The organism is Micromonospora zamorensis, from assembly GCF_900090275.1.
Taxonomy (GTDB): Bacteria; Actinomycetota; Actinomycetes; order Mycobacteriales; family Micromonosporaceae; genus Micromonospora; species Micromonospora zamorensis.
In genome coordinates this window covers 2968315-3024708 of record NZ_LT607755.1, presented here as the reverse complement: position 1 = coordinate 3024708, position 56394 = coordinate 2968315, and the positions used below count along the sequence as shown (strand labels likewise).

The window sequence follows — 56394 nt, the reverse complement described above, 5'->3', positions numbered from 1 at the left end:
ACCGAGGAGGAGCTGGTCAGCAACCTGATCGTGCTGTTCAACGCCAGCTTCGTCACCACCGTCTACATGTTCAGCAACGGGATGCCGTTGCTGCTGGCCCACCCGGAGACGGTCGCGGCGATGCCCACCGACGACAAGCTGACCGCGGGCTGCGTCGACGAGGTGCTGCGACTGGAGAGCCCGGTGCACTTCCTGGCCCGTGCCGCGCCGGCCGACATGGTGCTCGGTGATGTGCCGGTCGCCCGGGACGACAACGTGCTGATCATCATCGGGGCTGCGAATCGGGACCCGGCACGGTTCCCGGACCCGGACGTCTTCGACCCGACCCGGCCCGGCCCGCCGTCGTTGGCCTTCGGGGTGGGTCTGCACTTCTGTCTTGGCGCGGCGGTGTCCCGACTGGAGGGCCGCCTCGCGCTGCCCCGCCTGTTCGCCCGGTTCCCCGGGCTGACCGTCACCGAGACGCCCACGTACAGCGGCAGCCTGTTCCTGCGCGGCATCGACAAGCTGCTCGTCAGCACCGGCGGATAGGAGCGGCATGGCCCCGCACCCGGAGGTGGCGGCGTACCGGGCGGCCCGCGCCGCGACCGGCACCCCGCCGCTGTACACGCAGACGCTGACCGAGGCGCGCGCCGCGGACCTGGCCGCGATCCGCGCCGGCTCCGGCGCGGCCGAACCGGTGGCAGAGGTACGCGACGAGCGGATGCTCGGCCCGGCCGGCGACCTGCCGCTGCGGGTGTACCGGCCGGCCGGGTCGGGCCCGCTGCCCACCCTGCTGTACTTCTTCGGCGGCGGGTGGACGCTCGGCAGCATCGACACCGCCGACGGCATCTGCCGTCGACTGGCCAACGCCGTGCCCTGTCAGGTGATCACCGTCGGCTACCGGCTCGCCCCGGAGCATCCCTTCCCGGCGGCGGTGCACGACTGCCACGCGGCCGCCAGTTGGGTCGCCGGCCACGCCGACCGGCTGGGCGTTGACCCGGACCGGCTGGCGGTGGGCGGGGACAGCGCCGGCGGGAACCTGGCCGCCGCGGTCACACTGCTCAGCCGCGCAGACGGGCCCACGCTCGCCGCCCAGTTGCTGGTCTATCCGAACACCGACCAGAGCGGCGAGCCCACCGACCCGGCCGACGACGACCCGACGCTGTTCAACAGCCGTTCGGTGGCCTGGTACCGGACGCATTACCTGACCGACGAGGCGCACGCCCAGGACCCCCTCGCGTCGCCGCTGCTCGCCGACGACCTGACCGGCCTGCCCCCGGCGCTGGTGGTCACCGCCGAGCTGGACCCGCTGTGCGCGCAGGGGCAGCGGTACGCGGAGCGACTGGCCGCCGCCGGCGTACCCACCCGGGTGCGGCACTACCCGGAGATGATCCACGGCTTCTTCGCCATGCCGGGCGTCTTCACCGACGGCCGGCGGGCGCAGGCCGACGCGGCGGCGTTCCTGCGGGAACGGTTCGGGCTGGCGCCCGGGAGTGACGAGCCGGCGGACGACCCGACGGGCACGGCGGTGCGCGGTGGTTGAGCCGGTGCTGACCGACCTGCCGGCCGTGTCGCTCACCGACTACGCCGAGCGGGCCCGCACGGTGCTGCCGGAGGACGTGTGGGACTACGTCGACTGCGGCAGCGCGTCCGAGGTGACAGTGTCTGCCAACCGTCGCGCGTTGGACCGGGTCGCCGTGCTGCCCCGGATGCTGCGCGGGGTGGACACCGTCGACCTCGGCGCCCGGCTGCTCGGCCGCCCGTACGCCATGCCGGTCGGGGTGGCGCCGATGGCGTACCAGCGCCTGGTGCACCCGGACGGGGAGCTGGGCCTCGCCTCGGCGGCCGGCGCGGCCGGGATCCCGTACCTGGCGAGCACGCTGGGCAGCACACCTCTCGAACAGGTCACCGCTGTCGGCGCGGACGTGTGGTTCCAGCTCTACTGGCTGCGCGACCGGGCCCTCGTCCGTGACCTGCTGGCCCGGGTCGTCGCGGCCGGTTGCCGGGCACTGGTGGTCACCGTGGACGTCCCGGTGCTCGGCCGGCGTCCCCGGGATCTCCGCAACGCCTTCCGGCTGCCGGACGACGTGGTGGCCGCGAACCTGCCCGACGGGCGCGACGCCCTGGCGCACGCAGGCGCACCCGGGGTGTCCGCGCTCGCCGCGCACACGGCCTCCTCGTTCGCGCCGGCGCTGCGGTGGGCGGACCTGGCCTGGCTACGCGAGCAGGTCGACCTGCCGTTGGTGGTCAAGGGAGTGCTGGACCCCCGCGACGCGGTCGAGGCGGTCCGGGTGGGCGCGGACGCGCTGGTCGTGTCGAACCATGGCGGCCGGCAACTCGACGGCGCGCCGGCCAGTGTCACCATGTTGCCGGAGGTCGTCGACGCGGTCGGCGGCGATTGTCAGGTGCTGCTGGACAGCGGCATCCGCAGCGGCACCGACGTGCTGCGGGCGCTCGCGCTGGGCGCCGCCGGGGTGCTGGTCGGCCGGCCGTTGCTCTGGGCGCTGGCCGCCGGTGGCGAACGCGGCGCGCGGGACGCGCTGACGCTGCTCGCCGCCGAGCTGACCGACGCGCTCATCCTGGCCGGCTGCGCCGACCCCGTGGCGGCCGCCGCGCTGCGGACGCTCGATGCGGGCTGAGCGGTGACTGCCACCGAGCCGGTCGACCTGGCCGTCGCCGACCTGCACCCCGCGCTGGGTGATCCGGCGCTGACCTCGATGAACTTCCTCAACGAGGTGTCCGAGCGCTACCCGGCGGCGGTGTCCCTGGCGGCCGGCCGGCCGTACGAGGAGTTCTTCGACCTCGCGGCGGTGCACCGGCACCTGGACACGTTCCACCGGCACCTCACCGACGACCTCGGTCACTCGTCCGAGCAGGCCCGGCGGCTGCTGCTGCAGTACGGCCGGACCAAGGGCATCGTGCACCACCTGATCGCCCGCAACCTCGCGGTCGACGAGGGGATCACCGTCGACCCGGAGGCCGTCGTGGTGACCGTCGGCTGCCAGGAGGCGATGTTCCTGGTGCTGCGGGCGTTGCGCGCCGGACCGGAGGATGTGCTGCTCGCGGTCGCCCCGACCTACGTCGGGCTGACCGGGGCGGCCCGGCTGGTCGACCTGCCGGTGTGGCCGGTTGCCGGCGGACCGTCCGGGGTGGACCTGGCCGACCTGTCGGCCCAGGTGCGGCGGGCCCGGGCGGCGGGGCTCCGGCCGCGTGCCTGTTACGTGATGCCGGACTTCGCCAACCCGTCCGGGGTCAGCATCTCGGCGGAGGACCGGCGACGGTTGCTCACGCTGGCCGCCGAGGAGGACCTGCTGCTGCTGGAGGACAACCCGTACGGGCTGTTCCACTCCGCCGACGGGCCGCGCCCGCCCACCCTCAAGGCGTTGGACACCGGGCGTCGGGTCGTCTACCTCGGCTCGTTCGCGAAGACCGTGCTGCCCGGGGCGCGGGTCGGTTACGTGGTCGCCGACCAGCGGGTGGCCGGGCCGGACGGCCGGGTCGGCCCGCTCGCGGACCAGCTCGCCATGATCAAGAGCATGGTCACGGTGAACACGTCACCGATCGCGCAGGCGGTGATCGGCGGCCGGCTGCTGGAGAACGGGTGCAGCCTGGTGGCCGCGAACACCCGGGAGCGTTCCGCGTACACCCGGAATCTGCGCCACCTGGTGACCGGGCTGCGCCGGCGGTTCCCGGTCCGGGCGGGCGGCCCGGCGGCGGTGCGCTGGACGGTGCCGGCCGGCGGGTTCTTCGTGGTGGTGACAGTGCCGTTTCCGGTCGACGACGCGCTGCTGGACCGCTCGGCCCGCGACTACGGGGTGCTGTGGACGCCGATGGCGCACTTCTACGACGACACCGCGCCGGTGTGCGCGCTGCGGCTGTCGGTCAGCGCGGTGACACCACAACAGATCGACGTCGGGCTGGACCGCCTGGCCGCCCTGATCACCGACGAGGTGACCCGCCGGGCGGGTTGACACAGCGCGTTCATCGGATGGCAATGCGCGACGACCCGCGTGCCGTCGTCCTGGTTGGACGGTCATAATAGGCCGCATGGTTGCCTGGGAGTACGCCCTGCTCGTCCGCCGCTATCAGGGACAGGGCCGCAATTTCCATGTCTCGTTCGTCTGGTACGCGCCGGACGGGTCCCGTAAGGACATCACCGCCTTCGGTGACACCGCCATCGCGCACCTCAACCGCGCCGGCCGGGAGGGATGGGAGCTGGTCTCCGCCGCCGAGGACGTGAACAACGTCCAGGGAAGCACCGAGGTCCACCGCTACCACCTGAAGCGCCCCATGAACTAACCCCCTGCGACGCCCCCCGAGCCCCACCCGCGTCGTCGATCATGGAGTTGTGGTGGTGGACGAACGCCGTACATCCGCCCGTTTCGCGCACCACAACTCCATGATCGACGCGGCCGGCGCCGCGGTCGGGGCCGGTCAGGTCAGGTCAGGTCGATCGCCGGGTAGAGGGGGTGCGGGGCCAGCAGGTCGGTGGCCTGGCGGGCGACCTTGTCGGCCAGAGCGGGGTCGAGCGTGTACTTCGCCTTCGACGGGCTGCCGTCGGCGTTGGCGCCGGCGGTGGTCTGCGTCAGCACGGTGTGCATCAGCTCTGCGGTCTGGTCCATCTCGGCGGTGCCGAGCCCCCGGGTGGTCAGGGCGGGCGTGCCGACCCGGATGCCGGACGTGTACCAGGCCCCGTTCGGGTCCTGCGGGACCGAGTTGCGGTTGGTGACGATGCCCGAGTCCAGGAGAGCCTGCTCGGCCTGCCGGCCGGTGAGGCCGTAGCCGGACACGTCGATCAGCACCAGGTGGTTGTCGGTGCCGCCGGTGACCAGCTTCGCGCCCCGCCGCAGCAGCCCCTCGGCGAGCGCCTGCGCGTTGTCCACGATCCGCTGGGCGTAGTCGGCGAAGTCGGGCCGGCGTGCCTCCGCGAGGGCGACCGCCTTCGCGGCCATCACGTGCGGCAGCGGACCGCCGAGCACCATCGGGCAGCCCCGGTCCACCTGGTCGGCCAGCTCCGGCTGGCAGAGCACCATGCCGCCGCGCGGGCCGCGCAGCGACTTGTGGGTGGTGGTCGTGACGATGTGAGCGTGCGGCACCGGGTCGAAGTCGCCGGTGAAGACCTTGCCGGCGACCAGGCCGGCGAAGTGCGCCATGTCGACCATGAAGGTCGCGCCGACCGAGTCGGCGATCTCCCGCAGGATCCGGAAGTTCACCTTCCGCGGGTACGCCGAGTAGCCGCCGACCAGGATCAGCGGCTTGAACTCCCGGGCCGCCTCGGCCACCCGGTCGTAGTCGATCAGACCGGTCGCCGGGTCGGTGCCGTAGCTGCGCTGGTCGAACATCTTGCCGGAGATGTTCGGCCGGAACCCGTGGGTGAGGTGGCCGCCCGCGTCCAGCGACATGCCGAGCATCCGCTGGTTGCCCAGCTCACGGCGAAGCGTGAACCAGTCGGCCTCGGTGAGGTCGTTGACGTGGCGGACCTGCGCCTTCTTCAGGGCGGGGGACTCCACCCGGTCGGCCAGCACGGCCCAGAAAGCCACCAGGTTGGCGTCGATGCCCGAGTGCGGCTGCACGTACGCGTGCGCGGCGCCGAACAGCTCCCGGGCGTGCTCGGCGGCGAGCGCCTCGACCGTGTCGACGTTCTGGCAGCCGGCGTAGAAGCGGCGGCCGACGGTGCCCTCGGCGTACTTGTCGCTGAACCAGTTGCCCATGGCCAGCAGGGTCGCCGGGGAGGCGTAGTTCTCGCTGGCGATGAGCTTGAGCGACTCCCGCTGGTCGGTCAGCTCGGCGCCGATGGCGTCGGCCACCCGCGGCTCGACAGCCCGGATCACCTCAAGGGCACTACGGAATGCGGTGGACTCGGCGTTGCGCGACATGCGACCTCCAACAGACGTGCGGGAAGGCCCAGGCGCTCGGCAAACGTCCTCATGACGGGGCCGCTCCCCGATGGTTGTCCATCCCCACGCGCCAGTAACGGCCCGGTCCGATCCTACCGGGCCGGCCGGGGCCGTCCCGGGCGACCTCCGCACGCCGCGCGTCGGAAGGGTTGGGCGGCCGACGTCGGGGCACTCGGTAGGGAGCGGTCACCCCCGCCGGTACGACCGCCACCCGCACGAGAGGAGTCACCCATCATGACCACACCGTCCACCGACCGGCCGCTCGCCGTGGTGACCGGGGCGTCCAGCGGAATCGGGTACGAACTGGCGGCGCAGTTCGCCGAGCACGGTTTCGACCTCATCGTGGTCGCCGAAGACGACGGCATCTCCTCGGCGGCCGAGAAGCTGCGCCGCGACGGAGGCCCGGAGGTCCAGCCCGTCCGTGTCGACCTGGCCCGTGAGCAGGGCGTGGAGGAGTTGGCGTCCACGATCGCCGCCACCGGTCGCCCGGTCGACGCCCTGGCGCTCAACGCCGGCCGGGGCGCTGGCGGCGCCTTCGTCGGCGGCACCGACCTGCGCGACGAGCTGGAGATCGTCGACCTCAACGTCCGCTCGACTGTGCACCTGGCGAAGCGGTTGCTGCCCGGCATGGTCGAGCGGGGCACCGGCCGGGTGCTGTTCACCTCGTCGATCGCCTCGACCATGCCGGGGCCCTTCCAGGCGGTGTACAACGCCTCGAAGTCGTTCGTGCAGTCCTTCGCCGAGGCGCTGCGCAACGAGTTGAAGGACACCGGTGTCACGGTGACCTCGCTGATGCCCGGGCCGACCGACACCGAGTTCTTCGATCGGGCCGACATGGAGGACACCCGGGTCGGCTCGGGCTCCAAGGACGACCCGGCGAAGGTCGCCGCGCAGGGCTTCGAGGCGCTGATGAAGGGCGATCAGACGGTCACCGCGGGTTCGCTGATGAACAAGGTGCAGACCGCTGCCGGCAAGATCATTCCGGACAAGCTCAAGGCCGAACAGCACCGCCGGATGGCCGAGCCGGGTTCGGGCGACTGACCCGGTGCACGACGAAGGACCCGGCATCGTGCCGGGCCCTTCGGTGTGAGCAGGCGCCTCAGGCGGTCACCGCGTCGATCGCCTTCTTGATCGCCTTCGGGTCACTGGGCGTACGAGGGGCCTCCGCCCGCAGCGCGATCATCTTCTCGCCGATCTCCTGCAACTGCTTACGACCCAGTGCCTCGCGGACCTTGGGGAACCACTCTTCTTCCTCCTCCTCGACGTGGTGCGTCACGTTCTCGATCAGCACCGTCGTCTTGGCGTTGAAGTGCTCGTGGTCCGCGTCCATGGCGGCCAGCTCGGCGCAGAGCACGTCGGCCACGTGGTGCTCCTCGTACGACTCGAGGATGTCGTCCTCCAGGTCGGGCAGCAGCCGGCGGACCTCCGGGTACATCACCTCGTTCTCGAGGTAGGTGTGCACGGTCAGGGCCTCGATGATCTGCCCGACCAGCTTCTGCCGCTTGCTCGCAGGCCCCTCCTCGGCATCCTGGAAGGCCTTGAACAGGCGGCGCATCTCCTTGTGGTCCTCTTTGAGCAGGACGATGGCATCGGTCGACACCGGTATGACCTCCCTGAAAAGTCTCGGCTGGTGGGGTTCCGGTACCCCCACGCCGAACGCGGAAAACAGGTGAAACCGCCTCAGACCATCGCCAGGGTGCGGGGGATCTCGTCGAGCAACTCCCGGGCCAGAAAGCCGATCCGGCCGTACCGGGGGATCAGCCGCTGACCGCTCACCGCGTGCGCGAACGAGCCCCAGCAGGCGGCCTGAGCCGGGTCGGCTCCCCGGGACAGCAGCCCCGCCAGCAACCCGGCGAGCACGTCCCCGCTGCCGGAGGTGCCCAGCCCGGCGTCGCCGCTCTCCTCCCGCCAGCCCCGCCCGTCGGGGGCGGCCACGTGCCCGTACAACGAGACCACCGCCTCGTAGCGGACGGCCAGCTCGGCCGCCTCTGCGTCCAGGTCGTCGCCCGGATCCCGCCCGAGCAGGTGCCCGGCCTCGGTGACGTTGGGCGTGAGCACCACGGGCCGGCCCGAGCCGACCAGCAGATCCGGTGCGTGGCTGAGGGCACCGAGCGCGTACGCGTCGAGCACCAGTGACGTCTGCGGCCGGGCCGCGTCCAGGACCAGGCTCAGCAGGCGGTTGGTCTCGTCGATCGCCTTCAGCCCGGGGCCGAGGGCCACCACGTCGGCCTGTGCGACCAGCTCGCCGAGCTGGCCGTCCCGGTCGGCGGCGACAGCGCCGTCGGCGGTCTCCGGCAAGCCGACCACCAGCGCCTCGGGCACCTCGATGCTCAGCGTGGCGGCGGTGGACTCGGCGGCGGCGAGCTGGAGCACCCCGGCCCCGGCGCGCAACGCGGCCACCCCGGCGAGGAGCACCGCGCCCGGGGTGAAACGGGAGCCGCCGACGACCAGCACGGTGCCGCGGCTCTCCTTGCCCCCGGCCGGCACCGGCAGTGCCCAGTCCCGCAGCAGCCCCGGCGTGATCACCTTCACCTCAGACCGGCTCGGCATGGATCTCGTCCTCCCTGGTTGGCCGGGCGCCCTGCTGACGCAGGTGCTCGACACGGTTGAAGGCGGTGAGCGCCAGTCGGCCCTCGCCGTCGGCCGACCACTCGGTGATCGAACAGTTGGCGATCACCTCCTGGCGGGTGAGCACCATCAGCTCATCCTCGGTCAACCCCTCCACCAGATAACGAAGCAGGAAGACCAGCGCGTCGTGGCCGAAGAGCAGCACCCGGCTACCCTCGTGGTCACGGCGCAGGTCGCCCAGCAGCGTCCGCAGCCGCAACGCCACGTCCGTCCAGGACTCGCCGCCGGGCGGCCGGTAGTAGAACTTGCCCAACCGCTCCCGACGGTCGGCCTCGTCCGGGTGCCGCCGCCGCACCCCGTGCCCGGTCAGCCCGTCGAGGATGCCCAGCTCCCGGTCGCGCAGCCGCTCGTCGCGGTGAACGGGAATGTCGGTGCCGGCCAGCGCCAGCCGGGAGGTCTGCACGGCGCGCAGGTACGGCGACACCACCGCCACGTCCGGGCGCTTCGCGTCCGGCAGCTCGGCCAGCCAACGGCCGGTCGCCCGGGCCTGGTCCTCGCCGGTCGCGGAGAGCGGCACGTCGGCGTCGCGGTGGGTCAGATCGATCAGCTCCGCGCCCGACGCCTCGGCGTGCGTCGCCGCGACGTTCGCGGTGCTCTCGCCGTGTCGGACGATCCAGAGGGTTGCCAGTTCCGCCATGCGGCACCCCTACCCGGGCGCCACCGACGGTAACCGTGTCCGGTGATCCGCCATGCCGATGTCCGCTCGGTGGGCGTCCGGCGTGTGCGCAGGTCGTACCCTCGGTGGCGTGGCGACGGCGGCCGAGGAGATCCAGGTGGGGGAGCGGCTGGTCCGCGTCTCCAGCCCCGACAAGCCCTACTTCCCCGAGCGGGGGCTGACCAAGCTGGACGTGGTCCACTACTTCCTGGCGGTCGGTGACGGCATCCTGCGTGCCCTGCGTGACCGGCCGACGATGCTGGAGCGCTGGCCGCGTGGGGTTTTCGAGGGCGCGACGATCGCGACCCGACAGACCAACCGGGGCGACGCGTTCTACCAGAAACGACTGCCGGCGGGCGCGCCCGAGTGGGTACGCACCGCGCACATCACGTTTCCCAGTGGCCGTACCGCCGACGAGATCGCGCCCAGCGAGCTGGCCGTGGTGATCTGGGCGGCCAACCTGGGCACGTTGCGTTTCCACCCGTGGCCGGTCAGCGCCTCGGACGTGGAACGCCCCGACCAGCTGCGCATCGACCTCGACCCGATGCCCGGCGTCGGCTTCGAGCAGGTCGTACCGGTGGCCCGCGAGGTCAACGCGTTCCTCGCCGAGCTGGGGATGACCGGCTACCCGAAGACCACCGGTGGGCGGGGCCTGCACGTCTACCTGTCGATCGAGCCGCGGTGGAGCTTCGGTGAGTGTCGCCGGGCGGTGCTCGCCCTGGGTCGGGAGATGCAACGCCGGTTGCCGGAGCTGGTCACCACCACCTGGTGGCGCGACCAACGCGACCGGCCGGTCTTCATCGACTACAACCAGATGGCCCGCGACCACACGGTGACGTCGGCGTACTCGATCCGGCCGACACCGCAGGCCCTGGTGTCGGCGCCGCTGGAGTGGGCGGAGCTGGACGACGCCCGCCCGGAGGACTTCGACGTGCTCAGCATGCCGGCCCGCTTCGCCGAGCGTGGCGACCCGCACGCCGGCCTGGACGGCGACCGGCACTCGCTGGAGCCGTTGCTGGAGCTGGCTGACCGGGACGGGCTGGAGGCCCCGCCGGAACGCTGAGCTCCGGCCGTCACGACCAGGGGCTGGCGGCCCCGTCGAAGGCGCGCGGCGCGGCCACTCCGGCGGGCAACACTGCGCCGGGGTCAAGGGGGAGCCGCCCACCACCAGCGCGGTGCGCCAGCCACAGTTGTCGGCTTGGGGGCAGCGCCACGACGGTTCGATGCGGAACAATGTGTCCGGGGCGACTGGTGGGGATGTGTCGATGTGACGATCGTGCGAGGTCTGCGGGAAGCGCTTCTGTTGTTCGTGATCGCCGGGGTGCTGGTCGCGGTCGCGGCAGCGATCTGGGTGGCGGTCGCCGGCGGCGAGTACACCAACCGGCTGGGCATCGCGTTGATAGTGGTGGGCGGGCTCCTCGGTGTGACGGGTGACCTGACGATGAGTCGGATCGGCATGCTGGGCCCGCGCGCCATCTTCGGCGCCGCATCGGAGCGCGAGACGGCCGGCGGCGGGCGGGTGCTCACCGGGGTCGGCATCTTCCTCTTCGTCGGGCTGCCACTGATCGTGGTCGGCGCGCTGCTGATCGCCTGACCGAGCGGCAACCTCGCCGTCGACGTGCTCAGCATGCCGGCCCGCTTCGCCGAGCGTGGCGACCCGCACGCCGGCCTGGACGGCGACCGGCACTCGCTGGAGCCGTTGCTGGAGCTGGCCGACCGGGACGGGCTGGAGGCCCCACCGGAGCGCTGAGCGCTCAGGCCCAGGGGCTGCCGGCCCCGTCGAACTCCTCGAACACCAGCCAGGTGCGGGTGGACAACACCCCCGGGATGCTCTGCACCCGGCCCAGCACCACATCCCGCAGTGCGGCGTTGTCCGGCGCGCGGACCAGCGCGAGCACGTCGTGGTCGCCACCGAGCAGCGCGGCGTGCTCGATGTAGCGGACCCGGGCCAGCTCGGCTGACACCTCCCGCCAGGTGTTCTGCTCGATCGTCAACGCGACGTACGCCGAGGTGCCCAGCCCGGCCGCCTCGGGTGCCACCTGGGCCCGGAAGCCGGTGATCACCCCGTCGCGCAGCAGCCGCTCCACCCGCGCGTACGCGTTGGTGCGGGAAATGTGGATCCGCTCGGCGAGGGTGCGCACCGACGTCCGACCGTCCCGGACCAGCTCGTCAAGGATCCGCCGGTCCACCTCGTCCAGGGCTCGGGCCGATCGTCCCGATCCCGCCGCCCGGCCCGCGCCGTCTGCGGTCTCCTGGCTCACTGCCGGTCCCTCCCCATGCCAACCGTCCCGCCTTCTACGTGGATCTTGAGTCAATCATCCAACAGGCGGAAGCATAGGCTCACCACACGTCCCAGGAGGTTCCGCCGTGACGACCACTCCCCAGGCGGTCCGCAGGGCATCCCCGCGCACCCGTCGGGCGGCCACCCCGCCCGACCCGGCGCGCCCGCTGCTGCCGAACACCGAACCCGTCCGCCTGCTCGACCCGACCGGCACGCCGCTGCCGGCCCGCACCGACTATCCGGAGCCGCCCGTCGAGGTGCTGCGCGAGCTGTACCGCCGGATGGTGCTCGGCCGCCGCTTCGACACCCAGGCGACCGCCCTGACCAAGCAGGGCCGGCTGGCCGTCTACCCGTCCTCGCGGGGCCAGGAGGCGTGCCAGGTCGGCGCGGTTCTCGCGGTCCGCGACACCGACTGGGTCTTCCCCACCTACCGCGAGTCGATGGCGCTGGTTGCCCGGGGCATCGACCCGGTCGAGGTGCTCACCCTGCTGCGCGGCGACTGGCACTGCGGCTACGACCCGACCGAGGTACACACCGCGCCGCAGTGCACCCCACTCGCCACCCAGTGCGTGCACGCCGCCGGCCTCGCGCACGGCGAGGCGTACCAGGGGCGCGACACGGTGGCGCTGGCGTTCATCGGTGACGGCGCGACCAGCGAGGGTGACTTCCACGAGGGGATCAACTTCGCGGCCGTGTTCAAGGCGCCGGTGGTCTTCTTCGTGCAGAACAACCGGTACGCGATCAGCGTCCCGCTGTCCCGGCAGACCGCCGCGCCGTCGCTGGCCTACAAGGGCGTCGGCTACGGCGTACCCAGCGAGCAGGTCGACGGCAACGACCCGGTCGCCGTGCTCGCCGTCCTCACCCGCGCGGTCGCGCACGCCCGCGCCGGCAACGGGCCGTTCCTCGTCGAGGCGCACACCTACCGGATGGAGGCGCACACCAACGCCGACGACGCCAGCCGCTACCGCGACGGCGCCGAGGTCGACGCCTGGCGTGACCGGGACCCGGTCGCCCGCCTGGAGACCTACCTGCGTGCCCGTGGTGTGCTCGATGACGCGGCGGTCGCCGAGGTCGCCGAGCAGGCCGAGGCGTACGCGGCGGACCTGCGGACCCGGATGAACGAGCAGCCCACCGTGGACCCGATGAGCCTCTTCGACCACGTCTACGCCGAACCCACCCCGCAGCTGATCGAACAGCGCGAGCAGGTCCGCGCCGAGCTGGCCGCCGCTCGCGACGAGGAGGGTGACGCCTGATGGCCACCACCATGGCGAAGGCGCTCAACACCGCGCTCGCCGACGCCCTCGCCGCCGACGACCGGGTCGTCGTCTTCGGTGAGGACGTCGGTCAACTCGGTGGCGTCTTCCGGATCACCGACGGCCTCCAGGCCCGCTTCGGCGAGAAACGGTGCTTCGACACCCCGCTCGCCGAGGCCGGCATCGTCGGTTTCGCGGTGGGCCTGACCATGTCCGGGCTGCGGCCGGTCGTCGAGATGCAGTTCGACGCGTTCGCGTACCCGGCGTTCGAGCAGATCGCCTCGCACGTGGCGAAGCTGCGCAACCGCACCCGGGGCAAGCTCAGCGTGCCCATCGTCATCCGGGTGCCGTACGCCGGCGGCATCGGCGGGGTCGAGCACCACTGCGACTCGTCCGAGGCGTACTACGCGCACACCCCCGGGCTGAAGGTGGTCACCCCGGCCACCGTCGAGGACGCGTACTCGCTGCTGCGCGAGGCGATCGACGACCCCGACCCGGTGGTCTTCATGGAACCCAAGAAGCTCTACTTCGGCAGCGCCGAGGCGGCCCTGCCGACCCGGACCGAGCCGTTCGGGCGGGCCGTCGTGCGCCGGCCGGGACGCGACGCGACCCTGGTGGCGTACGGGCCGGCGGTGCCGGTCGCGCTGGAGGCCGCCGAGGCCGCCCGCGAGGAGGGCTGGGACCTGGAGGTCGTCGACGTCCGCACCATCGTGCCGTTCGACGACGAGACCATCGCCGCCTCGGTCCGGCGGACCGGCCGGTGCGTGGTGATCCAGGAGGCGCAGGGCTTCGCGGGTGTCGGCGCGGAGATCGCGGCCCGGGTGCAGGAGCGGTGCTTCCACGCGCTGCACGCCCCGGTGCTGCGGGTCGCCGGGCTGGACATCCCGTACCCGGCGCCGATGCTGGAGCACACCCACCTGCCCGGCGTGGACCGGGTGCTCGACGCGGTGGCCCGGTTGCAGTGGGACGACCAGCCGGACCCGCGCTGGGCGGCGCAGGGCAGCGCGGCATGACCACCGTCGAGCGCACGCAGGTCTTCCTCCTGCCCGACCTGGGCGAGGGGCTGAGCGAGGCCGAGATCGTCGAGTGGCGGGTCGCCGTGGGCGACATCGTCACCGTTGACCAGAGCGTGGTCGAGGTGGAGACCGCCAAGGCGGTCGTGGACGTGCCCTGCCCGTACGCCGGCCGGGTCGTCACCCTGCACGGCGCGGCCGGTGAGGTACGCCCCGTCGGCCAGCCGCTGATCACCATCGCGCCCCTGGACGGCGGCGACGAGCCGGCCGGGCACGCCACCTACCGCGAGGAGGAGCGTGCCGGCTCCGGCAACGTGCTGATCGGCTACGGCACCGGGCACGGCGGTGCCACCCGGCGCCGGCGTCGACCCCGCCTGTCGCTGGCTCCCGAACCGGCCACTGCCGGTCCCGCTCGCGGGTCCGACGTGGTTGGCGACACCGGTCCGACCGCGGGCGGTCATCCCGCCGCAGCTGCGGCGACTGCCCTGGTCATCTCACCGATCGTGCGGCGGCTGGCCCGCGAGCAGGGCCTCGACCTCGCCACTGTGCGGGGCACCGGACCGGGCGGGGTGATCCGCCGCGCCGACGTGGAGGCGGCGCTGGCCGTGCCCGCAGCCCGGCTCGCCGCCGTGCCCGACCCGCACGTCGCGCTCGCCCCGGCCGGGGACGGCGACGTCATCATCCCGCTCACCGGCGTACGCAAGGTCATCGCCGACAAGCTCTCCCGCAGCCGGCGGGAGATCCCCGAGGTGACCATCTGGGTCGACGTGGACGCCACCGGCCTGCTGGAGACCCGCGCGGCGATCAACGCGGCGACTCCCGACGCGCCGGTGAGCATCCTGGCCCTGCTGGCCCGGATCTGCCTCAGCGGACTACGCCGGTTCCCGCAGCTCAACGCCCGGGTCGACACCGAGGCGCAGCGGATCGTCCAGTCCGCCGGCGTGCATCTCGGTATTGCCGCGCAGACCGACCGGGGTCTGCTGGTGCCGGTGCTGCGCGACGCCCAGCGGCTCACCACCGCCGAGTTGGCCGCCGAACTGGCGGCGACCACCGCCGCCGCGCGAGCCGGCAGCCTGCCGCCGGCCCGGCTGACCGGAGGCACGTTCACGCTGAACAACTACGGGGTGTTCGGCGTCGACGGCTCCACGCCGATCATCAACCACCCCGAGGCCGCACTGCTCGGCGTCGGGCGGATCGTGGACAAGCCATGGGTGGTCGACGGGCAACTCGCCGTGCGCAAGGTGACCCAGCTCAGCCTCACCTTCGACCACCGGGTCTGCGACGGCGGGGTGGCCGGTGGCTTCCTGCGCCACGTCGCCGACTGCGTGGAGCGCCCGGCGTTGCTGATCGCCGCCGTCTGACGGCGTACACCTCCCGGCCCCGGCACCGCCCGCGCGGCGCCGGGGCCGGCCCATGTCCGGGGTTGCCCGGCGTGCGTCGTCGGGCCGGGGGTTTCCCGGCCGTGTCATCGGGAAGTCGGCCCCGCCGGAACGCACCGCACGCGTCGAAGGGAGCCAGCCTGTGGCCGTGGCGAACGAGCTGCTACTGAACTCGGTCCGGGTACGACGACCCGCCTCGGCGGGCGCGCCCCTCTACTGCGATGCGCTGGAATACGGGCTGACCGGTGACGGCGCGACCAATGACCAGCCGGCGCTGGCCGCCCTCGTGGAACGTCTCGGCGCCGGTTACGCCTCGGACGGGCGGGCCCGCGTCATCTACTGCCCGCCGGGCATCTACTCGATCCGGGACGCGGGGACGGTGTGGCGCAGCGGTGTCTCCTTGATCGGGGCCGGCCCGGCGGCGACCCGGTTCATGCTCAGCAACGAGGGCAACCGGGCCGATCCGACGCCGCTGGCCTTCTGGACCACAGTGCAGCACGGCGCCGACCGGGACCGGCACATCGCCGACTGCACCTTCTCCGACTTCCAGATCGACGGCTCCGGGGTCGCGATGGCCGAGTACAGCTACCTGGCCAAGGGCCTCGGTATCCAGTACATGGTGCGGGGCGTGTTCCGCAACCTCTACATCCACCACACCGCCGCCACCGGGTTGGGCTGCGACTTCCTCCAGGACTCCCTGATCGACGGCGTGGTGGTGGTCGGCTGTGGTCGCCTCGACAACGGCGAGCAGATCGGCGGCGCCGGCATCGGGATCGGCATCGGCGGGTGGGGCCCGGTGGAGCGGCTGACCATCGCCAACTGCACCGCCCTGGCCAACGGCACCAACGGGATCTTCCTGGAGCTGCAGAAGGACTACTGGGAGCCGCCACGCGGCTACCGCATCATCGGCTGCCACAGTCAGGGCAACCGGTTCGGCATCTCCGACTGGGGCGCCGACGGTCTGATCGTCTCGGCCTGCACGATGACCGGCAACCTGGAGACCGGCTTCGACGTGTCGTCGCAGGGCACCTCGTCGGTGGCCGGCCGGGGCGGGCTGCTCACCGACTGCGTCATCGACGGCAACCTGCGCGACGGGGTCAGCATCGGCAACACCCCCGGCCCGTACACCGTCCGGGGCAACCGGATCAGCGGCAACGGCCAGCACGGCTATCACACGCGCAACCTCAGGCGCGGCTACCAGGGCGCGATCCGGGACGTGGTGATCGAGAGCAACGAGATCTGGGGCAACGGGTTGGACGCGGTCCGGGTCGACCACCAGATGACCGACGCGGTGGTGCTCAACAACCGGATCCGCAACAACGGGCGACAGTACGCCGAAGGCACCGGCGGGACGGGTGATGCCGTGCGCTACGGCGAGCGGTCCGTTGTGGACCGGTCGGCCAACTGGCCGCACGACGGGCACCGGGGCAAGATGCTGCGGGTCGGACGGTCCGTCGCCATGGTCGCCGGCAACACCGGCGACGAACTCACCCTCGCCCCGGTCCGCCCGGACGCGTTCAGCGCGTGGAGCGGGGACATCCCGCCACCGGGATGTGGATACGAACTGGCTGCCGCGCCGAAGCGGCGGGCCGGCATCACCATCGACGCGCCGTTCGACTCGGCGACCATCCGCGGCAACCGGATCTGGGACAACCACGACCACCAGACCCAGACGCACGGGCTGTGGATCACCGATCGGGGCAGTTGCGTGGGCAGCCGGGTCGAGGACAACGACCTCGCCGGCAACGCCGACGAGGGGATGCAGCTCGACACCCCGCCGGTGGGCGGACGCTGGCGGGACAACCACGTCGACAGCGACTGGACCTGAGCGACCACCCGGCGGTCAGCCGGGCAACGGCCCTCGACCGGCGGTGGGCGGTGGAACGATGAGCGGCGGCGACCGGATCACTCCGGTCGCCGCCGCTGTCATCGTGAGGTGATCAGCCGGCCAGACCCGCCACCGGGTCCGGGTCCAGCACGACAGTGGCCGAGGTCGACTGCGGCGGCACACCCGGCTCGGTCGGCGCGTCGGTGTACTCGGCGACGAACACCGCGGTCAGGTTGTCCGCGCCGCTGTGCCCACCGTCCACGAAGGTGGGAATCGTCCCGGAGCACCCGGTCGCCGTGGAGAGCGGGTGCCCGTGCTCGTCGTGCCCGAGCACGTAGGTGACCTTCACCCGGGAGCAGTCCACCGGCAGGTCATCGGTGACCTTCACCTCGTACGCGACGGTCTGCCCGAACTGGAACGGCTGCCCGGCCACCGGGGCGACGAACTCGATGATCGGCGCGGTCGGCCCGACCACCAGCGGCAGGGTCGCCGAGGCGGAGCGCCCGGTGCGGTCGGTCACCTTCACCGTCGGGGTGTACGAGCCGTTTTCCTGGAACGTCCACGTCGGGTTGGGGTCGGTGCTGTCCACCGAGCCGTCCGCGTTGAAGTCCCACGCATAGCTGAGCCTGTCACCGTCCGGGTCGGTGGTGCCGGCGCTGGAGAACGCGACGGTCAGCGGGGCCTGCCCGACCGTCGGGGTGCCACTGATCTTCGGGATCGGCGTCCGGTTGCCCCGGACGAAGTCGATCCGGGACAGCTGGGCGTCCGGGTTCTCGGCGAAGTAGCCGTCGCCGTACTCCAGCACGTAGAGCGCGCCGTCCGGGCCGAACTCCATGTCCATCGGGTTGTCCACGACCAGCGATGGCACCACCGGCCGGATGTCGGTGACGTCGCCGTCCTCGTCGAGGCGGAACTCCTTGATGTAGTCGCGGGTCCACTCGTAGAACAGCGGCACTCCGTCGTAGTAGGCCGGCCAGCGGGTACGCGACGTGCTGGTCCCGTCGTAGTCGTACGCCGGGCCGCCCATCGGGCCGATGCCGCCGGAACCCAGCTGCGGGAACTCCCCGGAGGCGGCGGAGGGATACCAGACCTCCGGCTGCTCCACCGGCGGCAGGATCCGCTTGCCGGTGTTGTGGGGTGAGTCGTTGACCGGGCGCTTGCAGTTGAACTTGGCGCCGGACTGACCGGTGGCGAAGTCGTAGTCGCGGTAGGCGATCGTCGGCGTGACGCAGTACGGCCAGCCGTAGTTCGCCGGCTTGTCGATCCGCATCCAGCGGCCGTGCCCGGCCGGCCCGCGCTCCGGGTTCGGGTTGGAGGCGTCGGGGGAGTAGTCGCCCAGGTACACGTCGTTGGTACGCCGGTCGACGGCGAACCGGAACGCGTTGCGCAGCCCCATCGCGTAGATCTCCGGGCGGGTCTTCGCCGTGCCCGGCTTGAACAGGTTGCCGGCCGGCACCGTGTAACCACCACCGGCCTTCACCTTGATACGCAGCAGCTTGCCGCGCAGGTCGTTGGTGTTGGCCGAGGTGCGCTGGGCGTCGTACGCCGGGTTGCGGTCGGCCCGCTCGTCGATCGGGATGTAGCCGTCGGAGGCGAACGGGTTGGTGTCGTCACCGGTCGACAGGTACAGGTTGCCCAGGCTGTCGAAGTCGATCTGGCCGCCGACGTGGCAGCAGATGCCCCGGTCGGTGGGCACGTCGATGATCTGCTGCTCGCTGGCGAGGTTCAGCCTCATCCCGTCCAGCTTGAACCGGGACAGCCGCAGCGCGCCCTTGAACCGCTGCCAGTCCGCTTCCGTGCCGACCTCCGGCGCGTCCCCCTCGTTGACGTCTGGCGTCGCCGGGTCGTCGACCGGTGTGTTCATCGGCGGCGAGTAGTAGAGGTAGACCCACTTGTTCTGGGCGAAGTTCGGGTCGATGGCGACCCCCTGCAGCCCCTCCTCGTCGTGCTCGTACACGGGGATGTCGGCGGCGAGGGTGTTCAGCCCGGTGCGCGGGTCGTGGATGCGGACCTCGCCGGTGCGGGAGGTGTGCAGCACCCGCAGGTCGGGCAGGACGGCGAGGCTCATCGGCTCGCCCGGGAAGTCGTTCAGTGTCACTTTCTGGAAGCTGCTGTCCGGCGGTGCGGCCGGTGCGGCGGCCGCGGCTGACGGTGGTACGACCAGGCCGGCCGTCACCAGCAGCAGGGCGGACGCGAATGCGGTCCTGTTCATCAAGTGGTCCCCCGAGGTGCTTTCAGTACCGGAGTGAAGCGAGATAGTCGAAGCCGACCCGGGCGGTGTCCAGGGCGTCGGCGGGGGAGCGTGGCGGGGTGCCTGCGTCGTCGCGCTCCACGATGTACTCCTCGATGCCGGCCTCGCGCTCGTGGGCGAAGATCCGACCGAAGTCGATGAGGCCGTCGCCGAGGTCGGCGAAACCGCCCTCGACGTCGAGGTCCTTGACGTGCACCTGACGGATCCGGCCGCGGTTGGCCCGGATCACGTCGACCGGGTCGTGCGCGCCCCGCCAGGTCCAGTAGAGGTCGAGTTCGAAGTGGACCAGTCGGGGATCGGTCTGCCCGGTGAGGATGTCGAACCCGGTCGAGCCGTCGGTCAACGGCACGAACTCAAGTTGGTGGTTGTGGTAGCCGAAGTCGAGCCCGGCACGTTCGGCCATCCGGCCGGCCTTGTTCAGGTCGCGCGCCAGGGCCCGGTAGACGTTGGGGTCCCGGATCGCCTGGCCGCTCGCGTCCCGACCGAAGTACGGGTGGACGATCTTCTTGCACCCCACGACGTTCGCGTCGGCGAGGGCTTGTTCCCAGGTGGCGGCGTCGAACGGCTGCGGGATGCCGGTGTGCCCGGAGGTGGCGCGCAGCCCGGCCTCGTCGAGAGCCGCCCGGAACTGCGCGGCGGTGCGTCCGACGAAACCGGCGTGCTCCACCCGGCGGTAGCCGATCCGGCGCAGGGCGTCCAGGGTGCCGGGCAGGTCGGCGGCGAGTTGATCGCGCAGCGTGTAGAGCTGGATGCTGATCCGGTCCACCGGAACCCGGCGCCGGCCGTGGGACTGCGCGGCGGGCGCGGCGGCGGCCGGAGCGGCGAACATACCGGCAGCGCCGACGGCAGCGGCGGAAACGGTCGCGGCGCGCAGAACCGCACGGCGGCTGACCGGCTCGGACACCGCTGTCGGCTCCGGTTGGTTGATCTGTTGATCCATGGTGGTGGTCCCTTCCTGACGGCTGGCATGCCGTCTACGGCAGTCGACCCGGCTGCCGTCGCCCGGACGCGCCGAACCGGCCGGAGCCTGGCTCCGGCTGGACGGTGAGGGACGGTGCTCGGGTGCGGCCCGGACCCCTCGGGGGCGGAACGCGGCGACCCGGCAGGGTGGCGGCGAGCTGATCGACGAATGGGCAACCCTCTATCTGGATCGTGACCCTACCCTTGCCTCCGGACGAAGGCAAAGCTTCGTCGTGATCGGCAGAAGTTTCGCTCCAACTGACAAAAGTCCGCCCCCGAGGTGCGCCGCCTGCCGCGACCTCCTACTTCCGCGCCGGGCCGCGCCGCGCCGCGCCCCCGGTGGCTTGATCCACTCGCGTTCATGGAAGTCGCGGTATCCGGGACGTCCCGATACCCCGACTTCCATGAAACCGAGTCGATCATGACGGGTGCGACCCTCGCACGCCTCGTTCGCGCCACTTCCGCCCAGGCGGGCCCAGGCGGGACCGGGCGGGGCCAGGCCGGGCGAGACGCCCTCATCCGGACAGCCGGTGTGGTGGTCGCTCAAGCAGAGCAAAGAGCGTGACACGGGTCGCTTGAACGCCTCATCCGCCAAGCGGAACATTGGCGGAAAATGCGTCGATAAATGCGCCTCCGATTATTTGCGAATGCCGTGGACGCCCCTGTCGAAGAAGCGAGAATGTGACAGAGGGAAGTCAAAAACGGGGGGACTGAACATGACGTCTAGGCGGCGATTGACGATGTTGGCGGTAACCATCGCAGCCGCACCACTCGTCCTGGGTGGGTGCACCGCCAACCGGGAGTCGGCGACCGGTTCGGCCAAGGGGCACGCCGCCCCGCCGGAGCTCGCCGTGACACCGGGGGACAAGACCCGCGACGTGCCGGTCAGCGCCGAGGTGGGCACCGTGGTCAAGGGCGGCAGGGTCACTGGCGTACGCCTCACTGACGACAAGGGCAAGCAGGTCAACGCCGAGCCGCGCGAGGATGGCTCGGGCTGGGTGCCGAGCGCGCCGCTGCAACCGCGACGGACCTACACCGCCGAGGTGACCGCCACCGGCGACTCCGGTGCTACCACCACTCGCAGCACCACGTTCACCACGATGGCGAAATCCACCAAACCGCAGATCACCAGCACTCTCTATTTCGTCGGCAATCGGACGTACGGCACGGCGATGCCGGTAACCGTAGCGTTCGACCCGGGAATTCCGAAAGAGGCCAGAGCGGATGTCCAGCGGCGGTTGTTCGTGAAGACGAATCCCCCGCAGCCGGGCACCTGGTCGTGGCTCGAGGACGGAAGTCAGGTCTATTACCGGGCACCCGATTTCTGGAAGCCGGGGACCACGATCAGCGTCCGGGCCGGTCTGGAGGGTCTGCCGATCGGGAAGGACCGGGTCGGCGACTCCGAGCGGACCGCGACCTCCAAGATCGGACGCCAGGTCTCACTGGAGATCGACAATGCCACCAAGCAGATGACGGTGATGCGCGACGGCAAGCAGGTCCGCCGGATCCCGGTCAGCCTGGGTAAGCCGAGCACCCCGAGCTCCAGCGGCAAGATGGTGATCATGGAGAAGCACCAACGGACCACCTTCGACACCCGGGGTGAGCCCAACGGCGGGTACGTGGTCGACGTCGACGACGCCCAGCGCTACACCTGGGGTGGCGAGTTCATCCACTCCGCCCCGTGGTCGGAGGGGGACCAGGGCAACACCAACGTCTCGCACGGCTGCGCCAACGTGTCCGCCACCGCGGCGGACTGGTTGATGGGGGTGACCCAGGTCGGTGACCTGGTCACCGTCAAGGGCACCGAGGTGGAGTTGCAGCCGGGCAACGGCTGGACCGCGTGGAACGTGAGCTGGGACGAGTTCGTCCGGGGCAGCGCCCTGCCGGTGCCGCCCGGGCTCAAGCCCGCGCCGGTCGCCCCGGCGCACCCGGGAGCGGTGGCCGGTGGGTCGCCCGCTCCGGCACCCTCGGTCAGCGGCCGCTGAGTCACTGCCGCCAGCCTTCGGGGCCGGCCCGCCACCTGGCGGACCGGCCCCGTCGTTGCCTTGACGTCGTCGAGGCAAGGGCCGCACCGACAAAGGCGTGGGAGCGATCACCCCAGGGGTACGCGGGCCACCCCGGTCCCGATCAGGCTGCCCAGCCACAGGTGGTCGCCGTGCTGGCGTACCCCGGTGATCATCCGGTAGTGCCCGTTCGGGCCGTGCAGCGTCCGGCGGACCCCGCCGTCGCCGTCGACCAGCGCGACCAGCCCGTAGCGGCGTGGCTGTGGCTGCATCGCGTCGGGCAGCAGGGCGGCGATCTGGCGCAGTCGCGGATGCGGCAGCAACCGTTCGGCGATCGGCACCCGTGGGCTGGGCAGCGCGATCCAGTACGTCCCGTCGCCCACCGCGGCGAGATTGTCCGGGTACGCGGGCAGGTCGGCCAGGACCCGCACACCGCCGCCCAACTCCACGCGCAGCAGACGGTGGGTGCTGGTCTCCACCAGCATCAGGGCCGACTCGTCCGGGGTCAGCGCGATCCCGTTGGGGAAGTACAACCCGTCGGCCACCACCTCGGTGCGACCGCTGCCCGGGTGGTAGGCCAGCACCCGGCCGTTGGGGCGGTGCTCCAGCAGGTCCCGTTTCCAGTGCGACACCGGGAACCGGTCGGAGCTGTCGGTGAAGTAGATGGTGCCGTCGCGGCCCACCGTCGCGTTGTTGGCCAGGTGCACCGGAGGTGTTGTCCCGGTCAGTTCGCGTACCGTGCCGTCGGGCGTGACCCGCAGCAACCCCCGGTACGCGTCGCAGACCACCAGGGCCTCACCGGACGGGTCCAGCTCGATGCCGAGCGGTCGGCCACCGGTCTCGGCCAGCAGCCGGGGTCGGGTGCCGGCCGGCGCGTCGACCGGCCACCACCAGAGTCGACCCTCCTCGTCGCCGCTGATCACCCGCCCGGCCTGGTTGATGAGCACGTCCTCGGGCCCGACGGCGCCGTCGGGGAGGGGCAGCACCTCGGCCTGGTCGAGCCGGCGGTCGGTGGGAGCCCACGCCCCGGTCAGTGCCGGAGGGACGGTTGCCGGCTCGCGGACGGGACGGATCAGCCGGGGCGGCCGGGGCCGGGGGATCAGCATCCGCCTATTCTCCACCGCCGCTGTCGGCCGTCCCCGTTTCGCCGCTCGCGCGGCGTGCCGACGGTCGGGCCCCGGGCTCCACCCTGAGGGGGAGGGGCAGCACCTCGGGGTATGACCCTGGGCGTACCCGGAATCACTCCGCGGAGGGGCGAAACTGTCGGGGGTGGGGGCTAGATTTCAGGGCATGGAAGAGCACAGCGACCGGCTCGACGTGCAGGTCAGCGTGGGTGACCGGATGGTCCTCATGCGGGTGGCCGGCGAGGTCGACATCGCCACGGTCGCCGCGTTCCGTTCCGCGCTGTGGTCCGCGCCGCCTCGTCCGGTGCTCCAGCTTGATTTGTCCGAGCTGCGGCTGCTCTCCGCCGCCGGCATCCGCACCCTGCTCGCCGCGCATCTGCGCGTGCGGGCTCGCGGCGGCGAGCTGGTCCTGGTCGACCCGAGCCCGGTGGTGGCGCGGGTGCTGCGCGCAACCGGTCTGCACCGCGTGATGGCGATCCTGGAGCCGGCCCGGGTGGTCGAGGCGGCGCGCCGCCCGCTTCCCGCGACCGCGCACCTGCAGCTGGTCGCCTGACCCGAGGCGCGGCGCGAGGGCCGCCGGCGTGAGCCGGCGACCCCCGGACAATCGGTCAGCGCACGCCGAGCAGGTCGACGATGAAGATCAGCGTCTCGCCCGGCGCGATGACGCCGGCCGCGCCCCGGTCGCCGTACCCGAGGTGCGGCGGGATGGTCAGGCGGCGGCGGCCGCCGACACGCATGCCCACGACGCCCCGGTCCCAACCTGCGATGACCTGACCGCCGCCGAGCGGAAACTCGAACGCCTCACCCCGGTTCCACGACGAGTCGAACTCGCCGCCGGTGGAGTGCGACACCCCGACGTAGTGCACGCTGACCAGCTGGCCTGCCTCGGCCTGCGGGCCGTCGCCCACGGTGATGTCCTCGATCACGAGGTCGGCCGGCGGTGCACCCTCGATCGGACCCACCTCGGGCTTGCCCGATCGGGCGCCTGCTGCCTGGTTCATGCGGGGATCTCCTGCCGTGTTGGGTGATGTGTCCGGTCACCGTCGATCCTGCCGGATCACCCCTCACCGATGTGCGGCGGACCCGCCACCTGCTCGATCGCCCGCCGCGCCGCGCCGCCGGTGGCAGGGCCGACGGCCACGACGAACCCCTCGACGGTACGACCAGAGGCCCCGGACTTCGCCCGACCGCCGACGTCGGGCCGGCCGTTCGCCTAGGCTCGGGAGCGGCCGGTCGGCGGGGTGCGGGCGGTGCACCGTGGTCGATGCGGAGGGCGTCGGTGGCTGAGGCGACGGTCACGGTCCCGCTGTGGGCCTGGGCGGCGGTCAGCGCGGTGATCGCGGTGATGCTCGCCGTGGACGTGCTCCTGCACCGGGACAACCACGTCATCGAGCTGCGCGAGGCGATCCTGTGGAGCGCCGTCTGGATCGGTGCGGGCCTGCTGTTCGGGTTGGTCGTGTGGTGGGGCCTCGGCGGTGACCCGGCCATCGCCTACTTCTCCGGTTACCTGTTGGAGAAGGCGCTCTCGGTGGACAACGTCTTCGTCTTCGCCCTGCTCTTCGGCTACTTCCAGGTGCCGCCCGGCTACCAGCACAAGGTGCTGTTCTGGGGCGTCGTGGGGGCGCTTCTCTTCCGTCTGCTGTTCATCTTCGCGGGCGCCGAGCTGCTGGACCGGCTCGCCTGGGCCGGGTTCGTGCTGGGCGCCTTCCTGATCTGGACCGGTTGGCGGCTGGCCGTACGCGGAAAGCCGGACGTCGACCCGGACCGCAACGTCGTGGTCCGGTTGTTCCGTCGGCTGGTGCCCACCGACGCCCGCTACCACGGCGATCGGTTCACCGCCCGGGTCGCCGGCCGGCGGGTGGCGACGCTGCTGCTGGTGGCCCTCGTCGCGATCGAGGCCACCGACGTGGTGTTCGCCATCGACTCGGTGGCGGCGATCCTCGCCATCACCACCAACACGTTCCTGGTCTGGACGGCCACCGCGTTCGCCGTCCTGGGTCTGCGCAGCCTCTACTTCTGCCTCGCCGGTCTCCTGCGACACTTCGGCTATCTGCGGTACGGGCTCGCGCTGCTGCTGGCCTTCGCGGGGCTGAAGCTCATCCTCGCCGAGACGCCGGTGGGCAAACTGCCGGTCTGGTTGACCCTCGCGGTGGTGGTGCTGACCCTGGCGGTCTCCATCGGCGCCAGCATCCCGGCCGCGCGACGTCCCGGAAACGGCCGCTGAGGCGCCAGGCCGCCGGAGCCGGCGGTTGAGCCGCCGGCCGCGTCGGGTCAGCCGACCACGACCGGGCGGTTCAGCTGCTCGGCCAGCAGGGCGGGCGCCTCGGCCAGCGAGGGGCCGTACCAGGTGAGGTGCCGACCGGAGAGCAGTGCGCACGGTACGCCGGGGAACGCCGCGGGCCCGTCGTCGGCCGTGAACCGGTACGGCTCGTCGGGCAGCACCACCAGCTCGGGCTCCCGGTCGCGCAGCTCGGCAAGCGTGGGACGGGGATAGCGCTCGGGATGCTCGTCGTAGGTGTTGACCACACCGAGCCGACGCAGCACGTCACCGGCGAACGTGTCGCCGCCGAGCACCACCCACGGCCGACGCCACACCGGCACCACCGCCCGGCGGGGTGGGGCCAGCCGGGGCGGCTCGGCCCACGCCCGCCGGGCGTCGCGCAGCCAGGCCGGCTCCGTCGGCGCCCCCAGCTCGGCGAGCAGCTCACCCAGCTCGGTCAGAGCGCCCGCGACCGTACGCGGATAGGTGACCCGCACCGGCACGCCGGCCGCCCGCAGCGCTTCCGCGTCGTCGCGGCGGTTCTCCTCCACGTTCAGCAGCACCAGATCCGGCCGCAGGGCGCGCACCCGGTCCAGGTCCGGGTACTTGCTGCCGCCGACCCGGGCGACGTCGAGCCCGGCCGGGTGGCTGCACCAGTCCGTGGCCCCGACCAGAACTCCCGGCACTGTCACGGCCACCGCCTCGGTCAGTGACGGCACCAACGACACCACCCGCACCCGCGCACCTCCGTCCGCCACCGGTCCCGGCACCGATCATGCCCGTCGTGGCAACCCCGGTCCGGGCCGGCGGGGCTCGATGCGGGCGGTCACGTCGAGGTGCGCGGGTGTGCAGCCGGCGGTCGTCGCGAACCGGCGGACCGCGGCGTCGACGTGCTCGCGTACGGCGTCGGCCCGGGCGTCGGTCGCCAGATCCACCCGGATCCACACGTCGGGACGTCCCGGTGTGCCGGTGAGCACCACCCGGGCGCGGCGCACCCCGGGGTCGCCGGTCAGGTCGCGCTCCAGTGCGTCGACGAGCACGTCGGTAGCCAGGCGGGTGCGTCCCGGGTGGCGTCCGGGGTGGCTCAGCATGCCGTGCAGTGCCTGGCGGGGCCGACGTAGCTCACGGCCCAACAGGCGCTGCCCGGTGAGGGCGGTCAGCGCTCCAGCGACCGCCGCGGCCACTGTGCTCCACGGCGCGGCCACTCGCCACGCGTCCAGCAACCCCGCCCCGAGCAGTGGCGCACCCGGGTCGCTGCCGGGCAGCGCGCCGAGGCTGGCCCCCAGGGCTGTCGCTCCGAGCACCACCAGCAGCAGCGCGACGACGGTCCACAGCAGCCGGTGTGCGGCGTCCGTCATGCCGGCCGCCGGCGGGGCAGCAGGCGGATCTCGATCCGGCCGACACGATGCGAGGCGAGCTGCCGCAGCTCCTGACTCACCGCGAACTCGACCTCCGAACGGGCCGCCGGGTCGCCGGTGGCTCGCACCCGGGGGCGCCACTGGTCACCGTCCCGCCGGATACGCACCCGTGCCTGGCGTACACCCGGCACGGTCGCGGCCGCCTCGGTCAACCGGCGTTCCAGGCACCGCCGCCGCAGGTGCCAGCCGTCCCGCTCGTCGATCCGCAGCCGGGCCGGTGTCCAGCGGCGCAGCTGGGCGGCCAGGATCACCAGGCCCAGCAGTACGGCCCCGCCGGCCACGACGCGAACCTCCGGGTCGTGCCAACGGGTGCTGGTCAGCGCGTCGTACCAGCCGGTGCGCGCGAGCAGCGACGCCGGGCGACCCAGCGTGACCAGCAGCGCCTGTACGGCCAGCAGCACGCCACCGGCGAGCAGGGCGACGGCCAGCAGCACCGAGGCGGCCCGGTTGATCGTCGGCATGTCGGCCTCCGGCCGCCGGACGGGCCGCCCTGCCTCAGCGCTGTCCACCCCGGGGACGAGCAGGTCGTCCACAGTGATGGTCACCGCGGCCACGCCGACGCCGGCTTCGGCGGCCACCCGCTCGGAGACCGCCACCCGGACCGCCTCGGCCACGGCAAGCACGCTGTGCCCGTACGAGGTGACCAGGTGCAGGTCGAGTCCCACGGACCCGCCGCCCAGACGCACGGCGGTCGGGTGAGCGCCGGTCACGCCGGACACCCGGCGGGCTGCTTCGGCCGCGATCCGTGCGACGTCCGCCGCCGTGACGGTGCTCGGCTCACGGCGGTCCGGCCCGGCACGACGTCGACTGGTCGGATACTGGCCCGCGTCGGCAGGCGTGGTGGGGCTGCTGGTCCGGATGACGCGTGTGGTCCCTGTGGTGCCGACGGTCGGGCGGACGGCGACGGGCCGCGAAGGAAGCCGGTGGTGTCGGCCCGCGCGATCAGCGCGAGGGCGCCGGCGGATGGTCGGGTCACCGGCCAGTCGGGGCCGGCGGACGCGACGCGGGTCATCCTGACGCTGGCCAGCGGCCAGACCGCTACCGGCGGGGGTGCCGAGCTGTTGTCGCGACATGCTGACCTCCCGGCCGGTCCGCTACCGGCGACCCGGCTGAATACACCCGCCGCGCACCCGTGGAACACGACTTCGGCGTGACCTGTGTCACACGTTCGTCTCGAGTGCTGGCACCGGTTGTTGGTTCTTGACACCTACACCTGCCCGGTGGTCGACCGGCTGGAGCCGATCCGGCAGAAGCACACCATCGAGGGCTTGGTGATGGGCGCCGCCGAGTAACGGGCGGCCGGGTACGCCGGACCGGCCGCACCGCCGAGGTGCAGGTCATGATCGACCACCTAGACTCGGCCCGGCTCGACCGACCGGCGGATGGATCAGGCAGATGACGAGCATCGGCAGCGACGACCGCGGCTGGCTGCGGGCGGTGCCCGCCGAGGATGGGCGTGACCCGCTGCTCACCCGCGCCGGCCACCGGGTCTACCCGGCGCGCCGGCTCAGTGACCTGGTCCAGGGCCGCCCGCCCGGTGTCACCGGCAGCCAGTGGAGTTCGGCCAGCCGCGCCAGCTTCGACTTCGTGGTCTACGCGGCCGACACCGGCCGGGCGATCGTCGCCGTGGAGATCGGCCCCGTCGCGCCCGCCGGCTCTGCCGAGCAGCGCGTCGAGCGGCTGAAGGACGCGGTGAGCGCTGCCGTCGGCCTGCCGGTGCTGCGGATCGGGTCGCCGAGGTTGCGGGCGGCCGAGCATGGCCGCCGCCTGGTGGAGTACGTGATCGACGCGCGCGCCTACGCCGCGGGAGGCGCCGGAGTGACCGCTGCCGGGGACGACCCGGCCCCGGTGGGTTTCCGGGACATCCTCGGTCGGCTGCCCGACGGCCGTACCGGACCGGTCAATGACCTCGGCGCGCTGACCCGGGCGGCGGCGGTCGAGGCGTACGTGGCCGGGCGGGTGGCCGACCCGATCGTGCGAGGGCTGCACGTGCGCTGGGTGGATGGGCCGGCGCAGGGGTGGAGTTGGGTGCAGGTCCGCCCCGACGCGTGCCTCGTCGAGCGGGTCTCGGTGACCGAGCACCGCTTCTCCTGCGGCATCGACTCGGCCCGGTTGGCCGAGGACCTCGCCACTGTCGCCGTCGGGGAACGGCTGCGGGAGAACGTCACCTCGGACTTGGTGCCGCGCGCCGAGTTGACCGCGCAGATCGTCGCGCTGAGAGGGCGCCGCCACGAACTGGTGGGCGGGTTCGCCTTCGACCACCTCTGCGCCGACTGATCGGCACCCGTTCCACCTGCTGATTTTCCGCTCCGCGCCGGCTCGATGCCGGGTCGTGGCAATTTCCTGTGCGCCGGTTGAACCTTCCCCGTCGCCCACCCGTACTCCTGCGCGAATGAACAGGATCTCCCATCCGCGTCGTCGGGACCCGGGGGACGGTGTGGAAAGGGCATCGTCGGCCATCGACGCATTACCGGGTAGGTCACGGTGCTCGCCGCCGTGGCGTGCCATCTGACATCCGTCGGTAGGCCGAGGCCAGGAATCCACTACCGGATCGAGAAGGAGAACAATTCGATGCGCAGGTCCACACGGGCGGGCCGGTCATCCGGCAACGCGCGGAGCAAGCGTCTGCTGGCCGTTGTCGGCACGCTCGCGGTCTTCGGCGGAGTCGTCGCCGTGACCCAGATTTCGTCGGCCCAGGACCGGCGGACAAATAAGCCGCGCCCGGCTGCTGGGCAGTGCGTGGAACCGAGTCCGGGCGCGACCGCGCCGACGGGCGGCGGTTCGACCAGCCGCACCTGGCAGAACGGTCGGTGGGTGCGTAATCACTGGGGTGACGGACAGCAGTCGGTCCCCGAGTGTGAGGACGGTAAGGACGGCACGGTCGGCACCGGCACGGCCATTGCCTGCCCGGACGTGACGGCCAAACTGCCGCAGGTGCCGGACCGGGCGCGGGCCGAGGTGGACCGCAACCTCGCCCAGTTGCAGGCCCAGATCGCCGAGGCGGACCGCCGGTTGGCCGCCGAGGGCAACAAGGGTGAGGCGTTCATCCGCAGCGCGATCCTCCAACCGCTGGCCGGCAAGCGGCGCGCGGTGCTGGACCGGATCACGACGGCCATCGACCGGGTCGGTCCCCGGCCGCAGGGTCTCGCGCAGCTCGCCGAGTGCCAGGTGCAGCCGACCAACAACTCCGGCGGCAACAACGGTGGCGGCACCCCCACCACCAGCCCCACCACCACTCCCGGTGGCAACAACGGCGGGAACAACGGTGGCACGGCCCCCGGCGCCGGGCTCGGCGTGCTGGCCAACGACTGTGACGAGAGCCAGCTCCAGCCGCACAACGGCTTCCAGAACGGCAACCGCTGCGTGAGCACCGAGTTCGGTGAGGTCGGCGCCGCCGCGAACAACCCGTCACTGCTGATCACCCAGTTCCCCCAGCAGGTCGGCCAGAACCAGGCCTTCACCCTGCGGGTCAGCACCCGCAACCTGGTCCGGGACCGCTTCCTCGCCGCCGGTCAGGGTGGTTACTACGTGGAGAGCTCGCTGCTCAACGCCCAGGGCCTGGTCCGGGGCCACTTCCACACCGCATGCCGGATGCTGGACAGCCTGACCGCTCCGCCGGAGCCGCAGGAGGTGCCCGCGTTCTTCGTCGCGACCGAGGACGGCCGCGGTGGCGCCCAGCCCGACGAGGTGACCATCCAGATCCCGGGCCTGCCGGAGTCGGGTACGGCACAGTGCTCCGTCTGGGCCGGCGACGGTTCGCACCGCCTGCCGATGATGGAGCGGGCCAACCAGACGCCCGCGTTCGACTCGGTGCGGATCACCGTCAACTGATCCAGGCTGACCGGCGGCGGCCGGTCACCCGGGGCGACAACCCCCGGGTGACCGGCCGCCGCGTCGTTTCGGTGCCCGGACAATCCGATGGGGCCACGCCGTTTCCGGCGTGGCCCCATCGTCAACTCCTGCGTCAGCGGCTCTTGTAAGCCTCGACGACCTCGACCGGGATCCGGCCTCGTTCGGAAATCTTGTAGCCGTTCTTGACGGCCCATTCCCGGATGGCCCGGTTCTGCTCCCGATCCATTCCCGCGCCGGCGGGTCGCCCCGGCCGCCGGACTGTGCGGGCGCTCTCCACCGGGCCACGCCCGATCCGCCGACCCGCATTGATGTACGGGTCCAGTGCCTTGCGCAGGACACCGGCATTCTCGTCCGAGACGTCGATCGTGTAGGCCACGCCGTCGAGACTGAACTCGACCGTCCGGTCTGCCTTCCCACCGTCGAGGTCGTCGGTCAGGACCGTGATTACTTTTCTCGCCATTGCCGATTACTCCCTGTGTGCGGCGGGATGTGTCCAAAGTCTGACCTATCACCCCGGTAATCCGCAACAATATGCGTCCCATTCATTCGGCGCGTCGCGATTCTGTTACCGAGCAAAACCGTGAATCGCGCGCGATGAAGCGGTCTCATTCGTCGAGGAGGCCAGCGTGCCCGGCGAGGGCGGCTGCCTCCGCCCGGTTGGACACCCGCAACTTGCGCAGCAACGCGGCGGTCATTCGTTTCACCGTCCGCTCCGAGACGTGCAGTTCGTCGGCGATCTCGATGGTGTTGCGGCCGACGGCGATCGCCCGCAGCAGCCGACGTTCCTCGCCGTCCAGGTCGACCGCCGCGGCGCGGGTCGGCCGCAGCATGGCGTGCAGCAGTTCGGCCGGCAGCACCGCCCACCCCTCCAGGACGGCCAGCAGCGGGGGCAGCAGTTCCTCCGGTTCACTGGTCTTCGGCAGGAACCCCTCGGCGCCGGCCCGCAGCGCCTCCAGCGCCGGCGCCGGGTCGGCGGAACCGGACATCGCGACCACCCGTACCCGTGGGGTGGTCCGCCGGATCGCGCCCACCGCCCGGATGCCTCCTGGTGGGGGCATGTGCAGGTCGACCAGGGCCAGATCGGGGTGCCACTGGCTGACCAGCGCCGCGGCGGCTGCGGCGTCGCCGGTCGAGGCGACCACCTCGGCGCGGCCGTCGGTGGTGATGGGGAGCAGCAGTTCGAGGCCGCGGACGAAGAGGGGGTGATCGTCCACGACGACAAGTCGCATGGTGGAAGCTCCCGGCATGTCTGCGCCGTTCCCCAGCGGGTACCGATCATGCGGGTACGCACCGAACGAGGGGAGTCGGGTGGATGCGCGCACGCCACGGTCTGCAGGGCCTGCTGCGAGGGTTGCGCCGGATCGAGCCGGCTCCAGGTGAGATGCGACCACCGGTGGCGGATTCGGAGTTGCTGCTGCGGGTGTTGTGCCACGAGTTCCGTACGCCGATCAGCACCCTGACGTCGCTGACCCGCGCGCTGGCCGACGAGCAGCGAGAGCTCAGCGGCGCCGACCGGCGGGCGATCAGCGAGTTGGCCCGCGACCAGGCCGTCCACCTGCAGAGCCTGCTGCGCGACGCGACCGCCGGCACCGGCGCGCTGGCGCTGGCTCCACAGCCGGAGCCGGTTGTCCCGCTGGCGGGCATCCTGCGCGAGGCCGCCGCGCTGGTGCCGGCCGGTCGACGGCGTGCGCGGGCCACCCGGCGGGCGGGCGCCTGCCCGGTGCCGGCCGGACGGACCCGCCAGGTGCTGGTCAACCTGGTGGAGAACGCGCTGCGGCACGGGCCACCGGACGGGCAGGTGGGCCTGTACGCCACAGTGCGTGGGCCTGGCCTGAGCGTCCTGGTCACCGACGAGGGACGGGTCGACGACGCGTTGCTGTCCGCGGTGCGCCGCCCGGCGCCGGCGGTCGGGATGTCCGGGCTGGGGTTGTGGATCGTGCGGCAGCTCCTCGTGCCGGACGGGGGAGCGCTGCGGGTGCACCGACTGCGACCGCGCGGCGTGGCGCTGGAGCTGCTGCTGCCGACGGTTCACCCGCTGCGCTGACCCCAGCGGGACACGGGTTGGCCCGGTCGGGTCACCGAGGCGGGAACGCCACCCTCTACCAGTTCCCGTCATGAGGGGGTCAGATGTTCAGCCATGTGAAGGACCTGCAGTTCGAAGCCAAGCCGGACGGCCCGGATGCCGCGTTCGCCCGTCGCCTGCAGGAGGTGCTGGGCGGCAAGTGGGGTGAGATGACCGTCGCCAACCAGTACCTCTACCAGGGCTGGAACTGCCGGCTGCCCGGCAAGTACAAGGACCTGCTGCTCGACGTCGGCACCGAGGAGATGGGCCACGTCGAGATGATCGTCACGATGATCACCCGGCTGCTGGACAGCGCACCGCTGTCGTTGACCGAGGGGATCGCGGAGGATCCGGGGGGCGCGGCGACCTTCGCGGGGTCGAACCCGGCGCACTTCATCCACGGTGGCGGTGGCGCGTTGCCCGCCGACTCCAACGGGGTGCCCTGGAACGGCTCGTACATCACCGCCAGCGGCAACCTGCTGGCCGACTTCCAGCTCAACGTCACGGCGGAGGCGCAGGGTCGCCTCCAGGTCGCCCGGTTGTTCAACATGACCGACGACCCGGGCGTCAAGCAGATGCTGCGCTTCCTGTTGGCCCGCGACACGATGCACCAGAACATGTGGCTGGCGGCGATCGAGCAGCTCAAGGAGGACGGCCTGGAGGACATGCCGGTGCCGGAGGCGTTCCCGGACTCCGGCGATCTCAGCGAGGAGTACGGCTACACCTACCTGGGCTTCTCCTCGGGCACCGACTCCTCCGAGGGGCGCTGGGCGTCCGGGCCCTCGCCGGATGGCAAGGGCGAGTTCCGGTACGACGACGCCCCGCGGGCGAACGCCCCGGAGCCGGTGCTGCCGCCGGGGGACCCGCGGTTGTACGGCACCAGTCCGGGTGTGGCCGGCTCGGTCGTGAACACGGTCAAGAGCAAGCTCACCTGACGTGTCCGGTCGGGTCGCCCGCCGGTTTCGGGCGGCCCGACGGACCGGGCCGGAGAGTGGTCTGGGTCACAGAGCGGAACAAGGGGAACGCTTTGTTACTTGAGCCAGACACGCTCAACTCAACGCGATAGCAGGTGTTCGATGGCAACTCTTCCGGTACTTCCCCTGACCGACGCCGTGCTGCTGCCCGGCATGGTCATCCCGGTGACCCTCGACCCGACCACCCAGGCCGCGATCGACGCGGCCCGGGCGACCGGCGACCGCAAGCTGCTGGCCGTGCCGCGCATCGACGGCGAGTACGGCCCGGTCGGCGTGGTCGCCACCATCGAGAAGGTCGGCCGGCTGCCCGAGGGTGAGCCCGCCGCCGTCATCCGTGGCCTGTCCCGGGCCCGGATCGGCTCCGGCGTGCCCGGCCCCGGCGCCGCACTCTGGGTCGAGGCCTCCGAACTCGACGAACCCGCTCCCGCCGGCCGCGCCCGGGAACTCGCCCGCGAGTACCGCGCCCTGGTGACCTCCGTGCTCCAGCAGCGGGGTGCCTGGCAGGTCATCGACGCGGTGGAGCGGATGACCGACCTGTCCGAGCTGGCCGACTCGGCCGGCTACGCGCCCTGGCTGACCCTGGACCAGAAGACCGAACTGCTCACCGCGCCGGACGTGACCGCCCGGCTGGAGCTGCTGGTCGGCTGGGTGAAGGACTACCTGGCCGAGCAGGAGGTCACCGAGCAGATCAACAGTGACGTCCGCGAGGGGCTGGAGAAGTCCCAGCGGGAGTTCCTGCTGCGCCAGCAGCTCGCCGCGATCCGTAAGGAGCTGGGTGAGGACGAGCCGGACGGCTCGGCCGACTACCGCTCCCGGGTCGAGTCCGCCGAGCTGCCGGAGAAGGTCCGCGAGGCGGCCATGCGCGAGGTCGGCAAGCTGGAGCGGGCCAGCGACGCCTCCCCGGAGGCGGGCTGGATCCGCACCTGGCTGGACACCGTGCTCGAAATGCCGTGGGGCACGCGTACCGAGGACAACACCGACCTGGCTGCCGCCCGGGCGGTGCTCGACGCCGACCACGCCGGCCTGGCCGATGTGAAGGACCGCATCCTGGAGTACCTGGCCGTGCGCAACCGTCGCGCCGAGCGCAACCTCGGCGTGGTCGGCGGTCGCGGCTCCGGCGCGGTGCTCGCCCTCGCCGGCCCTCCCGGGGTCGGCAAGACCAGCCTCGGTGAGTCCGTGGCGCGCGCGCTCGGGCGTAACTTCGTCCGGGTGTCGCTCGGTGGCGTCCGCGACGAGGCGGAGATCCGCGGTCACCGGCGCACCTACGTCGGCGCGCTGCCCGGTCGGATCGTCCGCGCGCTGCGCGAGGCCGGCTCGATGAACCCGGTCGTGCTCCTCGACGAGGTGGACAAGCTGGCCGCCGGCTACGCCGGTGACCCGGCCGCCGCCCTGCTGGAGGTGCTCGACCCGGCGCAGAACCACACCTTCCGGGATCACTACCTGGAGGTCGACCTCGACCTGTCCGACGTGCTGTTCCTGGCCACCGCGAACGTGGTGGAGTCCATCCCCGGCCCGCTGCTGGACCGGATGGAACTGGTCACTCTGGACGGCTACACCGAGGACGAGAAGGTCGCCATCGCCCGTGACCACCTGCTGCCCCGGCAGCGGGAGCGGGCCGGGCTGACCGCCGACGAGGTGGAGATCGCCGACGAGGCGTTGGCGCTGATCGCGGGGGAGTACACCCGGGAGGCCGGTGTCCGGCAGCTCGAACGTGGCCTCGCCAAGATCCTGCGCAAGGTGGCGGTGACACTGGCGACCGACCCGTCGCCGGTACGCGTCGACACCGACAACCTCACCCGTTACCTGGGGCGACCGAAGTTCACCCCGGAGTCGGCCGAGCGCACCGCCGTGCCCGGCGTGGCAACCGGCCTCGCCGTCACCGGCGCCGGTGGGGACGTGCTCTTCATCGAGGCGACCAGCATGGAGGGCGAGCCGGGGCTGACCCTGACCGGCCAGCTCGGCGACGTGATGAAGGAGTCGGCGCACATCGCCCTGTCGTACCTGCGCTCCAACGGGCGCCGGTTCGGCATCGACCCGAACGTCCTCGCCGGACGCCGGATCCACGTCCACTTCCCGGCGGGCGCGGTGCCCAAGGACGGCCCGAGCGCCGGCATCACCATGGTGACGGCCCTGGCCTCGCTGGTCACCGGCCGCCCGGTCCGCCCCGAGTTCGGGATGACCGGCGAGGTGACACTGTCCGGTCGGGTGCTGCCGATCGGCGGGGTGAAGCAGAAACTGCTCGCCGCGCACCGGGCCGGCCTCACTGAGGTGATCATCCCGGCGCGCAACGAGCCCGACCTGGACGACCTGCCGACCGAGGTGCGCGAGGCGCTGACCGTGCACACCCTGGCCGACGTGGCCGACGTGCTCGCCCTGGCGTTGCGCCCGGCCGACGTCAAGACGCTGGACGGTCCGGCGCTCTTCGCGGCCTGACGCTCCGAACACAAGGACCCCCGCCGTCTGTGAAGACGGCGGGGGTCCTCTGCGTACGCGAGGAGAGGTCTACTGTCTCGCTTGAATCCTCAACTACCTCTTCTTCGCCGCGAGGCGTCCCCCTGGAGGAACCCCCGTGAACGTGGTGCTCTGGATCATCCAGATCCTGCTCGCCGTCGTCTTCGCCGGCGCCGGCTTCGCCAAGCTGACCCAGCCCAAGGACAAGCTGCGCGAGATGATGCGGTGGGTGGACCCGGTCCCGCCGACCCAGGTCAAGGCGCTCGGCGCCGTCGAGCTGCTGGCCGCCCTCGGGCTGGTGCTGCCCCCACTCACCGGCATCGCCACCGTGCTCACCCCGCTCGCCGCCACCGGGCTGGTCATCGTCATGATCGGCGGCGTCCTCGTGCACCTGCGCGACAGGAAGAAGCAGGACACGGCGGAGCAACGTCGTACGGAGCTGCAAGGCGCGATCACCTGCGCGGTGCTGCTCGTGCTCGCCGCCGTGGTGGCGTGGGGCCGGTTCGGGCCGTACTCCTTCTGATTCGCAGCGCCGGCGACCGTCGTACCTCGGCGGTCGCCGGCGGCGTGCTCGGGCCGGCGGTCGCCGGCGGCGTGCTCAGCGCTCGTCGCCCCCGCGGTCGCGGCGCACTGTGGCCTTGCGGCCCTTGATCGTGCTCTGGCGCAACCCGGAGATCACCTCGTCGGCCACCCCCTGCGGCACCTCCACCAGCGAGAACCGGTCGGCGATCTCGATCGAGCCGATGTCCCGACCACGGATCCCGGTTTCCCCGGTGATCGCGCCGACCAGGTCCTGCGGGCGCACCCCGGCGCGCCGGCCCAGGCCGACGAAGACCTGGACGGTGTTGCCGCCGCCGGAGCGCGGCCGGCCCCCGCCCCGACGGTCGCCGCCCCGGCCGCCGGTCTCCGGTCGACCCTCGCGGGGACCGCGGACCGGGACCTGCGGGATCTCCTCCTCGTCGTCGGAGCCCGGCGACGTCACCTCGTGGGCCAGCTTCACGGCGGCGAGGGCGACCTCCATCAGGTCGAACTCGTCGGTCAGCGTCTCCACGATGACCCGGAACGGGTCGAGGTCGTCCTCCAGCAGGCTCTCCCGCAGCGCCGCCTGGGTCAGCTCCAACCGGCGGGTCCGCATGTCGGCCACTGTGGGGATCTTGTCGATGGTGATCCGCTGGCCGGTCACCCGCTCGATGGTCTTGAGCATCCGGTGCTCACGCGGCTCGGCGAGGGTGATCGCCACGCCCTCGCGGCCGGCCCGACCCACCCGGCCGATCCGGTGCACGTACGACTCCGGGGCGGACGGCACGTCGTAGTTGACGACGTGGGACAGCTGCTCGATGTCCAGCCCACGGGCCGCCACGTCGGTGGCCACCAGCAGGTCGGCGGTGCCCGCCCGCAGCCGGCCCATCACCCGGTCGCGCTGCTCCTGGCTCATGCCGCCGTGCAGCGCCTCGGAGCGGTAGCCCCGGCCGTTCATCGTCTCGGTCAGCCGGTCGACCTCTTCCCGGCTGCGGCAGAACACGATCGCCGCGGTGGGCGACTCCACGTCCAGCACCCGGCCCAACGCGGCCGGCTTGTGGGCCCGGGTCACGATGTACGCGCTCTGCCGCACCCGCGGCGCCTCGCCCGCGACCGTCGGCTCCCGGCCGATCTCGATCCGGACCGGTTCGCGCAGGTGCTGCCGGGCCATCCCGTCGATGCGCGACGGCATGGTGGCCGAGAAGAGCACAGTCTGACGCTCGGCCGGAGCGTGCTCCAGGATCGCCTCGATGTCCTCGGCGAAGCCCATGTCGAGCATCTCGTCGGCCTCGTCGAGCACCACCGTGGCGAGCCCGCCCAGGCGCAACGTGCCCCGGGCGATGTGGTCGAGGGCCCGCCCGGGGGTGGCCACCACCACGTCGACACCGCTGTCCAGTGCCCGCAGCTGCCGCCCGATCGGCTGCCCACCGTAGATCGGCAGCACCCGGGCACCCAGGTCCTTGCCGTAGCGGTGGAACGCCTCGGAGACCTGCACCGCCAGCTCACGGGTCGGCACCAACACCAGCGCCACCGGGTCACCGCCCTGGCGGTGCGCCGTCATGAGGTTCAGCAGCGGGAGCGCGAACGCCGCCGTCTTGCCGGTGCCGGTGGCCGCCTGGCCCAGCAGGTCCCGACCCTCCAGCAGTGGTGGGATCGCCTCCCGCTGGATCGGGGTCGGCTCCTCGTAGCCGAGGGCGGACAGCGCGCCCAGCAGCTCGGGACGCAGCCCGAGCTCGGTGAAGGCGTACACCTCTTCGGCGCCGGCGGGGGCGGCGTCAATCGGTGCGTCGATCGGTGCGTCGTGCTGTGCAGGTGCGGAACTCATGTGCCAAGCCTTTCATTACGCCGTCCAAGCCGCTGCGCCGACCGCCACAAGAGCGCGATCGGCGCCCCGGGACACCCCCACAGGATCCGCGCAGCAACGCTGAAACTGCTGCCTCCGCGACGCCTGAGGCAGCAGTTTCACCGTTGTTGCGTGGATCCTGCCCGTTCGGCCCGGCGGGCGGAGCCGTCAGACGGCGCCGGTCAGGATCGCCAGGATCATGGTGCCCGCCAGTGTCGTGTCGAACACGCCGCACCACTCGGCGTACCCGCGCGGCACCACCCGGCCGGTGCGGTGGTGGGCCAGGTCCCAACCGGCGTGCGCCAGCCAACCGAGCGCCACCAGCCACGCGGCCGTCTGACCCCCGACCGCGACCGCGACCAGCGTCAGCGCGACCCAGACGACCAGGCCGACCAGTTGGGTGGCAAGCACGCCCGGCCCGCGCAGGGTGCGTCGGACCACGCCGATCAGCAGGTACCCACCGGGCAGCACCAGCATCGTCCACGGGTTGAGCACCCTCGGCTCGACCCACATGTCCACCGTCATCAGCAGCGCCAGCCCGGTCGGCCAGCGGTGGGCCAGCGCCGTCACGGCCGGGTGCCGGCGTACCGACACCGGCGTCTCGTGCCGATGGCGCACCGCCACCAGCACCATCGCCGGCACCATCAGCAGGTGACCGCCGAGCATCAGGGCGTCGCCATCCAGCCGGCCGGCCCAGAACGGTACGAGCACCAACAGGAACGGCACGTACATCGCCGCGGCCATCTCGACGACCCCACGCCAGTGGTGCGCCCGGTAGCGCATCCACACCGTCATCCCGACCGTCATGTTCGTGGCCATCACCAGCGCGGCGACGTCCGGCCGGTCCAGCGTCCCGGTGATCCCGAGCGGGGCGCCGGCCGCGTCCCACAGGGGCCCGAGCAGCAGCATCCCGACGACCATCGCCAGCGCCATCTCGGCGAGATGCCACCACAGCCGCCGCGTGCCGGTGCCGGGCGCTGCCGGCATCGGCGCAGGCGACGGTACGACCATGCTGTCCGCGTACACCCGTGTGTTTTCCATGCCGTTGACACTGCCGGTGTCCTGGCGCGGTGGGCAGGCTCGTCCGTCACCGGAATCCCGTGCGGATCGCACGGTCCAACCGTGACATCTCGCACGGGTGGACCGGGCGCCGGGCGGTCCTAGGATCGGTGCGTGGCGAGCGAGGCGGTGACCCCCCGGGCGGACCGTCGGCTGCACCGGGCCCGGCGGGCGACGCTGCTGTCGCTGGCCACCGGCGTGTGGGCGACTGTCCTGCTGCCCACGGCCGGCCTGACCCGGGAGCCGTCCCCCGGCCGCGTCGCGCTCGGCGCGGTCGGGATCCTCCTCTTCGCGGCCACCCAGACCGCTGTGCTGTACGCGGCGGTGACCCCCTGGCTCGCGCAACGGTGGCGACGTCGCGCCCAGCTCGGCCTGGTCGTCGTGGCGGCGCTGACCGTGCCGTTGGTGGCCCCGGTCGCGGCCGGGACCTGGCCGACCTGGGCGTGGATCGGGGCCTCCCTGGTCGGGATGGCCCCCTTGCTGGTCCGCCTCCCGGGCGCGCTGGCGGTCACCGCCGGCGCCCTGTTCGTGTCGGCGGCGGTGGCCTGGTGGACCGGCGGGTCCGTGGGGCGGTCCCTGGCCGTGACCGGTGGCATCGGGGTGGGCGTGGCCGCGGTCAACTGGTTCCAGGTCTGGTTCTGGGACCTGCTGGTGGAGGCTCGGCAGGGTCAGGCCGCCCAGGCCCGGCTGGCCGCCGCCGAGGAGCGGCTGCGCTTCGCCCGTGACGTGCACGACCTGCTGGGGCACAGTCTCACCGTGATCGCGCTGAAGGCCGAACTCGCCGCGCGGCTCGCACCGGTCGACCCGGAGCGGGCCGGGCGGGAGGCCGCCGAGGTGCAACGGCTGGCCGCGTCCGCGCTCACCGAGGTCCGCGAGAGCGTGCACGGCTACCGGGCCGTCGACCTCGGCGAGCAACTGACCGCGGTGGCAGACGTGCTGCGCTCCTGCGGGGTGCGCTGCACGGTGCCACCACACGTCGACCTGCCTCAGCCGGCCGCCACCGAACTGGCGGCGGTGCTGCGCGAGGCGGGCACCAACGTGCTGCGGCACAGCCGGGCCGAGTGGTGCCGGATCCACATCGACCGGGACGAGAACGGGGCCAGGATGACCATCGCCAACGACGGTGCCGACGACAGCGGCCCGGACGAGCACAGCCACGGCCTGCGCGGCCTGGCCGACCGGCTGGCCGCGGTCGGGGGAGAGCTGCGGGTCCGCCGGGAGGACAGGGTGTTCACCCTGGAGGCGACAGTGCCGGTGCCGTCGTGATCCGTGTCCTGCTCGCCGACGACGAGGACCTGATCCGGGTCGCGGTCGCCGCGCTGCTCGGCCTCGAACCGGACATCGACGTGGTGGCCCAGGCCGCCGACGGACCCACGGCGGTCACCGCGACGCTCGCGCACCACCCGGACGTGGCGGTGGTGGACCTGGAGATGCCCGGCCTGGACGGCATCGCGGTGGCCGCCGAGCTGGCCCGCGTCCGTCCTGAGTGCGCGGTGGTCGTGCTGACCGGGCACGGCCGCCCGGGGCACCTGCGTCAGGCACTGACCGCCGGGGCGCGCGGTTTCGTGCCCAAGGGCTCGCCCGGTGGCGCGCTCGCCGACGTGATCCGCCGGGTGCACGCCGGCGGACGGTACGTCGACCCGTCGCTGGCCGCCGACGCGTTGACCCTGCCGGCCTGCCCGCTGACGCCGCGGGAGCTGGAGACGCTACGGCTGGCGGAGGTCGGCGCGCCGGTCGCGGTAATCGCCCGCCGGGTGCACCTGTCCCCGGCACCGTCCGCAACCACCTCTCCGCCGCCGTACAGAAACTAGGCGCGACCGACCGGGCCGAAGCCGTCCGCACCGCCCGAAACAACGGCTGGCTATAACCGAGCCCCCCACCCCACCCCCTCACCCGCCCCGTCGATCATGAAGTTAGCGTCGCGACACGCCGGCATCGACGCCGCTAACTTCATGATCGACGCGGGGGGTGGCTGCGCGGAGCGCACTGCCGTGGGGGATCAGACGGTCGGGCGGAGCAGTCCCGCTAGCGTGTCGGGGTGCGTACCGTCGAACTGGTCTGCTCGCCTGGGTTGGATGCCGAGGTCCGGGCGGTCTGGGACCGGTTGGCGGCTGCCGGGTTGCCGAGCCTGGCCCGCAACACCCACCCGACCAACCGGCCGCACCTGACCCTCGCCGCCGTCGACGAGTTTCCGCCCGGAATCGAGGGCCGCCTCGCCGAGCTGTTCGACGCCGCGCTCCCGATGCCGGTCACGCTCGACCGCGTTGTCGTCCTCGACGGCAGCGCCCCGCTGGTCTGGCTCGTGCAACCCACGTCGGCGCTGACCGCGCTGCACGCCGCCGTCTGGGACGTTCTCGCCGAGGCCGACGGGCACCGGCCGTGGCACGCTCCGGGGGCGTGGGTGCCACACCTGAGCCTGGCCCTGCGCTTTCGCAACGCGGACCTGCGGTTGGCCCGTGCCGTCGCCGGTGGGCAGCGCCCGACCGGGGACTTCGACGCCGCCCGCAGCTACGACGGCACGGACCGGACGCTGACACCGCTGACCACGCCCTAGGCCCGTCGCGGCGTGTCAGGGGCCTTCAGTTGCTGCCCCCGCCGCCACCGCCGTCGCCGCCCCCTCCGTCGCTCCCGCCACTGAACTCGCCTCCGCCACTGCCGCCTGCACCGCCGGCGTAGCCGTGACGGCCGTCGTTGAAGGGCAGATCACCGCGGATGCCTCGCGGCTTGGGCCGCTTGCCCGGCCCCGCGAGGTGTTGCAGGCAGACGCGGTCGGAGACCGGGAAACATTCGCCACGGCCTCCGCAGTCGGCCAGGTAGCGGTTGCCATTCTGGACGCGCACCTCCTGGTCCACCCGGAACAGCAGGGGAAGGCCGGTCGGACCACAATCCTCGTCCCGGCGGCCGTGGTTCAGCGTGGCGAGCAGGGCGCTGCGATCGGTGTTGGTCATGCCTCCGCCTGTCGCGGGCCTGGGCTGGTGCGGCAGAGGGCGCCCGAACGCGGCGTCGCAGAAGGCGGCGTAGTCCTGCGTATGCCGGGTCAGTTCCTGCCACAGATCGTCCACGACCACCGACGGCACCGACAGCTTCGCGCTGCCCTGGCGGGCGATGATCCGGAACCACTGCCGGGTCGCGGTTTCGACGAGGGCGATGTCGTCGTCGCTGAGATGGGGGTGCCGGTTTCGTAGCTGCTGCCGCCCGCTGGCAGGGAACTGCAGGTCGGTCACGGCGCGGAGTCGGTGAGGGGTGCGGTTGCTTCTGAACGTTGTCCAGTTCATGCGGCTGCTTCCATCCGCCCGGGTGCGGGCGCTAGGGCCTCGACTTGCCGAAGTGGCGCCGCGGCTCCTTCAGGGTAGGGCAGCCGGCAAGTGCGTCACCAGACACGACGTTGACCGGGTCGAAGGGCCCCCTGCACGTCGGCAGGGGGCCCGCCGCTCTAGCGGTAGAAGCGCAGGTAGTCGAACTCGGCGGTGACCGCCGGTTCGGCGCCGCCGTGCGCCACCAGGCCGATCCGGGGAGTGGTGTCGGCCGGGAACGTCCACACCGCACCCCACGTCCAGGTACGCCCGTCCCGGCTGGAACCGGCCCGGAACTCGTGCTCCCCGGTGGCCGGGTCGACGTGGTGCGCCAGTCGTAACCAGGTGGTGGTGGCCGGGGTGCCGACGATGCTGCCGCCGTAGACCGGCTGGCCGGCGAAGGGCAGCTCGTAGCCGTACTCGACCTGCCGGGTGTTCCAGATCGCCACCTGGGTCAGCCGGGCGAACCGGTCGTCGTCCACGTAGGCGACCAGGCCCGCCTGCTGGTAGTTGCGGACGGACTCCTCACCCAGGTCCACCGTCACCTTCGTCTCGACGACGTAGTCGCCGCGCGGCGCGTCGCGCAGCAGCACGCCGGCGGTGTTGCCGGTGCCGGTCAGGTCGGCCGACTGCACCGGCCAGCGCAGCGCGCCGTCGGCGGCGGTGACCGCCGGGTCCTCGCGGACCCACCGCCAGTCGCCGTCGAGCCCATCGGTGAACTCGTCGGAGTACGCCCGCAGCGGCGCCCCGACGTGGGGCTCGGGCACCGCCCGCTTCGCCGGCTGGAACAGTCGGGCCACGCTGACGTTGTCGAACTCGGCCGGACCACCGGCGGCGGCCAGCCCAGGGCGCCCCGCGACCGGGCGGTCCAGCCGCAGCGACACCACGGCGACCTGGTCACCGAGGCGGGCCGGGCTCAGCTCGGCGACGAGTTGCTGTCCGCGTACCTCGATGGCCAGGTTGTGCGGGTCGGCCAGGTCGAGCCCGACGGGCAGCGGCGTGGTCGCGCGGCGGCGGCCGTCGCTGGCGACGAGCCGGCCACCGGCGGCGTCGACGCGGACCTCGACCCGGTCACCGAGGGTGATCCCGGCGCTGACCGCGCCGGTGAGCCGCAGGTCGGCCTCCGCCCGCACGTCACCGCCCACAGTGGTACGACTGGTCAGCGCGCCGCTGCCGACGAGCCGGCCGTCGGTGACCCGCCACCGGCCCGTGACACGTCGCCAGCCGGCCAGCCCGGTGTTGTCGAACCGGTCGTCGACCCGGCCGGTGGTCACCGGTGCGGGTCGGGCGCCCTCGGACGGTCCGGCGCCGGCGTTCACGGTCGGCCAACCGTCGATCCAGTCGAGGCGGTCGAGCAGCATCGGGCGTTCGTTGATGCCGAACGGCTCGTCGAGGTACGGGTCGGCGCGATCGATCGCGTGGTAGACGATCCAGTCCTGGCCGGACAGGTCGGTGAGGAAGCCGTTGTGCCCGGTGCCGATCCACCGGTTGCCGTTCTGGGTCAGCACCGGCGTGCCACCCGCCCGGGACGCGGTCAGCGCGACGCCGTCGCGGTCGGTGAACGGGCCGCGCGGGCTGCGTGCGCGTCCCACCTGGACGGAGTAGCCGGTGGCCGGGCCGGCGCAGCAGTTGGCCGTGGAGGCGAACAGGTAGTACCAGCCGTCGTGGCGCAGCACGTAGCTGCCCTCGAACTTGTTGTCGATCGCCACCTGCGTCGGCGTGCCCACGGCGGTCAGCCCGTCCGCGCTGAGTTCGGTGACCGAGATGCCGCCGTAGTAGCTGCCGTAGTAGAGGTAGCCCCGGCCGTCGATGTCGGTGAACTGGCTGGGGTCGATGGTCCACAGATAGCCGCCGCCCCCGCCGGGGCGGGGTGCCACCACGGGTTGCGCGGCGAAGGTCCACGGGCCGGTCGGGGTGGGCGCGGTGGCCGCGCCGATGGCGTAGTCGCTGCCCTCGGCGGAGACGGTGGTGTCGGTGACCGTCACGTACATGACCCACTGATCGCCGACGCGGCGCACGTCAGGTGCCCAGAAGGCCGCACCGGGCGCCGCGTACGGTGGCCGCTGCTCCGGGCCGAACGCGTCCCCGACGTAGGTCCAGTCGACCAGGTTGGCCGAGCGGGCGGTGGGCACCCGGTGGAATTCGTGCTCGCCCTCGCGCAGCGGGTCGGTGGTGCCGTAGGCGTACCAGAAGCCGTCGTCGCCGCGCACGATGACCGGGTCGGCGAACGTGTCGCCCACCCCGACCGAGATCGGATTGTCGTAGCGGGACGGACCGCCGGAGCCGGCGGCGGGTGGGGGCGCCAACGTGGCCAGGATCAGACCGAGCGCGGCGGCGAGCGCGCCGCCGCGGCGAAGGTGTCGCATGTGGACCTGCCTCGGGGGAGTGGGCGTGGGGTCGTGCCCTCGTTTCTACAACGATGGATACAACGTTGTAAAGAGATCGACGCCTGCGGTCTCGCGTACCCGCGTGCCGCACCCGGCCGCTCACCGCGCCGATGGCCGGGGCGATGATGGGGCCATGAGTGGTGGCACCGAGGGCCGGGGAATGGCCGAACTCGCCGCGCTGCTGGCCGACGGCACCCGGGCCGGCATCTGCCTCGCGCTGCTCGACGGCCGGGCGTGGACCGCCGGGGAGTTGGCCCGCCGCGCCGGGGTCGCCCCGTCGACGGCCAGCGACCACCTCACCCGGCTGGTCCGGGGCGGGCTGCTGGTCGAGGAACGGCAGGGTCGGCACCGCTACCTGCGGCTGGCCGGGCCGTCGGTGGCCCAGCTGATCGAGGACCTGGCCGGGCACGCGCCGACCCCACCCGCACCGGTCGGGTCGCTGCGGGCCGCCACCGCGAGCGCGGCTCTGGCGTACGCCCGGACCTGCTACGACCACCTGGCCGGGCGCCTCGGTGTGCTGATGTACGACGCCCTGCTGGCCGACGGACGGCTGGACCGGTCCAGCGGGTTGGCGCTGACCGCCGACGGGTGGGCGTGGGCGGCCGACCTGGGCGTACCCGTGCAGGTGCTGCGCACCGCCCGCCGCCCGGTGGTCCGCGACTGCCTCGACTGGACCGAACGCCGCTCGCACCTGGCCGGGGCGCTCGGGGCGGCACTGTGCCGCCGCTTCACCGACCTGGGCTGGATCACCCAGGGCGCCGGCCGCGCGATCCGTCTCACCCCGATCGGTCGCGTCGCCCTGGCCGAGACCCTGCAGGTCCCGGACGACACCCTCACCCCCACGTCGCCCCCGACACCCACCAGCGGCCGAGCCTGACCCACCGCCCACCCCGCCAGCGGCCGCCCTCGCGGGGCGCGCGGCGCGGTGCGGGCTTGACTGTTCGGTGGGGAGCGAAGGGTTCGGGTTCTACGGTCGGGCCGTGACTGACAGCTGGCCTGACATCGCTCCCGCTCCCGGAACGCCGGACTGCGGCCCGCCATCGTTCGAACCGGAGCGCGGTTGGTGGGTGACACGGCACGTCGATGTGCGGGCGGCGCTCACCGACCCGGCCTTCCGGGTGCCGGCCGTCGAGAGCGGCCCGCCCGGCACGCTCGCCTGGCTGCGCGCCTCGGTCAGCCGGTTCAGCCCACCGCAGCAGCACGCCGAGCGCCGGGCGGTCGTGGTGAGCGCGCTGACCGAGCTGGACCCGGACGAGCTGCGGCACGAGGCGGCCCGGCTGACCGTCGCTGTCCTGGACCGGGCCGGCGACCGCCTCGACGTGACGCGTGACGTGGCCCGGCCGGTGCCGCTGCGGGTGCTGGCCGGTCGGCTCGGCCTCGCCGATCCGGCAGCCGCCGGGACGGCGGTCGCTGTCGTCGCTGCCGCGTACCACCCGGGGGTTGATCCTGCGTTGGCCCGGCGGGCCGACCAGGCGGTCGCGACGTTGCTGGCGCTCGCGCCGCCGGCCCCGCCGGAGGTGCGGGCGAACCTGATCGGTCTGCTGGTCCAGGCGTGCGACGCGACGGCCGGTCTGATCGGTGCCGCCGCCCACCACCTGCTGCCACCGCTCGGCGGCCTGCCAGGCGGTGTGCCCGGGCCGGCGGAGACCGGCGCGATGCTGGCCGAGGTGCTGCGGCTCGACCCGCCGGTGCGGGCGACCCGGCGCGTCACCACCGCCGGGGTACGCCTGGGTGGGCGGGACCTGCCGGCGGGCAGCCCGGTGCTGCTGCGCTTCGACGCCGCCAACCGTGACCCGCTGGTGTTCTGCGAGCCGGCGGCGTTCCGGCCCGGTCGGCCCGGTGCGGGTCTGCTGACCTTCGGGGCGGGGGAGCGCGGCTGCCCCGGCGACCGGCACGCCCTGGCCCTGGCCACCGGGGTGTTCGACGTGCTGCGCGCACGCTGCCGGCGTCTCCGAGCCGACCTGCGCCACGAGCCGCACCCGACCCTGCGTGTCCCGACGAACCTGGAGGTGAGCGTCCGATGACCGACCGCCCTGCCGACTTCCGCGCCCTGCACCACACCGGCCGACCCCTGCTGCTGCCGAACGCCTGGGACCACGCCTCGGCGGCGGCGCTCGCCGCGCGCGGCCACCCGGCGATCGGCACCACCAGCCTCGGGGTCGCCGCGGCGGCGGGCCGACCCGACGGCACCGCTGCCACCGCGCAGGAGACCCTGGCCCTGGCCCGCCGGCTGGCCAACCTGCCGGTGCTGCTCAGCGTCGACATCGAGGCCGGGTTCAGCGATGATCCGGCGGCGGTCGCCGGGTACGTGGCGGAGCTGGCCGGGCTCGGCGTGGTCGGCATCAACCTGGAGGACGGACGTGCCGACGGCACCCTCACCGAGCCGGACTGCATCGCCGCCAAGGTCGCGGCGGTGAAGGCGGCGGTGCCGGACCTGTTCGTCAACGCCCGGACCGACACCTGGTGGCTGGGGGTGGACGACCCGCTGCCGCAGACTCTCGCCCGGGCCCACGCCTACCGGGCCGCCGGCGCCGACGGGATCTTCGTGCCCGGCATCGTCGACCCGGCCACGCTGCGCGTGCTCACCGGGCGGATCGACGCCCCGGTGAACGCGCTGTACCAGCCGGGCGGACCAGGACTGGACGAACTGGCCGCCGCGGGGGTTGCCCGGGTCAGCACCGGCTCCCTGCTGTTCCGGGTGGCGCTGGCCGCCGCGCTCGCCGCCGCCGACCAGGTACGCGCCGGCGGGCTCGCGACGACGGAAGGGCTGCCGTCGTACGCCGAGGTGCAGGGCCTGGTGCCGCCGAGAGCCGGTGTCCAACCGGACGGTCGGCTCCCTTAGGAGTAGATAGGAGGATTGTTCGGTCCACTCCGGTCTCGGCAATTACGGTGTGTTACAGGGCGAACCACCCAGTGTCGTGACCGGAGAAGGGACCCCGTCATGCGTGTGCCCAGCCGTAGCCCGGGACAGCAACCCGGTTCGCCCGTGTCGCCCACCGCGCCGGCACGCCGCCGGCCCCCCGGCGCGACTCCCCGCCGCGTTCCCACTCCCGAGCCGGACCTCGCCGCCTACCGGACAGCCGTCGCCGAGCTTCTGGTCGAGGTGGGCGCGCTGGCCGACGCGTCGAGCACCCGGGCTCGACAGGTGCTCATCGACGAACGACTGCGCGAGCCGGCGCTCGCCGACGTCCTCGACGCCACCCCGCAGGGGCTGATCGGCGCCCGCGAGACGCTGCTGCTGGAGATGGCCCGCTACCAGCCGAACGACCGCACCTCGGCGCGTGACCTCACCGCGCTGGTCCGGATCTACCTGCTCTCCCGCATCGACGTGCTGTGGTGGCAGGACGCCCCGACGTTCCTCACCGACGACCAGGTCAACGGCAGCGCCGAACTGGTCGACCTGGAGTGGCTGCGCCGCCGCGACCTGCTGGGCTTCCGCTACCAGGAGCAGCCCGCCACCATGCTGGGCCGGGCCGCGCGCGGGCTGCGTCGGCGGCTGCGACCGGACCTCACCCCGCGTACGGCGGGGCTGCTGTTCCGTCGGGCACGACGCGAGGTGGTGGCGCTGCTCAACGACATCGCCCGCGAGTTCGCCGCCGCCGCGCCGCCGGCCACCCCGCCGCTGTGGGTGACCAGCCTGGTCCGCAGCGCCGAGCACCAGTACCGGCTGCGCCGCCTGGGGTACGCCGCGATGCTGCCCAGCGGGCACTGCCTCGGCTACTCCGTCGACGTCGAGCTGGCCTGGTTCGAGCGCTTCGGCGCGCGGGACACCCTCGCGGAGGTGCTGCTGAACAGGCAGCGGGCCGGGGAGCTGAACGTGATCGACGAGGGGCAGGCCTGGCACCTGTGCCTCGCGCCCACCGCCCGGCGCCGCCTGCGCCGGGCCTACGAGGCCGAGATGGGGGTCTGACCCCGGTGTGCGGCATCGCGTTGAGCATCGGCCCCGAGGCCGACCCGGCGACGTTCCGGCGGATGCTCGCCGTGCTGGCCCCCCGCGGTGAGGTCACCGAGACCCGGTCCGAGAACGGCCTGCTCGCCGGCACCCGCCGGCTTCGTGTCGTCGACCGGGACCGGGCGGTGCAGCCGTGGACCTCGACCGACGAGCGCTGGCTGCTCTGCTTCAACGGCGAGATCTTCAACTACCGGGAGCTGCGCGCCCAACTGACCCGCCTCGGGCAGGCCTTCCGCACCGAGAGCGACACCGAGGTGCTGCTCGCCGCGTTCCAGCAGTGGGGCGAGGCGGCGGTGACCCGGTTGCGCGGCGAGTACGCCTTCGCGGTCGTCGAGCGGGCCACCGGCCGGACGTACCTGGCCCGCGACCCCATCGGGGTCAAGCCGCTGTACTGGTCCCGCCGGCCCGGCTGCCTGCACCTCGCCTCCGAGGTCAAAGCACTCGTCGGGCACGGTGCCCCGATCGCCGAGGTGCCGCCCGGGCACCACGGTTGGGCCGAGGCGGACGGGCACGTGCGGCTGACCCCGTACGTCGACCTGCTCACCATCGGTGACGGCCTGCCGATCATCGACGACCCGGACGAGGCCGCCCTGCTCGTCCGTGCCGCGCTGAGCGACTCGATCCGGATGCGGGTGGAAACCGACCTGACCGTCGGGGTGGTGCTCTCCGGTGGGCTGGACAGCTCGCTGACCCTGCGGCAGGTGCGCGACATCCACCCGGACTGCGTGGCGGTCACCGTCGGCGCTGCGGACAGCCCCGACGTGGCGTACGCCCGGCGGCTCGCCGCCGACCTCGACGTGCCGCACGTGGTGGTCGAGCTGCGTCCGCGCGACATCCGGCTCGCCGACGTCCGCGAGGCGATCCGGATCTCCGAGCTGACCGAGTACGGCGACATCATCAACGCGGTCGTGTCGGTGCCGATCTTCCGACGGCTCCGTGACCTGGGCATCAAGGTGGTGCTCACCGGCGACGGCTCCGACGAGCTGTTCGGCGGCTACCGGATGTATCACCAGGTCGGCCCGGCCGCGGCCCGCCGACTGTTCCTGCACCGCATCCGCAATCTGTGCCGTACGGAGTTGCAGCGCGTCGACCGGGCGGCCATGGGGCACGGGGTGGAGGCGAGGTTGCCGTTCCTCGACCTCAGTGTGGTGGAGCTGGCGATGCGGCTGCCGCTGGATCTGAAGCTGCGCCACGGGCAGGAGAAGTGGATCGTCCGGCGGGCGTTCGCCGACGTGCTGCCCGACTACATCCTGCGCCGCCCGAAGAACCCGATGTCGTACTCGTCGGGGTTGCACGAGCGGGTGCGGCTGTACAAGCCGCTCTTCGCCCGGCTGCACCGCTCGTTCGGCTACGACCTGCAGGAGCCGGTCCGCCGGGACTTCGACAGTGTCCTGAGCCGCTGCGGCAACGACCTGGACCGGGCCATCGCCGACGGGCTGACCCGGCCCGACTACACGGTCCTGGAGCATGCCCGCGACCTGGTCGGCGCGGCCAAGTGGAACGCCGCGCCGATGGTCCGTCGGCTGGTCGGCCCGCGCCCGGCCCGCCGCTGAACCGCCCCGCGGGCCACGCTTGACTCTGACACGGTGTCAGGGACGAGCGTGGAGGGACCATGTTCACCATCGGAGACTTCGCCAGACTCGGCCGGGTGTCGGTGCGGATGCTGCGCCACTACGACAGCATCGGCCTGCTGCGCCCCGCCAGCGTCGACCCGCACACCGGTTACCGCTTCTACCGGGCCGACCAGCTGCGCCGGCTCAACCGGGTGATCGCCCTCAAGGAGCTGGGCCTCACCCTCGAACAGGTGCGCGCGATCGTCGACGACGCTGTCGACGTGGCCGAGCTGCGCGGCATGCTGCGGCTGCGCCGCAGCCAGCTGGCGGAACAGCTGGCTGCCGACACCGCCCGGTTGACGGCCGTCGAGGCGAGGCTCCGTTTGATCGAGTCGGAGGGTCGGATGACCACCCAGGAGGTCGTACTCAAGGAGATCGCGCCGGTCCGCGTCGCGGAGCTGACCGCGGTCGCGCCCAGCTACCAGGGCGAGGACATCGGCCCGGTGATCCAACCGCTCTACCCGGAGTTGTTCCGTCGGCTGGCCGAAGCAGGGATCACGCCGGCGGGGCCGAGCATCGCCTGGTACGAGCCGGCCCCCGGCGACGACGGCGACGCGGTGGTGGTGCACGCCGGGGTGACCGTGGGGGTCGGGGCGGAGGCCGCCTCCGACGTCGCGGTGGTGGACCTGCCCGCGGTGCGCACCGCCGCGACGATCATCCACCACGGTGCAATGGACGACGTGGAGGAGAGCATGCAGGTCCTCGCCCGGTGGATCGAGGACAACGGCTACCGCACCGACGGGTTCGCCCGGGAGGTCTACCTCGACTACTGCCCGGACGCCCCCGAGAAGGGAGTCACCGAACTCCAGCTCGCCGTCCACCGGGACTGAGTGACCGGCGGCCCAGCGTCAGGTCCGATCGCCGCCAGCACTCCCGCCGTCACCGCGCCAGGCTGGACCGATGACGAACAGCACCGCGTTCCGCGTCCACGCCCTGCCGGCCGCCGCGCTCGACACCGTCCGCCGGACCGGCCGGGACGCTGCCGACCGGCCTGTCGAGTCGCTCCGAGCCGGTGGTGGCGAAGCCCTGCGCTGCTGTCTGCGCGATGCCGACGAGGGTGAGGAGCTGCTGCTCTTCGGGTACGCGCCGCCGGGCGCCGCCGGCCCGTACCGGGAGATCGGACCGGTCTTCGCGCACGCCACCGCCTGCCCCGGCCCGGACCCGGCGGGCGGGCACCCGCCGGCCTGGCGGGGGCGACCCCAGGTCCTTCGGGCGTACGACCGGCAGGGCCGCATCTGCGGCGGCCGGCTGCACGACGGCACGGACCCGGAGGGGGTGATCGTCGAGCTGCTGGCCGACCCGACGGCGCGTGAGCTGCACAGCCGCAACGTGGTGTACGGCTGCCTCATGTTCATCGTGCGGCGGGCGACCGGGTGAACCTGGCCCTGCTCGGCGCGAGCGCTCAGCTGACCAGCAGCAGCGCGCCGACGGCGGCGAGGGTGCCGGTGACCGCGAGCACCGTGCTGGTCACCACGAACCGGGTCACCGGCACCCTCACCCCGACGGCCCGGCACCGCTCGAACCACAGCAGGGTGGCCAGTGACGCCCAAGGCGCGGCCAGCGGGCCGATGTTGGTGCCGATCAGCAGGGCCAGCAGGCGGGTGTGGTCGCCGGCCGGCAGCACCGACTCCCCGGCCAGGTAGGCGGGGAGGTTGTTCACCGCGTTGGACAGCAAAGCGCCGGTGCCGCCCGCGCGCAGCGCGCCCAGCGTCCCGCCGTCGGTGCCCAGCAGGTTGCCCACCAGGTCGTCCAGCCCGTGCCGGCCGAGGGTCTGCACGACCAGGAACAGGCCGGTGACGAAGAGCAGCAGCCGCACCGGCACCAGCCCGGGGCGCAACGTGGCGGGGGACCGGACCACGAAGCCGAGCAGCACCAGCGCGAGCGCGACGGTGGAGGCGAGCCCGATTTCCACCCCGGCGACGATGCCGGCGACGAAGAGCAGGCATCCGGCGAGCGCGGTGCGGTGCAGCACCGGATCGGCCGGTACGTGCCGGGCCGGCGCAACGAACCGTCCCCCGACCGGCTGCTCGCGCCGCCACCAGGCGTACCAGAGCAGCGCCATGGTGACCGCCACCGCGGCGAACTGCGGCAGCGCCATCCGCTCGGCGTACGCCAGGGGTGACAGTCCGACCCGGTCGGCGGCCAGCAGGTTGGTCAGGTTCGATACCGGCAGCAGCAGGCTGGCGGTGTTCGCCAGCCAGACGGTGGTGACCGCGAGCGGGGCGGCGGGGACGCGCAGGTTGCGGGCCAGCGCGAGCAGCACCGGGGTGAGCAGCACTGCGGTGGTGTCGAGGTTGAGCACGAGGGTGGTCACCGTGGCCAGCCCGCCGCAGAGCAGGAACAGGGCAGCCCACCTGCCCCGGGCGGCGATGGCCAGCCGGCTGGCCAGCACGTCGAAGACGCCAGCGACGGCGGTCAGTTCGGCGAGCACGATCACGGTGCCGAGGAAGAGCAGCAGCGGCAGGATCCGGTGCACTGTCGCGGTGGTCTCCGCGCGGGGCAGCAGCCCGCTCAGTGCGCAGGCCGCGCCGACCACGGCCAGGACGACCGCGACCAGGTCCAGCGGGTGGGGTCGCCAGCGCCTGGTCGGCTCGGGCGGTGCGGGCGGCGCATCGGCGACGGCGGCAAGCTTCACGTCTGACGACGTTCGCATGACGGTCGGTCTGCCGCCCGCGCTGGCACCGCCGTCGTGACCAGCCCCACCATCGCCGGGCCGAGCACCCGGGGGAGCGCGGTTGACGGCCCCGTGCGGGGAACCAGACAGACCGGGCGTACCTGCCCGAACACGGCCGGGCCCGGCCCCCAGGGGTCGGGGGCCGGGCCCGGTTTCGTGCTTCGGTGCCTACCAGCCCAGGTAGCTGGGCTGGGTCTGCACGTTGAGCTCCTTGTAGCGGGTCAGGTTGGCAGTCCAGGTACGCCAGTCGTTCAGCTCCAGGACGTCCAGGCCCTTCACCATGTCGTTGGAGTAGATGTGGCCGTTGTAGTAGTACGCGGACCAGGTGCCACCACCGACGGGCCTGTCGGCCGACAGCGGACCGCGCTCCCAGAAGGCGATCTCCTTCGGCTTGGCCGAGTCGGTGAAGTCCCAGACCGAGATGCCACCCTGGTACCACGCCTGGACCATGATGTCCTTACCGAGCACCGGGATCAGCGAGCCGTTGTGCGCCACGCAGTTCTCGGTGTCGGAGTTGTTGCGGGGGATCTTGTAGTAGCTGCGGAAGTTCATCTTCCGAGCGTCACCGCGACCACTGATGTCATAGATGGCATCCGCGCCCCGGGTCGGTCCGACGGCCTCGTTGCAGGTCGCGGCGCCGCCGCCACCCAGCTCGTCGGTGAAGATCACCTTGGTGCCGGCGTTGTTGAAGGTGGCCGAGTGCCAGAACGCGAAGTTGACCGTGTCGCGGACCCGGTTGATGACCCGCGGCTTCTCGCGGTTCTTGATGTCGAGCAGGATGCCGTCACCCATGCACGCGCCGGCGGCCAGGTCCTTGGCCGGGTAGACGGTGATGTCGTGGCAGCCGGTGGTCGCCGAGCCGGTCTCACTGCCCGGGAAACCGCCGTCCGGGAAGAGGTTCGGGGCTGCGATCACCGCGGCGTCGGTCGGCTTCTTCACCGGCACCTTGATGATGGAGATCGAGTCGTGCGGCGGCTGGCAGTCCGGGAACTCGGCCCGCGGGCTGTACGACGAGACGTACAGGTAGACCGTCTTGCCGCTCTTGCCCGGCACCAGGGTGTGGGTGTGTGAGCCGCAGGCCGTCTCGACGGACTTGATGTACCGCGGGTTTGCCTTGTCCTTGATGTCGAAGACCTTGATGCCCTCCCAGGACTCCTTCACGTCCGCCCCCTGCGTGGTGCTGTTGCAGGAGTCGTCGCTGCGGGACGAGTCGGTGGAGAGGAAGAGCAGGTCACCGTGGACGGAGATGTCGTTCTGCGACCCCGGGCAGAGCACCCGGGACACGACCGTTGGCGCGCTCGGCCGCGAGATGTCGTAGATGACGAAGCCGTTGTAGTTGCCCGCGAAGGCGTACTTGCCCTGGAAGGCGATGTCGCTGTTGGTCGCGTCCAGTGGGGCGACCTTCGGCACGTTGGCGATCTGACGCAGGTTGGGGCTGCTCACGATCTCGTCGACGCCGGGGATCGTGTTGGTGGGAGCGGCAGCTGGCGCCGCCTGGGGCACCACCTGGGCGTTGCTCGCCGGGGCGACGAGGACGCCGGCGACGAGGAAGCCGGTCGCGGCGAGCGCCACGATGCGGAGTTGTCGTAACCGTGGCTTGTGGAGTCTGATCATCGGCGAGGCCCTTCGCAAGGGGAAGACGATGGTCGACACCTTACCGTCCGGAGAAGAACGTCGATGTGACCCGTGTCACATGAAAGTGTCTTCTTCAATGGATAACATCGCGATGACCTCGACCCCAGGGAGTTGCCCATGACCAACCGGCGTGCCCGAACCCTGGCGATCGTCACACTGGCGCTTGTGCTGCCGCTGGTGGCCTTCATCGTGATCCGCTCCGGGGACGACACCGCAACGGGGGCCGCGCGGCCGGCCTCCGCGCCCGCCACCTCGGCGCCCCCCGCGTCGCCCTCGGCCAGCCCCGTGCCCACCGACCTGACCGTCATCGCGCCCGGTCGCCCGGGTGAGGCGGCGACCACCCGCGCGGCCCACGAGGTCCGCGACGCCGGCCCGGCGCCGCACAACTCGTTGGACGTCTGGTTCGTGCGGATGATGATCCCGCACCACGCGCAGGCTCTGGCGATGGCGGAACTCGCCCCCGACCGGGCCGCCGACCCCGACATCCGCGCGCTCGCCGACCGCATTCGCGCCAGCCAGGGGCCGGAGATGGGCATGATGCGGGGCTGGCTCCAGACCCGCGGGCTCCCGGCGGAGGTCCAGGGGCACGACCACGGCACCATGCGGGGCATGCAGACGCCCGAGGCGATGCGGCAGCTCGCCGCGACCCGTGGTGCGGACTTCGACCGGCTCTTCGTGCGGATGATGACCGAGCATCACGAGGGCGCCATCGAGATGGCCACCAACCTGCTCACGGTCGGTTCCGACCTGACGCTCAACGAGTTCGCCAACTCGGTCGCCACCGAGCAGACCGTCGAGATCGACCGCATGCGTGAGGTCCTCGGGGGCTGAGCCCGGCCTCCCGGCACGTACGCTGGGTGACCGTGAGACGCACCATGTTCGGTCGGCCATTGCGCGGCGTCGCCTTCGACGTGGCCGTGTCCGCCCTGGTGGCGCTCGTCAGCCTGACCGCGGCGGTGAACCAGCCCGGCGGCTGGGCGGCCACCCTGGTCGGTGTGGCAATGGCGGCGGCGCTGGTGTTGCGCCGCACCCACCCGAGCGCGGTGACCGTGGTGGTCGCGGCGCTCGCCCTGGTCCAGGTGATCGCCGGGTGGGGCCCGCTCGTCTACGACATCGCCGTCCTGATCGCGCTCTACAGCGTGGTGAAGTAC

The 56394-nt window shown here is 72.4% G+C and carries 52 protein-coding genes, 2 pseudogenes and 1 riboswitch (2 of these 55 cut by a window edge); of the genes and pseudogenes, 34 read left to right on the top strand and 20 right to left on the bottom strand.

Going from position 1 to position 56394, the window contains the following annotated elements:
* The 5 genes from GA0070619_RS13215 to GA0070619_RS13195 all read left to right on the top strand — a co-directional run.
* Positions 1–528 carry the end of a cytochrome P450 gene (locus GA0070619_RS13215; protein WP_088948335.1) on the top strand. The gene continues 684 nt to the left of window position 1, outside the view, so 528 of the gene's 1212 nt are visible here — the last part of the coding sequence; its start codon lies beyond the left edge, outside the window; its stop codon occupies positions 526–528.
* A gap of 7 nt (positions 529–535) precedes the next feature.
* Positions 536–1522 carry an alpha/beta hydrolase gene (locus tag GA0070619_RS13210; protein ID WP_088948334.1) on the top strand — a complete coding sequence of 329 codons (987 nt, stop codon included), beginning with the start codon at positions 536–538 and terminating at the stop codon, positions 1520–1522.
* On the top strand, positions 1515–2618 hold the full coding sequence (locus GA0070619_RS13205) for an alpha-hydroxy acid oxidase (RefSeq protein ID WP_088948333.1): 1104 nt from the start codon (positions 1515–1517) through the stop codon (positions 2616–2618). The genes GA0070619_RS13210 and GA0070619_RS13205 overlap by 8 nt, the downstream gene beginning before the upstream one ends.
* Before the next feature lie 3 nt (positions 2619–2621).
* Entirely contained in the window at positions 2622–3950 is a 1329-nt protein-coding gene (locus GA0070619_RS13200; RefSeq protein ID WP_088948332.1) for an aminotransferase class I/II-fold pyridoxal phosphate-dependent enzyme, read from the top strand.
* A gap of 67 nt (positions 3951–4017) precedes the next feature.
* On the top strand, positions 4018–4278 hold the full coding sequence (locus tag GA0070619_RS13195) for a hypothetical protein (RefSeq protein WP_088948331.1): 261 nt from the start codon (positions 4018–4020) through the stop codon (positions 4276–4278).
* 140 nt (positions 4279–4418) lie between these two features.
* Here GA0070619_RS13195 and GA0070619_RS13190 read toward each other — a convergent pair whose 3' ends face one another.
* Positions 4419–5855: a glycine hydroxymethyltransferase gene (locus GA0070619_RS13190; RefSeq protein WP_088948330.1), complete on the bottom strand. Its 1437-nt coding sequence runs from the start codon at positions 5853–5855 to the stop codon at positions 4419–4421.
* Between the two features lie 19 nt (positions 5856–5874).
* Positions 5875–5964, bottom strand: a riboswitch (ZMP/ZTP riboswitch).
* A 146-nt stretch (positions 5965–6110) separates the two neighbouring features.
* Here GA0070619_RS13190 and GA0070619_RS13185 point away from each other — a divergent pair.
* The gene (locus GA0070619_RS13185; RefSeq protein ID WP_088948329.1) at positions 6111–6917 is read left to right on the top strand and encodes an SDR family NAD(P)-dependent oxidoreductase; all 807 of its coding nucleotides are present in this window, start codon (positions 6111–6113) and stop codon (positions 6915–6917) included.
* 58 nt (positions 6918–6975) lie between these two features.
* Here GA0070619_RS13185 and GA0070619_RS13180 read toward each other — a convergent pair whose 3' ends face one another.
* The 3 genes from GA0070619_RS13180 to GA0070619_RS13170 all read right to left on the bottom strand — a co-directional run bounded on the left by GA0070619_RS13180 (position 6976) and on the right by GA0070619_RS13170 (position 9141).
* Positions 6976–7476, bottom strand: coding sequence for a hemerythrin domain-containing protein (locus GA0070619_RS13180; RefSeq protein WP_088948328.1), 501 nt, complete (start codon positions 7474–7476; stop codon positions 6976–6978).
* A gap of 80 nt (positions 7477–7556) precedes the next feature.
* The gene (locus tag GA0070619_RS13175; RefSeq protein ID WP_088948327.1) at positions 7557–8426 is read right to left on the bottom strand and encodes an NAD(P)H-hydrate dehydratase; all 870 of its coding nucleotides are present in this window, start codon (positions 8424–8426) and stop codon (positions 7557–7559) included.
* Entirely contained in the window at positions 8410–9141 is a 732-nt protein-coding gene (locus GA0070619_RS13170) for a histidine phosphatase family protein (protein ID WP_088948326.1), read from the bottom strand. The genes GA0070619_RS13175 and GA0070619_RS13170 overlap by 17 nt, the downstream gene beginning before the upstream one ends.
* 58 nt (positions 9142–9199) lie before the next feature.
* Here GA0070619_RS13170 and GA0070619_RS13165 point away from each other — a divergent pair, with 58 nt between their 5' ends.
* The 3 genes and pseudogenes from GA0070619_RS13165 to GA0070619_RS32360 form a co-directional block, all read left to right on the top strand.
* Complete coding sequence (locus tag GA0070619_RS13165) at positions 9200–10222, top strand: DNA polymerase domain-containing protein (RefSeq protein WP_088951771.1); 1023 nt, start codon at positions 9200–9202, stop codon at positions 10220–10222.
* A 204-nt stretch (positions 10223–10426) separates the two neighbouring features.
* Entirely contained in the window at positions 10427–10753 is a 327-nt protein-coding gene (locus GA0070619_RS13160) for a hypothetical protein (RefSeq protein WP_088948325.1), read from the top strand.
* Between the two features lie 21 nt (positions 10754–10774).
* Positions 10775–10909, top strand: a pseudogene (locus GA0070619_RS32360) (ATP-dependent DNA ligase); the annotation flags it as partial.
* Between the two features lie 4 nt (positions 10910–10913).
* On the opposite strand, the gene GA0070619_RS13155 reads toward GA0070619_RS32360, so the two are convergent.
* Positions 10914–11420 (bottom strand): Lrp/AsnC family transcriptional regulator, encoded by a 507-nt coding sequence (locus GA0070619_RS13155; protein WP_088948324.1) that lies wholly within the window; start codon positions 11418–11420, stop codon positions 10914–10916.
* 106 nt (positions 11421–11526) lie between these two features.
* Here GA0070619_RS13155 and pdhA point away from each other — a divergent pair, with 106 nt between their 5' ends.
* The 4 genes from pdhA to GA0070619_RS13135 all read left to right on the top strand — a co-directional run bounded on the left by pdhA (position 11527) and on the right by GA0070619_RS13135 (position 16913).
* Positions 11527–12693, top strand: a complete 1167-nt coding sequence (gene pdhA / locus GA0070619_RS13150; protein ID WP_088948323.1) for a pyruvate dehydrogenase (acetyl-transferring) E1 component subunit alpha — start codon at positions 11527–11529, stop codon at positions 12691–12693.
* Positions 12690–13706 (top strand): alpha-ketoacid dehydrogenase subunit beta, encoded by a 1017-nt coding sequence (locus GA0070619_RS13145; protein WP_172862199.1) that lies wholly within the window; start codon positions 12690–12692, stop codon positions 13704–13706. Before pdhA ends, GA0070619_RS13145 begins: the two co-directional genes overlap by 4 nt.
* Entirely contained in the window at positions 13703–15067 is a 1365-nt protein-coding gene (locus GA0070619_RS13140) for a dihydrolipoamide acetyltransferase family protein (RefSeq protein ID WP_088951770.1), read from the top strand. The genes GA0070619_RS13145 and GA0070619_RS13140 overlap by 4 nt, the downstream gene beginning before the upstream one ends.
* Positions 15068–15233: 166 nt before the next feature.
* Positions 15234–16913 (top strand): right-handed parallel beta-helix repeat-containing protein, encoded by a 1680-nt coding sequence (locus tag GA0070619_RS13135; RefSeq protein ID WP_231927402.1) that lies wholly within the window; start codon positions 15234–15236, stop codon positions 16911–16913.
* 112 nt (positions 16914–17025) lie between these two features.
* On the opposite strand, the gene GA0070619_RS13130 is transcribed toward GA0070619_RS13135, so the two are convergent.
* On the bottom strand, positions 17026–19125 hold the full coding sequence (locus tag GA0070619_RS13130; RefSeq protein ID WP_088948320.1) for a PQQ-dependent sugar dehydrogenase: 2100 nt from the start codon (positions 19123–19125) through the stop codon (positions 17026–17028).
* 22 nt (positions 19126–19147) lie between these two features.
* Positions 19148–20104, bottom strand: a complete 957-nt coding sequence (locus GA0070619_RS13125) for a sugar phosphate isomerase/epimerase family protein (RefSeq protein ID WP_088948319.1) — start codon at positions 20102–20104, stop codon at positions 19148–19150.
* A gap of 736 nt (positions 20105–20840) precedes the next feature.
* Between GA0070619_RS13125 and GA0070619_RS13120 the strand changes: the two genes are divergently transcribed.
* Positions 20841–22109: a L,D-transpeptidase gene (locus tag GA0070619_RS13120; RefSeq protein WP_088948318.1), complete on the top strand. Its 1269-nt coding sequence runs from the start codon at positions 20841–20843 to the stop codon at positions 22107–22109.
* 107 nt (positions 22110–22216) lie between these two features.
* Here GA0070619_RS13120 and GA0070619_RS13115 read toward each other — a convergent pair whose 3' ends face one another.
* Positions 22217–23233 (bottom strand): SMP-30/gluconolactonase/LRE family protein, encoded by a 1017-nt coding sequence (locus tag GA0070619_RS13115; RefSeq protein WP_088948317.1) that lies wholly within the window; start codon positions 23231–23233, stop codon positions 22217–22219.
* A gap of 184 nt (positions 23234–23417) precedes the next feature.
* Between GA0070619_RS13115 and GA0070619_RS13110 the strand changes: the two genes are divergently transcribed.
* The gene (locus tag GA0070619_RS13110) at positions 23418–23804 is read left to right on the top strand and encodes an STAS domain-containing protein (protein WP_088948316.1); all 387 of its coding nucleotides are present in this window, start codon (positions 23418–23420) and stop codon (positions 23802–23804) included.
* A 55-nt stretch (positions 23805–23859) separates the two neighbouring features.
* Here the strand turns inward: GA0070619_RS13110 and GA0070619_RS13105 are convergent, their stop codons facing one another.
* Positions 23860–24252, bottom strand: a complete 393-nt coding sequence (locus GA0070619_RS13105; protein WP_088948315.1) for an FKBP-type peptidyl-prolyl cis-trans isomerase — start codon at positions 24250–24252, stop codon at positions 23860–23862.
* Positions 24253–24515: 263 nt separating this feature from the next.
* On the opposite strand from GA0070619_RS13105, the gene GA0070619_RS13100 reads away from it, so the two are divergent.
* Positions 24516–25475: a TerC family protein gene (locus GA0070619_RS13100; RefSeq protein ID WP_088948314.1), complete on the top strand. Its 960-nt coding sequence runs from the start codon at positions 24516–24518 to the stop codon at positions 25473–25475.
* A 47-nt stretch (positions 25476–25522) separates the two neighbouring features.
* Here GA0070619_RS13100 and GA0070619_RS13095 read toward each other — a convergent pair whose 3' ends face one another.
* From GA0070619_RS13095 to GA0070619_RS13085, 3 genes are read right to left on the bottom strand one after another with little or no spacing between them, the layout of a single operon-like run.
* Positions 25523–26248: a helical backbone metal receptor gene (locus GA0070619_RS13095; protein ID WP_088951769.1), complete on the bottom strand. Its 726-nt coding sequence runs from the start codon at positions 26246–26248 to the stop codon at positions 25523–25525.
* Between the two features lie 36 nt (positions 26249–26284).
* Complete coding sequence (locus tag GA0070619_RS13090) at positions 26285–26869, bottom strand: hypothetical protein (protein ID WP_088948313.1); 585 nt, start codon at positions 26867–26869, stop codon at positions 26285–26287.
* Entirely contained in the window at positions 26866–27648 is a 783-nt protein-coding gene (locus GA0070619_RS13085) for an Asp23/Gls24 family envelope stress response protein (RefSeq protein WP_088948312.1), read from the bottom strand. Before GA0070619_RS13085 ends, GA0070619_RS13090 begins: the two co-directional genes overlap by 4 nt.
* Before the next feature lie 676 nt (positions 27649–28324).
* Between GA0070619_RS13085 and GA0070619_RS13080 the strand changes: the two genes are divergently transcribed.
* A complete protein-coding gene (locus GA0070619_RS13080) occupies positions 28325–29206 on the top strand; it encodes a PDDEXK family nuclease (protein ID WP_088948311.1) in 882 nt (293 codons plus the stop codon).
* 294 nt (positions 29207–29500) lie between these two features.
* A complete protein-coding gene (locus tag GA0070619_RS13075) occupies positions 29501–30760 on the top strand; it encodes a hypothetical protein (RefSeq protein ID WP_088948310.1) in 1260 nt (419 codons plus the stop codon).
* Between the two features lie 133 nt (positions 30761–30893).
* On the opposite strand, the gene GA0070619_RS13070 is transcribed toward GA0070619_RS13075, so the two are convergent.
* Together GA0070619_RS13070 and GA0070619_RS13065 are read right to left on the bottom strand one after the other, a co-directional pair.
* Positions 30894–31241 (bottom strand): histone-like nucleoid-structuring protein Lsr2, encoded by a 348-nt coding sequence (locus tag GA0070619_RS13070; RefSeq protein ID WP_088948309.1) that lies wholly within the window; start codon positions 31239–31241, stop codon positions 30894–30896.
* A 145-nt stretch (positions 31242–31386) separates the two neighbouring features.
* On the bottom strand, positions 31387–32010 hold the full coding sequence (locus tag GA0070619_RS13065) for a response regulator (RefSeq protein ID WP_231927401.1): 624 nt from the start codon (positions 32008–32010) through the stop codon (positions 31387–31389).
* 83 nt (positions 32011–32093) lie between these two features.
* On the opposite strand from GA0070619_RS13065, the gene GA0070619_RS13060 reads away from it, so the two are divergent.
* The 4 genes from GA0070619_RS13060 to GA0070619_RS13045 all read left to right on the top strand — a co-directional run bounded on the left by GA0070619_RS13060 (position 32094) and on the right by GA0070619_RS13045 (position 36791).
* Positions 32094–32825 (top strand): sensor histidine kinase, encoded by a 732-nt coding sequence (locus GA0070619_RS13060; protein WP_088948307.1) that lies wholly within the window; start codon positions 32094–32096, stop codon positions 32823–32825.
* A gap of 83 nt (positions 32826–32908) precedes the next feature.
* Entirely contained in the window at positions 32909–33778 is an 870-nt protein-coding gene (locus tag GA0070619_RS13055; RefSeq protein ID WP_088948306.1) for a manganese catalase, read from the top strand.
* A gap of 141 nt (positions 33779–33919) precedes the next feature.
* Complete coding sequence (gene lon / locus GA0070619_RS13050; protein ID WP_088948305.1) at positions 33920–36250, top strand: endopeptidase La; 2331 nt, start codon at positions 33920–33922, stop codon at positions 36248–36250.
* Positions 36251–36386: 136 nt separating this feature from the next.
* The gene (locus GA0070619_RS13045; protein WP_088948304.1) at positions 36387–36791 is read left to right on the top strand and encodes a DoxX family protein; all 405 of its coding nucleotides are present in this window, start codon (positions 36387–36389) and stop codon (positions 36789–36791) included.
* Between the two features lie 75 nt (positions 36792–36866).
* Here the strand turns inward: GA0070619_RS13045 and GA0070619_RS13040 are convergent, their stop codons facing one another.
* Both GA0070619_RS13040 and GA0070619_RS13035 read right to left on the bottom strand, forming a co-directional pair.
* Entirely contained in the window at positions 36867–38612 is a 1746-nt protein-coding gene (locus GA0070619_RS13040) for a DEAD/DEAH box helicase (RefSeq protein WP_088948303.1), read from the bottom strand.
* 186 nt (positions 38613–38798) lie between these two features.
* Positions 38799–39671, bottom strand: coding sequence for a hypothetical protein (locus tag GA0070619_RS13035; RefSeq protein ID WP_231927400.1), 873 nt, complete (start codon positions 39669–39671; stop codon positions 38799–38801).
* 132 nt (positions 39672–39803) lie between these two features.
* Here GA0070619_RS13035 and GA0070619_RS13030 point away from each other — a divergent pair, with 132 nt between their 5' ends.
* The 3 genes and pseudogenes from GA0070619_RS13030 to GA0070619_RS13020 all read left to right on the top strand — a co-directional run bounded on the left by GA0070619_RS13030 (position 39804) and on the right by GA0070619_RS13020 (position 42243).
* A complete protein-coding gene (locus GA0070619_RS13030; protein WP_088948302.1) occupies positions 39804–40955 on the top strand; it encodes a histidine kinase in 1152 nt (383 codons plus the stop codon).
* Positions 40952–41556 (top strand): annotated as a pseudogene (locus GA0070619_RS13025) (response regulator transcription factor). The gene GA0070619_RS13030 and the pseudogene GA0070619_RS13025 overlap by 4 nt, the downstream one beginning before the upstream one ends.
* A 171-nt stretch (positions 41557–41727) precedes the next feature.
* On the top strand, positions 41728–42243 hold the full coding sequence (locus GA0070619_RS13020) for a 2'-5' RNA ligase family protein (RefSeq protein ID WP_088948301.1): 516 nt from the start codon (positions 41728–41730) through the stop codon (positions 42241–42243).
* A 25-nt stretch (positions 42244–42268) separates the two neighbouring features.
* On the opposite strand, the gene GA0070619_RS13015 is transcribed toward GA0070619_RS13020, so the two are convergent.
* Positions 42269–42913 carry a glycine-rich domain-containing protein gene (locus GA0070619_RS13015; RefSeq protein WP_088948300.1) on the bottom strand — a complete coding sequence of 215 codons (645 nt, stop codon included), beginning with the start codon at positions 42911–42913 and terminating at the stop codon, positions 42269–42271.
* A gap of 209 nt (positions 42914–43122) precedes the next feature.
* The gene (locus GA0070619_RS13010; protein ID WP_088948299.1) at positions 43123–45348 is read right to left on the bottom strand and encodes a family 43 glycosylhydrolase; all 2226 of its coding nucleotides are present in this window, start codon (positions 45346–45348) and stop codon (positions 43123–43125) included.
* 154 nt (positions 45349–45502) lie between these two features.
* On the opposite strand from GA0070619_RS13010, the gene GA0070619_RS13005 reads away from it, so the two are divergent.
* The 7 genes from GA0070619_RS13005 to GA0070619_RS12975 all read left to right on the top strand — a co-directional run bounded on the left by GA0070619_RS13005 (position 45503) and on the right by GA0070619_RS12975 (position 52311).
* Entirely contained in the window at positions 45503–46246 is a 744-nt protein-coding gene (locus GA0070619_RS13005; RefSeq protein WP_088948298.1) for an ArsR/SmtB family transcription factor, read from the top strand.
* Positions 46247–46349: 103 nt separating this feature from the next.
* A complete protein-coding gene (locus GA0070619_RS13000) occupies positions 46350–47393 on the top strand; it encodes a cytochrome P450 (RefSeq protein ID WP_231927399.1) in 1044 nt (347 codons plus the stop codon).
* Positions 47390–48211 carry an isocitrate lyase/PEP mutase family protein gene (locus GA0070619_RS12995; RefSeq protein WP_088948296.1) on the top strand — a complete coding sequence of 274 codons (822 nt, stop codon included), beginning with the start codon at positions 47390–47392 and terminating at the stop codon, positions 48209–48211. Before GA0070619_RS13000 ends, GA0070619_RS12995 begins: the two co-directional genes overlap by 4 nt.
* A 99-nt stretch (positions 48212–48310) precedes the next feature.
* Positions 48311–49279, top strand: a complete 969-nt coding sequence (locus GA0070619_RS12990) for a DUF5715 family protein (protein WP_088948295.1) — start codon at positions 48311–48313, stop codon at positions 49277–49279.
* A 5-nt stretch (positions 49280–49284) separates the two neighbouring features.
* Positions 49285–50874, top strand: coding sequence for an asparagine synthetase B family protein (locus tag GA0070619_RS12985; RefSeq protein ID WP_088948294.1), 1590 nt, complete (start codon positions 49285–49287; stop codon positions 50872–50874).
* A 59-nt stretch (positions 50875–50933) separates the two neighbouring features.
* Positions 50934–51764, top strand: a complete 831-nt coding sequence (locus GA0070619_RS12980; RefSeq protein WP_088948293.1) for a MerR family transcriptional regulator — start codon at positions 50934–50936, stop codon at positions 51762–51764.
* A 70-nt stretch (positions 51765–51834) separates the two neighbouring features.
* Positions 51835–52311 (top strand): DUF1203 domain-containing protein, encoded by a 477-nt coding sequence (locus GA0070619_RS12975; RefSeq protein WP_088948292.1) that lies wholly within the window; start codon positions 51835–51837, stop codon positions 52309–52311.
* 25 nt (positions 52312–52336) lie between these two features.
* On the opposite strand, the gene GA0070619_RS12970 is transcribed toward GA0070619_RS12975, so the two are convergent.
* On the bottom strand, positions 52337–53587 hold the full coding sequence (locus GA0070619_RS12970) for an ArsB/NhaD family transporter (protein ID WP_088948291.1): 1251 nt from the start codon (positions 53585–53587) through the stop codon (positions 52337–52339).
* A gap of 189 nt (positions 53588–53776) precedes the next feature.
* Entirely contained in the window at positions 53777–55222 is a 1446-nt protein-coding gene (locus GA0070619_RS12965) for an LVIVD repeat-containing protein (protein ID WP_088948290.1), read from the bottom strand.
* A gap of 138 nt (positions 55223–55360) precedes the next feature.
* Between GA0070619_RS12965 and GA0070619_RS12960 the strand changes: the two genes are divergently transcribed.
* Positions 55361–56074, top strand: coding sequence for a DUF305 domain-containing protein (locus GA0070619_RS12960; RefSeq protein ID WP_088948289.1), 714 nt, complete (start codon positions 55361–55363; stop codon positions 56072–56074).
* Positions 56075–56100: 26 nt separating this feature from the next.
* A protein-coding gene (locus GA0070619_RS12955) for a sensor histidine kinase (RefSeq protein WP_088948288.1) crosses the window boundary here: on the top strand, positions 56101–56394 show its 5' portion. The gene runs 930 nt beyond the window's last position; the window shows 294 of its 1224 coding nt (coding positions 1–294); the start codon lies at positions 56101–56103; its stop codon lies beyond the right edge, outside the window.

Coding starts and splice junctions, on each gene's coding strand:
- GA0070619_RS13080 (WP_088948311.1), top strand. CDS start 28,325: ATGACGAGCATCGGCAGCGACGACCGCGGCTGGCTGCGGGCGGTGCCC.
- GA0070619_RS13100 (WP_088948314.1), top strand. CDS start 24,516: ATGCGGAGGGCGTCGGTGGCTGAGGCGACGGTCACGGTCCCGCTGTGG.
- GA0070619_RS13090 (WP_088948313.1), bottom strand. CDS start 26,869: ATGACGGACGCCGCACACCGGCTGCTGTGGACCGTCGTCGCGCTGCTG.
- GA0070619_RS13185 (WP_088948329.1), top strand. CDS start 6,111: ATGACCACACCGTCCACCGACCGGCCGCTCGCCGTGGTGACCGGGGCG.
- GA0070619_RS13010 (WP_088948299.1), bottom strand. CDS start 45,348: ATGCGACACCTTCGCCGCGGCGGCGCGCTCGCCGCCGCGCTCGGTCTG.
- GA0070619_RS13170 (WP_088948326.1), bottom strand. CDS start 9,141: ATGGCGGAACTGGCAACCCTCTGGATCGTCCGACACGGCGAGAGCACC.
- GA0070619_RS13110 (WP_088948316.1), top strand. CDS start 23,418: ATGGAAGAGCACAGCGACCGGCTCGACGTGCAGGTCAGCGTGGGTGAC.
- GA0070619_RS12990 (WP_088948295.1), top strand. CDS start 48,311: ATGCGTGTGCCCAGCCGTAGCCCGGGACAGCAACCCGGTTCGCCCGTG.
- GA0070619_RS13125 (WP_088948319.1), bottom strand. CDS start 20,104: ATGGATCAACAGATCAACCAACCGGAGCCGACAGCGGTGTCCGAGCCG.
- GA0070619_RS12965 (WP_088948290.1), bottom strand. CDS start 55,222: ATGATCAGACTCCACAAGCCACGGTTACGACAACTCCGCATCGTGGCG.
- GA0070619_RS12970 (WP_088948291.1), bottom strand. CDS start 53,587: ATGCGAACGTCGTCAGACGTGAAGCTTGCCGCCGTCGCCGATGCGCCG.
- GA0070619_RS13120 (WP_088948318.1), top strand. CDS start 20,841: ATGACGTCTAGGCGGCGATTGACGATGTTGGCGGTAACCATCGCAGCC.
- GA0070619_RS13140 (WP_088951770.1), top strand. CDS start 13,703: ATGACCACCGTCGAGCGCACGCAGGTCTTCCTCCTGCCCGACCTGGGC.
- GA0070619_RS13055 (WP_088948306.1), top strand. CDS start 32,909: ATGTTCAGCCATGTGAAGGACCTGCAGTTCGAAGCCAAGCCGGACGGC.
- GA0070619_RS12995 (WP_088948296.1), top strand. CDS start 47,390: ATGACCGACCGCCCTGCCGACTTCCGCGCCCTGCACCACACCGGCCGA.
- GA0070619_RS13210 (WP_088948334.1), top strand. CDS start 536: ATGGCCCCGCACCCGGAGGTGGCGGCGTACCGGGCGGCCCGCGCCGCG.
- GA0070619_RS13060 (WP_088948307.1), top strand. CDS start 32,094: ATGCGCGCACGCCACGGTCTGCAGGGCCTGCTGCGAGGGTTGCGCCGG.
- GA0070619_RS13005 (WP_088948298.1), top strand. CDS start 45,503: ATGAGTGGTGGCACCGAGGGCCGGGGAATGGCCGAACTCGCCGCGCTG.
- GA0070619_RS13035 (WP_231927400.1), bottom strand. CDS start 39,671: ATGGAAAACACACGGGTGTACGCGGACAGCATGGTCGTACCGTCGCCT.
- GA0070619_RS12980 (WP_088948293.1), top strand. CDS start 50,934: ATGTTCACCATCGGAGACTTCGCCAGACTCGGCCGGGTGTCGGTGCGG.
- lon (WP_088948305.1), top strand. CDS start 33,920: ATGGCAACTCTTCCGGTACTTCCCCTGACCGACGCCGTGCTGCTGCCC.
- GA0070619_RS13175 (WP_088948327.1), bottom strand. CDS start 8,426: ATGCCGAGCCGGTCTGAGGTGAAGGTGATCACGCCGGGGCTGCTGCGG.
- GA0070619_RS13115 (WP_088948317.1), bottom strand. CDS start 23,233: ATGCTGATCCCCCGGCCCCGGCCGCCCCGGCTGATCCGTCCCGTCCGC.
- GA0070619_RS13065 (WP_231927401.1), bottom strand. CDS start 32,010: ATGCGACTTGTCGTCGTGGACGATCACCCCCTCTTCGTCCGCGGCCTC.
- GA0070619_RS13190 (WP_088948330.1), bottom strand. CDS start 5,855: ATGTCGCGCAACGCCGAGTCCACCGCATTCCGTAGTGCCCTTGAGGTG.
- GA0070619_RS13105 (WP_088948315.1), bottom strand. CDS start 24,252: ATGAACCAGGCAGCAGGCGCCCGATCGGGCAAGCCCGAGGTGGGTCCG.
- GA0070619_RS13070 (WP_088948309.1), bottom strand. CDS start 31,241: ATGGCGAGAAAAGTAATCACGGTCCTGACCGACGACCTCGACGGTGGG.
- GA0070619_RS13040 (WP_088948303.1), bottom strand. CDS start 38,612: ATGAGTTCCGCACCTGCACAGCACGACGCACCGATCGACGCACCGATT.
- GA0070619_RS13165 (WP_088951771.1), top strand. CDS start 9,200: ATGTCCGCTCGGTGGGCGTCCGGCGTGTGCGCAGGTCGTACCCTCGGT.
- GA0070619_RS13130 (WP_088948320.1), bottom strand. CDS start 19,125: ATGAACAGGACCGCATTCGCGTCCGCCCTGCTGCTGGTGACGGCCGGC.
- GA0070619_RS12960 (WP_088948289.1), top strand. CDS start 55,361: ATGACCAACCGGCGTGCCCGAACCCTGGCGATCGTCACACTGGCGCTT.
- GA0070619_RS13075 (WP_088948310.1), top strand. CDS start 29,501: ATGCGCAGGTCCACACGGGCGGGCCGGTCATCCGGCAACGCGCGGAGC.
- GA0070619_RS12975 (WP_088948292.1), top strand. CDS start 51,835: ATGACGAACAGCACCGCGTTCCGCGTCCACGCCCTGCCGGCCGCCGCG.